Origin of the sequence: Domibacillus epiphyticus (assembly GCF_001975785.1) — a bacterium.
Classification (GTDB): Bacteria; Bacillota; Bacilli; order Bacillales; family Domibacillaceae; genus Domibacillus; species Domibacillus epiphyticus.
In genome coordinates, this window is the sequence record NZ_MSFI01000021.1 from 57672 (window position 1) to 112321 (window position 54650).

56 protein-coding genes and 3 pseudogenes (1 of these 59 only partly in view) are annotated in these 54650 nt (G+C 39.1%); 40 read left to right on the forward strand and 19 right to left on the reverse strand.

Translation table 11 applies throughout. From position 1 onward, the window contains the following. A protein-coding gene (gene cynS / locus BTO28_RS12790; protein ID WP_076766866.1) for a cyanase crosses the window boundary here: on the reverse strand, window positions 1-365 show its 5' portion. Its footprint begins 79 nt before the window's first position; 365 of the gene's 444 nt are visible here — the first part of the coding sequence; its start codon is at window positions 363-365; its stop codon lies beyond the left edge, outside the window. A 287-nt stretch (window positions 366-652) separates the two neighbouring features. Here cynS and BTO28_RS12795 point away from each other — a divergent pair, with 287 nt between their 5' ends. After that, the gene (locus tag BTO28_RS12795) at window positions 653-1249 is read left to right on the forward strand and encodes an MOSC domain-containing protein (protein WP_076766972.1); all 597 of its coding nucleotides are present in this window, start codon (window positions 653-655) and stop codon (window positions 1247-1249) included. Window positions 1250-1576: 327 nt separating this feature from the next. Here BTO28_RS12795 and BTO28_RS12800 read toward each other — a convergent pair whose 3' ends face one another. Both BTO28_RS12800 and BTO28_RS12805 read right to left on the reverse strand, forming a co-directional pair. After that, window positions 1577-1879 carry a hypothetical protein gene (locus BTO28_RS12800; protein WP_198936773.1) on the reverse strand — a complete coding sequence of 101 codons (303 nt, stop codon included), beginning with the start codon at window positions 1877-1879 and terminating at the stop codon, window positions 1577-1579. An 807-nt stretch (window positions 1880-2686) separates the two neighbouring features. Next, window positions 2687-3598, reverse strand: a complete 912-nt coding sequence (locus BTO28_RS12805) for a superoxide dismutase (protein ID WP_076766868.1) — start codon at window positions 3596-3598, stop codon at window positions 2687-2689. A gap of 370 nt (window positions 3599-3968) precedes the next feature. On the opposite strand from BTO28_RS12805, the gene BTO28_RS12810 reads away from it, so the two are divergent. The 5 genes from BTO28_RS12810 (at window position 3969) to BTO28_RS12830 (ending at window position 10485) form a co-directional block, all read left to right on the forward strand. Next, window positions 3969-4811, forward strand: coding sequence for a phosphatase PAP2 family protein (locus BTO28_RS12810; RefSeq protein ID WP_076766870.1), 843 nt, complete (start codon window positions 3969-3971; stop codon window positions 4809-4811). A 919-nt stretch (window positions 4812-5730) separates the two neighbouring features. Beyond that, the gene (egtB, locus tag BTO28_RS12815) at window positions 5731-6987 is read left to right on the forward strand and encodes an ergothioneine biosynthesis protein EgtB (RefSeq protein WP_076766872.1); all 1257 of its coding nucleotides are present in this window, start codon (window positions 5731-5733) and stop codon (window positions 6985-6987) included. A 2-nt stretch (window positions 6988-6989) separates the two neighbouring features. Next, window positions 6990-7955 (forward strand): L-histidine N(alpha)-methyltransferase, encoded by a 966-nt coding sequence (gene egtD / locus BTO28_RS12820; RefSeq protein WP_076766874.1) that lies wholly within the window; start codon window positions 6990-6992, stop codon window positions 7953-7955. A gap of 230 nt (window positions 7956-8185) precedes the next feature. Continuing rightward, window positions 8186-9592, forward strand: a complete 1407-nt coding sequence (locus tag BTO28_RS12825) for an N-acetylmuramoyl-L-alanine amidase (protein WP_076766876.1) — start codon at window positions 8186-8188, stop codon at window positions 9590-9592. 332 nt (window positions 9593-9924) lie between these two features. Further along, on the forward strand, window positions 9925-10485 hold the full coding sequence (locus tag BTO28_RS12830) for an MEDS domain-containing protein (protein WP_076766878.1): 561 nt from the start codon (window positions 9925-9927) through the stop codon (window positions 10483-10485). Between the two features lie 255 nt (window positions 10486-10740). Here BTO28_RS12830 and BTO28_RS12835 read toward each other — a convergent pair whose 3' ends face one another. Both BTO28_RS12835 and BTO28_RS12840 read right to left on the reverse strand, forming a co-directional pair. Further along, a complete protein-coding gene (locus BTO28_RS12835) occupies window positions 10741-10935 on the reverse strand; it encodes a YozQ family protein (protein WP_076766880.1) in 195 nt (64 codons plus the stop codon). A 108-nt stretch (window positions 10936-11043) separates the two neighbouring features. Beyond that, complete coding sequence (locus tag BTO28_RS12840) at window positions 11044-11859, reverse strand: serine/threonine protein kinase (RefSeq protein WP_076766882.1); 816 nt, start codon at window positions 11857-11859, stop codon at window positions 11044-11046. Between the two features lie 655 nt (window positions 11860-12514). Here BTO28_RS12840 and BTO28_RS12845 point away from each other — a divergent pair. From BTO28_RS12845 to BTO28_RS12875, 6 genes are all read left to right on the forward strand, one after another. Continuing rightward, window positions 12515-12841: a hypothetical protein gene (locus BTO28_RS12845; RefSeq protein ID WP_076766884.1), complete on the forward strand. Its 327-nt coding sequence runs from the start codon at window positions 12515-12517 to the stop codon at window positions 12839-12841. 274 nt (window positions 12842-13115) lie between these two features. Next, window positions 13116-13820 (forward strand): DUF421 domain-containing protein, encoded by a 705-nt coding sequence (locus tag BTO28_RS12850; RefSeq protein WP_076766886.1) that lies wholly within the window; start codon window positions 13116-13118, stop codon window positions 13818-13820. Between the two features lie 229 nt (window positions 13821-14049). Continuing rightward, a complete protein-coding gene (locus BTO28_RS12855; RefSeq protein WP_076766888.1) occupies window positions 14050-14607 on the forward strand; it encodes an ATP-binding cassette domain-containing protein in 558 nt (185 codons plus the stop codon). A 703-nt stretch (window positions 14608-15310) separates the two neighbouring features. Then, window positions 15311-17644 carry a xanthine dehydrogenase family protein molybdopterin-binding subunit gene (locus BTO28_RS12865; protein ID WP_076766892.1) on the forward strand — a complete coding sequence of 778 codons (2334 nt, stop codon included), beginning with the start codon at window positions 15311-15313 and terminating at the stop codon, window positions 17642-17644. Next, window positions 17631-18473, forward strand: coding sequence for an FAD binding domain-containing protein (locus BTO28_RS12870; RefSeq protein ID WP_076766894.1), 843 nt, complete (start codon window positions 17631-17633; stop codon window positions 18471-18473). Before BTO28_RS12865 ends, BTO28_RS12870 begins: the two co-directional genes overlap by 14 nt. Continuing rightward, window positions 18460-19014, forward strand: coding sequence for a (2Fe-2S)-binding protein (locus BTO28_RS12875; protein WP_076766896.1), 555 nt, complete (start codon window positions 18460-18462; stop codon window positions 19012-19014). Before BTO28_RS12870 ends, BTO28_RS12875 begins: the two co-directional genes overlap by 14 nt. Here the strand turns inward: BTO28_RS12875 and BTO28_RS12880 are convergent. The 4 genes from BTO28_RS12880 to BTO28_RS12895 all read right to left on the reverse strand — a co-directional run bounded on the left by BTO28_RS12880 (window position 19011) and on the right by BTO28_RS12895 (window position 20630). Then, the gene (locus tag BTO28_RS12880) at window positions 19011-19472 is read right to left on the reverse strand and encodes a GNAT family N-acetyltransferase (protein ID WP_076766898.1); all 462 of its coding nucleotides are present in this window, start codon (window positions 19470-19472) and stop codon (window positions 19011-19013) included. The two genes, BTO28_RS12875 and BTO28_RS12880, sit on opposite strands and share 4 nt — an antisense overlap. Window positions 19473-19638: 166 nt before the next feature. Next, entirely contained in the window at window positions 19639-19746 is a 108-nt protein-coding gene (locus BTO28_RS12885) for a YjcZ family sporulation protein (protein ID WP_076766900.1), read from the reverse strand. A gap of 183 nt (window positions 19747-19929) precedes the next feature. Further along, entirely contained in the window at window positions 19930-20049 is a 120-nt protein-coding gene (locus tag BTO28_RS12890) for a YjcZ family sporulation protein (protein ID WP_076766901.1), read from the reverse strand. A 335-nt stretch (window positions 20050-20384) separates the two neighbouring features. Continuing rightward, entirely contained in the window at window positions 20385-20630 is a 246-nt protein-coding gene (locus tag BTO28_RS12895) for a hypothetical protein (protein WP_076766903.1), read from the reverse strand. A 200-nt stretch (window positions 20631-20830) separates the two neighbouring features. On the opposite strand from BTO28_RS12895, the gene BTO28_RS12900 reads away from it, so the two are divergent. Further along, the gene (locus tag BTO28_RS12900) at window positions 20831-21673 is read left to right on the forward strand and encodes a DUF2268 domain-containing protein (RefSeq protein WP_076766904.1); all 843 of its coding nucleotides are present in this window, start codon (window positions 20831-20833) and stop codon (window positions 21671-21673) included. Between the two features lie 737 nt (window positions 21674-22410). Here BTO28_RS12900 and BTO28_RS17000 read toward each other — a convergent pair. The 4 genes and pseudogenes from BTO28_RS17000 to BTO28_RS17175 form a co-directional block, all read right to left on the reverse strand. Then, a pseudogene (locus BTO28_RS17000) lies at window positions 22411-22571 on the reverse strand (IS30 family transposase); the annotation flags it as partial. A 15-nt stretch (window positions 22572-22586) separates the two neighbouring features. Next, window positions 22587-22711, reverse strand: a pseudogene (locus BTO28_RS17925) (helix-turn-helix domain-containing protein); the annotation flags it as partial. 510 nt (window positions 22712-23221) lie between these two features. Further along, window positions 23222-23344, reverse strand: coding sequence for a YjcZ family sporulation protein (locus tag BTO28_RS12915; RefSeq protein ID WP_076766911.1), 123 nt, complete (start codon window positions 23342-23344; stop codon window positions 23222-23224). Between the two features lie 324 nt (window positions 23345-23668). Beyond that, on the reverse strand, window positions 23669-23821 hold the full coding sequence (locus BTO28_RS17175; protein WP_158068824.1) for a hypothetical protein: 153 nt from the start codon (window positions 23819-23821) through the stop codon (window positions 23669-23671). A 177-nt stretch (window positions 23822-23998) separates the two neighbouring features. Between BTO28_RS17175 and BTO28_RS17930 the strand changes: the two genes are divergently transcribed. The 6 genes from BTO28_RS17930 to BTO28_RS12940 all read left to right on the forward strand — a co-directional run bounded on the left by BTO28_RS17930 (window position 23999) and on the right by BTO28_RS12940 (window position 30108). Continuing rightward, a complete protein-coding gene (locus BTO28_RS17930) occupies window positions 23999-24148 on the forward strand; it encodes a hypothetical protein (RefSeq protein ID WP_408606673.1) in 150 nt (49 codons plus the stop codon). Window positions 24149-24439: 291 nt separating this feature from the next. Continuing rightward, entirely contained in the window at window positions 24440-26089 is a 1650-nt protein-coding gene (locus BTO28_RS12920; protein ID WP_076766913.1) for a spore germination protein, read from the forward strand. Between the two features lie 4 nt (window positions 26090-26093). Next, a complete protein-coding gene (locus BTO28_RS12925; RefSeq protein WP_332888730.1) occupies window positions 26094-27302 on the forward strand; it encodes a Ger(x)C family spore germination protein in 1209 nt (402 codons plus the stop codon). A gap of 21 nt (window positions 27303-27323) precedes the next feature. After that, window positions 27324-28424, forward strand: coding sequence for a GerAB/ArcD/ProY family transporter (locus BTO28_RS12930; RefSeq protein ID WP_076766917.1), 1101 nt, complete (start codon window positions 27324-27326; stop codon window positions 28422-28424). A 67-nt stretch (window positions 28425-28491) separates the two neighbouring features. Then, window positions 28492-28746: a hypothetical protein gene (locus tag BTO28_RS12935; protein WP_076766919.1), complete on the forward strand. Its 255-nt coding sequence runs from the start codon at window positions 28492-28494 to the stop codon at window positions 28744-28746. 732 nt (window positions 28747-29478) lie between these two features. Further along, window positions 29479-30108 (forward strand): LysE family transporter, encoded by a 630-nt coding sequence (locus BTO28_RS12940; protein ID WP_076766921.1) that lies wholly within the window; start codon window positions 29479-29481, stop codon window positions 30106-30108. Between the two features lie 2 nt (window positions 30109-30110). Here the strand turns inward: BTO28_RS12940 and BTO28_RS12945 are convergent, their stop codons facing one another. Next, entirely contained in the window at window positions 30111-31460 is a 1350-nt protein-coding gene (locus BTO28_RS12945) for an amino acid permease (protein WP_076766923.1), read from the reverse strand. 177 nt (window positions 31461-31637) lie between these two features. On the opposite strand from BTO28_RS12945, the gene BTO28_RS12950 reads away from it, so the two are divergent. The 3 genes from BTO28_RS12950 to BTO28_RS12960 all read left to right on the forward strand — a co-directional run bounded on the left by BTO28_RS12950 (window position 31638) and on the right by BTO28_RS12960 (window position 33533). Then, window positions 31638-32858, forward strand: coding sequence for an MFS transporter (locus tag BTO28_RS12950; protein ID WP_076766925.1), 1221 nt, complete (start codon window positions 31638-31640; stop codon window positions 32856-32858). A 135-nt stretch (window positions 32859-32993) separates the two neighbouring features. Further along, on the forward strand, window positions 32994-33194 hold the full coding sequence (locus tag BTO28_RS12955; RefSeq protein ID WP_076766927.1) for a spore coat protein: 201 nt from the start codon (window positions 32994-32996) through the stop codon (window positions 33192-33194). Window positions 33195-33275: 81 nt separating this feature from the next. Next, a complete protein-coding gene (locus BTO28_RS12960) occupies window positions 33276-33533 on the forward strand; it encodes a spore coat protein (RefSeq protein ID WP_408606674.1) in 258 nt (85 codons plus the stop codon). A 15-nt stretch (window positions 33534-33548) separates the two neighbouring features. Here the strand turns inward: BTO28_RS12960 and BTO28_RS12965 are convergent, their stop codons facing one another. The 3 genes from BTO28_RS12965 to BTO28_RS12970 all read right to left on the reverse strand — a co-directional run bounded on the left by BTO28_RS12965 (window position 33549) and on the right by BTO28_RS12970 (window position 36310). Then, the gene (locus BTO28_RS12965; RefSeq protein ID WP_076766929.1) at window positions 33549-34904 is read right to left on the reverse strand and encodes an amino acid permease; all 1356 of its coding nucleotides are present in this window, start codon (window positions 34902-34904) and stop codon (window positions 33549-33551) included. Window positions 34905-35143: 239 nt separating this feature from the next. Continuing rightward, complete coding sequence (locus tag BTO28_RS17180) at window positions 35144-35287, reverse strand: hypothetical protein (protein ID WP_158068825.1); 144 nt, start codon at window positions 35285-35287, stop codon at window positions 35144-35146. Window positions 35288-35494: 207 nt separating this feature from the next. Then, a complete protein-coding gene (locus BTO28_RS12970; RefSeq protein ID WP_076766930.1) occupies window positions 35495-36310 on the reverse strand; it encodes a TerC family protein in 816 nt (271 codons plus the stop codon). A 548-nt stretch (window positions 36311-36858) separates the two neighbouring features. Here BTO28_RS12970 and BTO28_RS17705 point away from each other — a divergent pair. The 3 genes from BTO28_RS17705 to BTO28_RS12985 all read left to right on the forward strand — a co-directional run bounded on the left by BTO28_RS17705 (window position 36859) and on the right by BTO28_RS12985 (window position 40366). Continuing rightward, entirely contained in the window at window positions 36859-38370 is a 1512-nt protein-coding gene (locus BTO28_RS17705) for a methyl-accepting chemotaxis protein (RefSeq protein WP_076766932.1), read from the forward strand. A gap of 200 nt (window positions 38371-38570) precedes the next feature. Then, on the forward strand, window positions 38571-39920 hold the full coding sequence (locus tag BTO28_RS12980) for a glycosyltransferase (RefSeq protein WP_076766934.1): 1350 nt from the start codon (window positions 38571-38573) through the stop codon (window positions 39918-39920). A 95-nt stretch (window positions 39921-40015) separates the two neighbouring features. Further along, window positions 40016-40366: a hypothetical protein gene (locus BTO28_RS12985; RefSeq protein WP_076766936.1), complete on the forward strand. Its 351-nt coding sequence runs from the start codon at window positions 40016-40018 to the stop codon at window positions 40364-40366. Between the two features lie 63 nt (window positions 40367-40429). Here the strand turns inward: BTO28_RS12985 and BTO28_RS12990 are convergent, their stop codons facing one another. Next, a complete protein-coding gene (locus BTO28_RS12990; protein ID WP_233129880.1) occupies window positions 40430-41452 on the reverse strand; it encodes a phosphotransferase family protein in 1023 nt (340 codons plus the stop codon). Then, a complete protein-coding gene (locus tag BTO28_RS12995) occupies window positions 41442-42647 on the reverse strand; it encodes an acyl-CoA dehydrogenase family protein (RefSeq protein ID WP_076766940.1) in 1206 nt (401 codons plus the stop codon). The genes BTO28_RS12990 and BTO28_RS12995 overlap by 11 nt, the downstream gene beginning before the upstream one ends. Before the next feature lie 151 nt (window positions 42648-42798). Here BTO28_RS12995 and BTO28_RS13000 point away from each other — a divergent pair, with 151 nt between their 5' ends. The 15 genes and pseudogenes from BTO28_RS13000 to BTO28_RS13070 all read left to right on the forward strand — a co-directional run bounded on the left by BTO28_RS13000 (window position 42799) and on the right by BTO28_RS13070 (window position 54518). Next, window positions 42799-44169, forward strand: coding sequence for a sigma-54 interaction domain-containing protein (locus tag BTO28_RS13000; protein ID WP_076766942.1), 1371 nt, complete (start codon window positions 42799-42801; stop codon window positions 44167-44169). A gap of 205 nt (window positions 44170-44374) precedes the next feature. Then, window positions 44375-45148, forward strand: a complete 774-nt coding sequence (locus BTO28_RS13005; protein ID WP_076766944.1) for an SDR family NAD(P)-dependent oxidoreductase — start codon at window positions 44375-44377, stop codon at window positions 45146-45148. A 14-nt stretch (window positions 45149-45162) separates the two neighbouring features. Further along, complete coding sequence (locus BTO28_RS13010) at window positions 45163-46734, forward strand: class I adenylate-forming enzyme family protein (RefSeq protein WP_076766946.1); 1572 nt, start codon at window positions 45163-45165, stop codon at window positions 46732-46734. Between the two features lie 33 nt (window positions 46735-46767). Continuing rightward, entirely contained in the window at window positions 46768-48093 is a 1326-nt protein-coding gene (locus BTO28_RS13015) for an MFS transporter (RefSeq protein WP_076766948.1), read from the forward strand. 115 nt (window positions 48094-48208) lie between these two features. Next, on the forward strand, window positions 48209-48379 hold the full coding sequence (locus tag BTO28_RS17570) for a thiolase family protein (RefSeq protein ID WP_083711572.1): 171 nt from the start codon (window positions 48209-48211) through the stop codon (window positions 48377-48379). A 73-nt stretch (window positions 48380-48452) separates the two neighbouring features. Then, window positions 48453-48512: pseudogene (locus BTO28_RS17710) on the forward strand (hypothetical protein); the annotation flags it as partial. After that, window positions 48495-48665 carry a hypothetical protein gene (locus BTO28_RS17935; RefSeq protein WP_083711574.1) on the forward strand — a complete coding sequence of 57 codons (171 nt, stop codon included), beginning with the start codon at window positions 48495-48497 and terminating at the stop codon, window positions 48663-48665. The pseudogene BTO28_RS17710 and the gene BTO28_RS17935, both read left to right, overlap by 18 nt. Window positions 48666-48852: 187 nt before the next feature. Next, the gene (locus BTO28_RS13035; protein WP_076766951.1) at window positions 48853-49203 is read left to right on the forward strand and encodes an ArsR/SmtB family transcription factor; all 351 of its coding nucleotides are present in this window, start codon (window positions 48853-48855) and stop codon (window positions 49201-49203) included. Window positions 49204-49221: 18 nt separating this feature from the next. Next, window positions 49222-50520, forward strand: coding sequence for an arsenic transporter (locus tag BTO28_RS13040; RefSeq protein WP_076766953.1), 1299 nt, complete (start codon window positions 49222-49224; stop codon window positions 50518-50520). 30 nt (window positions 50521-50550) lie between these two features. Then, window positions 50551-50970 (forward strand): arsenate reductase (thioredoxin), encoded by a 420-nt coding sequence (gene arsC / locus BTO28_RS13045; protein ID WP_076766956.1) that lies wholly within the window; start codon window positions 50551-50553, stop codon window positions 50968-50970. A gap of 146 nt (window positions 50971-51116) precedes the next feature. Beyond that, window positions 51117-51326, forward strand: coding sequence for a hypothetical protein (locus tag BTO28_RS13050; RefSeq protein WP_198936774.1), 210 nt, complete (start codon window positions 51117-51119; stop codon window positions 51324-51326). Window positions 51327-51644: 318 nt separating this feature from the next. Continuing rightward, window positions 51645-52049 (forward strand): hypothetical protein, encoded by a 405-nt coding sequence (locus tag BTO28_RS13055; RefSeq protein WP_076766959.1) that lies wholly within the window; start codon window positions 51645-51647, stop codon window positions 52047-52049. A gap of 292 nt (window positions 52050-52341) precedes the next feature. Continuing rightward, window positions 52342-52815: a DUF2243 domain-containing protein gene (locus BTO28_RS13060; RefSeq protein WP_076766960.1), complete on the forward strand. Its 474-nt coding sequence runs from the start codon at window positions 52342-52344 to the stop codon at window positions 52813-52815. After that, entirely contained in the window at window positions 52805-53602 is a 798-nt protein-coding gene (locus BTO28_RS13065) for a cytochrome c oxidase assembly protein (protein WP_076766962.1), read from the forward strand. Before BTO28_RS13060 ends, BTO28_RS13065 begins: the two co-directional genes overlap by 11 nt. 565 nt (window positions 53603-54167) lie before the next feature. After that, window positions 54168-54518 (forward strand): hypothetical protein, encoded by a 351-nt coding sequence (locus BTO28_RS13070; RefSeq protein ID WP_076766964.1) that lies wholly within the window; start codon window positions 54168-54170, stop codon window positions 54516-54518. Window positions 54519-54650 lie beyond the last annotated feature (132 nt).

The window sequence follows — 54650 nt, forward strand, 5'->3', positions numbered from 1 at the left end:
ATATCCATCTCATAATCAATGGCAGACATAATGCCATCTCCGAATTTTTCATGAATTAAGTCTTTAATCGCTGGTCCGTAAACCAAAAGAATTTCATAAAAGCGATAAAGTAGTGGATCAGTAGGGGGCATTTGAACAGTAGTCCCGCGATATGGAACAATCGTTAAGGATTCAACTGTATCTTTAGACAAATCTAATAATGTTCCTGCTTTCTCTGATTCGTCAACTGATAGGGTTGCTTGTCCCAATAAGGCAGTAGCTGTCCATGATTCTGAACGTTCAATAGATTGCGCAATATCACTCCATTTTAACTGCAGCTTTCTTTTCGCATTTAAAATTTCTATTGTAGCTTGAGATCTTTCCATTGGCTTCTCTCCTTATTCATAGAATAATCCTTACATCCTTTTGACTCCTATTTATCATAATCTTTTTTTAAATAACTATATGAAAGATTGTGAGATTTTCTCACACGAAAATTTTTTAAGAATTTAATAAGAAATCTCGTTATTGAATCAGTTGTTCCAATAGAGGGCGGCATTGTTGTAAAATATGGTAAGTGTTTTGTTGCCATCAAATTTAATAAAGGCAGGGATGTATATTGAGAAACAGCAACATCGATCTGATAAATTTCGCGATAGGTTTACCCCGAAAAATGAAGTATGGAAAAGAGAAAGAAGTGGATACGGCGATATGTAAAGAGACAGTTGAAGAGACTTTTCTAAAAAAAGTTGGATTTTGTGGAGACGGAGTGGCTGACTTACGACATCATGGTGGTCTAGACCGTGCTGTCTGTGTATATCCGTATGAACATTATTTACTTTGGGAACAAGAGTTTAAAATCTCACTGCCTCCTGCCGCGTTTGGCGAGAATCTAACGGTTACAAACATGTTAGAACGTGATGTTTGCATCGGAGATATTTATCGCTTGGGAGAAGCTGTTATTCAAGTTACACAAGGCAGAATTCCTTGCAGTACGATAACAAAGAGAACTGGCATACCTAAGCTTCTAAAAAGGATGGTGGAGACAGGTTATACAGGCTTTTTGTGTCGAGTTTTAGGAGAAGGTACGGTGAAAAAAGACTCGAACATAGTGTTAGTAGAACCGCATCCCAAAAAAGTCTCTATTTTTTCGGCTAATCAAATTTATTTTCAAAAGTCAGGGGATGATGATGGGTTGAAAAATGTGTTGGAAGTCAAGGAATTGGCAGGCGAATGGCGTGATCAGTTAACAAAACGGCTAGGTAAATGAACTATTTTGTTTGTTGTTCATCCATGTAAAAAAGAAGAGAGAAATGAGACTTTTACTGGACTGGGTTGCTTTTGGATATTCATTTTCATCATTGGTTTATGTCACCTGGGGAATCTTGGAAAAGTCATCATCATAATGGGTGCAGTATGAATGACGTCTATTGCTTTTTATTTTAGTGGTGCCGAAAATAGCTTTACATTCGTTATGTTTGTTCCTATTATCCTTTTTATAATGGATGATTAGTAAAAAAACATATAAAATTTTTAAACATTGTACTGGGAAGTCCTCGGAATGTATAAACCGAGGACTTTGTTTAAATTTAATTATTTATAACAGACTGCCTAATAGTCCACCTGTTAATCCTCCAAGAAATGGTCCTGTAAACCCTCCGTAGCCGCCATAAAAAGGACCGCCGTATCCACCGAAATAGGGGCCGTAGCCGCCATAAAAAGGACTACCGTACCCGCCGTAAGGTCTGTAACCGCCATAATACGGTCTTCCATAATGACCATGAAAACCACCATAATACGGTCTTCGGTACCCACCGTGAAAACCTCCATAGTACGGTCTTCCGAAACCACCTTGGACTGGTACTTCATCCATTTCATCATGTGCTGCTGAAATATCCATGTTTTCACCTCTTTCTTGAAAAGAATATCTAGCCCTTTTCATAATATGTTTCTTAGTTAGGTAAAGAGCTTATCCTTTTTTAATTAAGATGATACGCTCCATTTATAAATCCCATTAGGGGCCTTCGTACTCAGCATCCGCATTCCCCAATATCCTTATCTGAAGGCAGTAAAGGAGGGGTAGTTCATGATTTTCCAGCGATACCATTAAGAGATAGCGGATGACAGTTTTATTGATCGTTCATAAAAAAGTCACTAAACTATAAATCTTCTATACCTGGTCTTTTCTTTACATTCGGGAATAACATGTCAATTATGGTGGGGGTTTGCATGTTCAAGATGGATATCTAGCTGCTTCAAAGTGTGTGCTGTTTTTATCTCCACCACCTTCCGCAATAACACCAGGAACATTGCTTTTCACAAAGACTTCAACAGAAATCGTTTTCAGCAGCAGCTTTTTCTCCATTAACGTGGATTTAAATATTTCTATACGAACATAGATGGCGAGTGATAACAGATTTAATCACGTGTTCACTATTGTTTTTTATACGGGGATTAAATTTAAGCGAAATGAAGGAAACGGCTAACGAGTACAGCGGATCGTACCCGGCCTTTGTTTTTGCCAGCCACTAGGATTTCGTTATGAAGCCTGTCTGACAATCCTTCGCTATTTATCTAATGAGTAACATAAACTGAACGCCGACGGATAATTTAGGAAAGCATCAATTCAAATAAACTGCGGTTTAAAAATAATTAATGATCACTTTAGGTCTTAAACTAATCTAATAGCAGCAGTTTTGCTTCCATTCTAAAACGGCTGCCACATAATTGTTTTGGCTTTATTAAATCGTTGTTCGACCTCTCTCCAGTTTACGATTTTCCACCAGTTATCTACATATTTAGCCCGATCATTTTTATATTGAAGGTAGTAGGCGTGTTCCCAAACATCTAGAACAAGCAATGGTATAACATCCCACTGTGTTAAATTCTGGTGCTTTTCAGCAGTTAAAATTTCTAAACGGTGAGAACGGGGGGCCCAAACGAGAATGGCCCAACCAACAGCCTCCACTTTTTTGGCTGCTTCGGAGAAATGCTTTTTAAATTTTTCAAAACTGCCAAAAGCCTCATTTATGGCTCTACTTAGTTGACCAGCTGGTTTACCACCGCCACGCGGGCTCATCACATTCCAGAAAATGGTGTGCAGGTAGTGTCCTGAACCGTGAAACGCCGCTTCTCTTTCCCAATGGGCAATTAAGTGAAAATCCCCTTTATCTCGTGCTTTTTTCATTTCTGCTTCAGCTTTATTAAGGCCGTCGACATAGCTTTGATGATGTTTATCATGATGTAGTTTCATGATTTCCTCTGAGATGACAGGTTCTAGAGCATCATATGGATAAGGAAGAGGAGGTAATCGATGTCCTCCGATCGGAACGGTTTGAATTTTTTCATCTTCTTTTTGATCAGATATCCATTTTGGACGGTTTAAGAATCCATTGAGCTCGTCATATAAGGATGTTGATTTTCGATGCAATTCATCATAATCATGTGTGCTGTTTTCCATTTCCGCTTCTTTTTTTAATGCAAAAAAGTTGTCTTCCCAATGCTTTAATTTTTGTTCGTCAACATTTGTTAACTTCCCTCGAATAGATTTCCACGTTTTTTCGATGTCTTTACACCACTTCAGTAATGACTCTCGATAAGTATTTTTATGAAAATCCACTGATTTCGCCTCCTATGTGAACAGTACTAATATGATATGAGGCGTATACATTATTGTTCGACTAACGGGTTAGTTGAAGGGAAACTCTTTTAATTTGTCATTATCAAACATGGGTTGATCAACTTGTTGCTAGGAAGAAATATCTGAGTACCAGTCACATAGACGGAGAATACTAGTTAAGTAAGGAGAGGACTCACATCATTAATACAAATAGCTATTTATCGTTATTAATGCTAGTTATCAGCCTCATCCTAGTGTTTTAATCCTTACAGTGCAGTTCAGTGAATATTCACAAAAGACTCATTCATACTTCACATATTCAAAATAAAATGAAATGTGTAGATATTTCAAATAAGTTAGGAGAACTACCATGAGAAATAAGCCATTTATCTCAACTTTATTAGCCATTTTACTCTTGTTGATCTTATCAGGATGTAACTCAGAACAAGCAAATAGCGAGGAACAACTTAAAAATGAGGGGCAGGAAAACGAGCAACCAAGTCACCAAGGAATGGGATGGACACATGAAAATCCTGTGACACCAACAGCAGGCACTTGGAAAGCACTTGAGTTTAAGGATGGAAGTTCTTACAAAGTAGAAGCACCTCCTGCAAATGATTCCGCTGAGACAAAAAAAGAATTAGAAGATATAAAGAAATTGATAGAGAACCGTACAGAAAAAGATGTAGAATTTATTAAGCACTGGCAAAATACTGCTAGTCCTAACACGCTTTGGCTTAATACTACAGAAGAATTGATTCATAAATATGGATTAATGGGCCCCGAATCAGCTCGCGTTTATTCTGTCGTTTCAGGAGCAATTTATACATCTCTAACCGCAACATACCAAGCAAAATATGAATATTTACGCCCAAGACCGACGGATTTAGATCCATCTATTAAATTACCAGAGGGAATGATGGTGCCTCCACACCCTGCTTATCCTTCAGGACACACAGCAACAGCTTGGACATCAGCTTATATCCTTTCTTATTTCTTCCCGAATGAAAAAGCTCATTTGGAAGAAACAGCAAAAAAAGTAGCACTTTCTAGAGAACTAATGGGTATTCATTTTAAAAGTGATAATGATGCCGCTAAAACGCTAGCACGAGCAGTTACAAAAGATATAATTGAAAGCTTAAAAGATGACAACGCTCCAACTCAATACATAGAAGTGAAAAACACAGGATCGAGTCACGGAGCCGGTCATTAAATAAAGTTACGAGAATTGAAAAAACCAACATTTTTAAAGTCTATATTTTTTTCAAAAACATCATTAGATTAATGTTGTAGATGTTTTTCGCATCAAAATCGGGTAGGAATTCTACACAATAGTATTGTTCAACGTGTAAGATTTGGTGAAATCGAATTAAGGTTTTTATGAGTTTTGATCAAACTTTTTTATAATAATCATTTCTATAGAATACTAAAAGAACTCATTTTGATTAATCTTTATTCAAAACGAGTTCTTTTTCTTTCCGTAAAATCAACGTTTGTTACGTAATTTTGATCAAACTATTTTCCAAACCAACAAATGGAGCCGAATGCAAATGGTACTTTATGATTGTTGTATTCATTGTTCTTTCTCTGCCAGGGATCGTATTTGCTATCATATCCAAACAAATAATTCCAATCGTGGAATCCTGGTTAATGGATTATATTTACTTCTTCTTGCTATGGAATAGGGAAGCCTAAAAAAAGGTCGAACATCGGGGTCTTTAGCGAAAGCAGCAGTTTAAACAACTTATTTTCATTTTTTGCGAGGAATAAACAACCCTTATTAGCCGTTTGATAATTCAAACGGTGGTTTGCTGATTGCAAACGGTTCATGGGTTTCCAGTGCTTAGTTGTTTATGGTCATGCAAGCGGGGGAATAGCATATTGAAAAATAATCCTGTTGTTGCTTGATTTTAAATAATCAAGCTATAGGAGAGCATTGAATTCATGCTTTATTGAAGCAACGTCTATTTTATCCACTCTGAGGGCAGGTAAAGCGGGTTTGCAAAACATACATGAATTTGCAATGCCGCCAATGCGTAAAATGGTTTATCGCCTTTCCATACTGAATGAAAGAAGATGGGAAATTTGATGAATCCAAGAAAGCTTGGATACTCGAGGGAGGATGAATTGGTATGATAAACAATCTTGCAGAAAGAGCAGTAACCCATTATAGCGGAATACGCACATTCACGGAGGAACTAGTACAACCGTTAGAAATTGAAGATTTTATCGTTCAATCAACCTCCGATGTTAGTCCTCCTAAATGGCATATGGCCCACACAACCTGGTTTTTTGAACGTTTTGTTCTTAAACCATTTAAAGAGAGTTACCAGGAGTTTCATCCCCATTTTGATTATTTGTTCAACTCTTATTATGAGACGATAGGAACCTTTCATCCCCGTTATAAAAGAGGCGTATTGGCCAGACCCACCATCGAAGAAGTATATACATACCGAAAACATGTGGATGAAAACATCGTTGAATTGCTGGAAAACCTCGATGATTCCTTGTTAGAAGAGGTGAAAGACTTACTGGAAATAGGCCTTCACCATGAACAACAGCACCAAGAATTACTGTTGACGGATATTAAATATAACTTTTTTCAAAATCCCTTGAAACCTTTATATACGCAATTGAAAGAAACGGCAAAAGAGCAAACGTTGATGATCTTTAAAGAATTTCAGGGAGGGTTAGTAGAAATTGGCTACCAAGGCGGAGAGTTTTCCTTCGATAACGAGCACCCTCGACATAAGGTTTGGCTAGAGCCATATAAATTAGCATCCAGACTCGTAACGAATGGTGAATATTTAGCCTTTATGAAAGACGGCGGGTATGAAAAGCCCCAATATTGGTTGTCGGATGGCTGGGCAGCTGTTAAGAACTATGGATGGACTTCACCGCTTTATTGGAAAGAAGATGAGCAAGAATGGACCCAGTTTACACTCTCGGGTGAAAAGCCGTTGAATTTAGAGGAGCCCGTTTGCCATGTAAGTTTTTATGAAGCAGATGCCTATGCAAGATGGGCAGGAAAAAGACTTCCGACAGAAGCGGAATGGGAGTATGCTGCAGAAGGGGTTGCAATCGAAGGCAATTTTGTAGAAACACAACATTTTCATCCCCTGTCAGCTGATTTGGAGGCGAAGGGATTGCTTTGTAAAATGTATGGCGACGTTTGGGAATGGACAAGCAGTGCTTATGGTCCCTATCCGGGCAGCAAACCAATGGAAGGGGCATTGGGGGAGTATAATGCGAAATTCATGTGCAACCAAATGGTATTAAGGGGAGGCTCATGCGCCACGCCTTCTTCCCACATTCGGGCTACGTACCGTAATTTCTTTCAGCCTGAGAAACGCTGGCAGTTCAGTGGAATACGATTAGCGGAGGATTGAGGATGAAAACGACAGAAGCAAATATTATTCCATATGATTTATATGCTAAAAAAGAAAATATGTTTGAGGAAGTACTAAACGGTCTCCGCTCAACAGTTAAGAAAATTCCGTCCAAATATTTATACGATGAAAAAGGTTCGGAACTTTTTGAACGAATTACGGAGCAGGTGGAATATTATCCGGCAAGAACCGAGATAGCCATTCTAGAAACATATAAAGCCGAGATTGCTCACACTGTTGGCCCTGTTTCTTCTTTAATAGAATATGGAAGCGGAAGCAGCAAGAAAATCAAAACGTTGTTGAACGCTCTCCATTCACTAGAAGAGTATATCCCTATCGATATTTCGAAGGATTTTTTATTCGAATCGTGCTTGAAGCTGTCTCTTGAATTTCCACATTTGAAAGTAAAAGCCGTATGTGGAGACTATACGTATCCCCTAAACCTTCCGCTCAACAAAGAGGGAAGAAAAGTGGTGTTTTTTCCTGGGTCGACAATTGGAAACTTTGAGCCAGATGAAGTCAGCGCATTTCTTCACCGCACATTTCATTTGCTAGAAAGCGGAGATGGATTCATTATTGGAGTGGATTTAAAGAAAGATGCAACCATCTTGCACGAAGCCTATAATGACCCAAACGGAATAACGGCTGAATTTAATCTTAATTTATTAAATAGGATCAATCGAGAATTACATGGAAACTTTCAAATTGAACAATTTCAGCATAAAGCTTTTTATAATAACGAAAAAGGGAAGATTGAAATGCACATTCAAAGTTTGTGTGACCAAACAGTGAATGTTGGACAAGAAGCCATTCGTTTTCGAAAAGGTGAAATGATTCATACTGAAAACTCCTATAAATATTCTGTGCAGGAGTTTCAGACTCTCATTCAAAATTGTGGTTTCAGCTCAATAAGAGTGTGGACGGACAGAGAGGAATTGTTCAGTGTGCACTATATCGAAAAAAGCTAAATCGAAGTATCTTTTGACTGGAGCATCCTCAGCGAGGGTGCATTTTTTTTATCCTAATTTCACTTTTTTAACTTATAAAAAAGTTTTTAGATTTTAAAATTATAAGAAATAATAACATTTATATCTCGAAAATATCAAAAATATTACAATTAAAGATTGTTATAGAGAAATACATAATAACACGTAAACGGAGGTAAAGATTTATAGATTGGAAAATAGGAGGGGAAATTGTGAGGAAAAGCGCAATACTTGTCGGATTGGCCTTTTTACTGTGTGTTTCTCTTTTAGGACCAAGAAATTCAGCAGAGGCAGCTGGATTTGTTGACGTACCTGATCGAGCACGAAAAGAAGTGAACTATCTGGTGGAAGGGAAAATTGCTAACGGCTCTTCAGCAACAATATTCGACTCGGATAAACCAGTAACCAGAATGGAAGCGGCAGCGTTTATAGGACGAGCCCTTCAATTAGATGGAACAAGGCGACCAACGAGTTTTAGTGATGTTGGTTCTGGTAACTTTGGTTCAGGATATATACAGTCTGCTGTCGAAAAAGGGATTCTTTCAGGATACGCAGGAGGACGTTTTTTACCATATAAAGAAATAAATCGTGGAGAAATGGCTGTCGCACTTTCAAAATCATTAGGTTATTCATTTGACGGATCCCTTTCTGGTGCAGCACATGCATTAATGACAAGGGGAATTTCGAATGGAATGGAAGATGGGACATTCGGAGCGGGTTTAACGATGAAGCGATCGGATTTTGCGGTTTTTCTGGCCCGGGCAATCAACCCGACATTCCGTACAATAGAAAATAACGAGTTCAAAAAAACGATGTTGACAAATGCCGATAACCTGAATGTTCGTTCTGGTCCATCTACAGCATATGCCTCAAAAGGAAAGTTGGCTAAAGATACAAGTGTATCCGTTGCTCATTCTATTGGAAATTGGGCATATGTGAAGTCAGATACGGTAACTGGTTTTGTAAACACGTATTACCTTCGCAGCACAGATACACCAGTTCCGCCAAATCCAGAAGGGGATTCACTCCTTTCAAGTCAAACGATTATTTTGGATCCGGGTCATGGTGGAACGGATCCTGGTGCAATAGCATTTGGATTACAAGAAAAGGATGTTGTTTTAGCTACCGGATTGAAGGTAAATGAATGGTTAAAAGAAACACCTTTTAATGTGAAAATGACACGTTCAACAGATACATTCATTTCACTTTCAAATCGGACTGCTTTTGCAAAAAATAACGGTGGGGATGTGTTTGTTAGTATACATGCCAATGCGTTTAACGGATCAGCAAACGGAACGGAAACCTATTATTACAGTGCATCTAATCCTCATGTTGCTGACAGCAAGCTTCTGGCAGAAAAAATTCATAACCGTATGATTACTGCACTGAAACTGAATAATCGCGGCGTGAAAAAGACGGGGGTTTATCAAGTCCTTAAGTATAATGATATGCCCGCTACTCTTGCTGAACTTGGTTTTATTGATCATGCGGGGGATAATCAAAAGTTAAAATCGGATTACTGGCGTACAGCTGCTGCAAAAGCTATCTACTATGGTATTTTGGATTATTATAAAGCAAAAGGGTATCAAGTAGACGCACTTTATAATGAAGCAAAATAAAAGTTTTATTAGGCAAGCAAGAAAGGAAAGGATCTTTATCTTTCCTTTCTTTTTTTGTATCTGGGGTTTTTTCTTTAATTTTAAGACAGATTAAATTTTGTCTAAAACCGGTACGATTGAAGGATTTAAAGTGAAAAATGTTGAATTTAACATGTATATTTACAAATTGTGAAAACATTTGTATTTTACCGGCGAAAATCTGATGATTAAAAAAGGTGCAGGATAGATGGGATGGCGCGTAAAAAGCAAAAGGCAAAGCAATCGAAAACCAAGATGTGTAGTGAAGCATATTATTGTTTAATACTAAAGACATCAGTTTGGGGGCTGCTAATTTGAAAGAGAAAATACCACAATTAACAAGAGACCTAATTTCATATGGACATATATTTTATTATTCTCATGATATAGAAAAGTATATAGAGAACGCGATTACTTATATTGTTACCGGAATCGAGCAGGGGGATCATATTTTGTTTATAGAGAACAATAAAATATACCCTGTGATACAAAATCAGTTAAAACATCTTTTAAGCATCGAGCAATTATCCAAAATACATTACAAGAATAATTTTGATTTTTATTTTTCAAAAGGAACGTTTCATCCTATAACAGTTTTAAATTTTTTTCTAAAAACATTAGAACCATACGAAGAAAAAAGTGTGTCTGCCCGCATATGGGGCCATGTAGAGTGGGGAGACCAGAAAGACATAGAGCGTGAAATTGCAAGTTATGAAAATAAAATAAATCAAATCCTGTCTTCAAAAGGCAGTATCGCAGTATGTGCTTACGATGCAAAACAAGTATCCGAATCACTTAAAGAATCCCTGCTAAAATGCCACGGATTTTTCATGACTGATAATGAAATAAATAAAATTGGTGAAATGTATGAGTAAGAAAGCCCGAGAGGAGAGTAACTAAAAAATTAGAGGCTCCGTCTCCATTTATCAAACAGCCGGGCTAGAGTATAGTATTATTATTTTCGATCAGACGAATCAAAAAAAAAGGACTTCAGCAGGAAGCACTTGCAGTAAAACCGTGCATTTAAAGAACGCGTCAAGGAATTGCATACTAAAGTATGTAATGAGGATATTATTTCTATATAAAAAAGGCACCTTTAGGAGCATGCCTTTTCGTTAGAAGAGTAAATTTTACTTTGGCTTTTTTTGAGGATTTCTTGGTAAAGTGCTTTCGTACTTAGTTCGTATAACTTCTCCGGACATGTAGTAATCATTCACTTGTTCATGTGTAGCAGCCAGCCCTTTGGATACTTCATCATTCCGAGTATAATCTTTAGGGTCGAAGTTCCTTACAGCTTTAGGTGTTTCTTTGTTTTCTTTTTCCAATGTAAACACTCCTTTCTATATTGTATTTTCCTCAAAATAAATTACGTTTATTCATATTGGCTAATTAGCAGAGGATGTTAGAGAAGATGTTAATCAAAAGCAAAGGGACTAGTGTACAAGCACACTAGTCCCTTTATCAGTGAAAAAAAACGATTCTACATCAATCATCAGTTCATCGGCTGATTCATATGAGTGATCGAGTTGAAGCATCCTTCGTATCATTTTTTTTGCTGCTGCAGAAAGATCCAGCTCTTCTTCCCAGCTTTTTTCTTTCTTCGATTGAGGCTCAAATTGAGAATACAAAAGAAAGAGTACAAAATGACCGAGAGCAAAAAAATCGCTTTGCACAGAAATTTCCCGAAAAAGCATATTTTCTTTTTCTTTTTTAGGGAGTACGGCATTTTGCTCATCCAGCGATCTTGCTAACCCAAAGTCAATCACATATGGACGGATGCCATCCCACAAAATATTCGGGATACGCAAATCTCTATGAACAATTTTTTGATCATGGAAGTATTTAACGACATGGAGAATGTTCAACAAAACAGAAAACGTTTCTCTTTCGTTATATTCCTTTTTCTGATGAAAAATCAGCTCTTCAAAATTCGGCGCTTCAATATACTCCATGACAAGAAAACGGTGATGTTCATCCATAAAAGCATCTAGATAAGAAGGGATGGATGGATGATTTAACTTTTTTAAAAAATCCGCTTCCCGTTGAAACGATTCGATCCCATGCAGGTCATTTCGTTTTCTTTTTCTTAGTTGTTTTATTATAACGGATTGACCTGTTTTAAAATCAGTTGCTTTGTAAGCAAGACCAGAACTTCCTTTTCCAATAAACTGGTGAATGATATATCGGTTTTTAATCAATTTATTATTTTGAAGAGGTCGTTCCAAGAGCTCTGAAAAAATGTTTTTCATTTTAATCAGCTACTGTAAGAGCTAAAGGATTTTCGTTTTTTCTTGTAGTATTGGTGTCCATATTTTGATGGGTGATGAGATTTTTTATGCCGATAATCACTGCTTGAATATCTGCGAGAAGTTTTTTGATTCAGGAAACTCATAATTATTTTTTTTAACATATTAATCCCTTCTTTCTTCTTTTTTCTTACTTACGAATAATATTGATAAATAGTTTCATTTTATACTAAAGAAATAAATAATATTCGTTCTTTCGGTAAAGTTAAGGGATGCAAAGCCCACTCATATTTGTAGAGATTAACCAGTTTTTTATGGAATTCTGTGAAAGAGGGGAAATACAAAAAAATGAAAGTTGTTTAAATTGTGTTGTTGAGCATTGGAAGGATTTCTTGAAAGTAAAAGAAATAGAAATTTTATCAAGTTTGTTAAATTTAGTTTAAACTTTTTTTAATTAGTGAGTTTATCACAATCCATTTTTTGTTTTTTTCATATAATAAGACTAAATAATAACAGAAGGTCTAATGTGGATGACAAGCAGGGGTTACCCTCCGTGTTATATCCCTTTCTCCTTTTATGTCTAGGCTGCTTTATCGATAGAAACATTATAAAGTCCACTGAAATATAAATATTTATAAAAGAAAGGAGATGAAGACTCATGCCGTTTTATCCTCCAAATCCAGGATCAGGACAATTTCAACCATATCCACAATCGTTTAAACGCTATCCAAGAACATATCAACCTCCTTATCAAGGACCTTTTCAATCCTATTCGCCACCAAGTTATCGCAACCCTGGACCGGGCTATCCTGAACCTAGATATACTGACCGGGGTATCAATCCTTTTCAGCCTCAGGAAGGGCTTTATCAACAAAGACCAGGGATGATGGGTAATTTAAACCAAATTGTGACAACGGTGGGGGACATATCAAATGGAATAAATGCTATAAGACAAATGGGCACTTTTTTTAATAGAATTCGTTAAGTAAACTCTTTTAAATATGGTTTTGTCTTAACTCTAAAAAGGATTAATAGTAAGTTGCTATTCCCTGAAGAAGGTCGTCAACTGTAACTGACGGTAACTGAATTAGGGGATTTTTTTATGCAGACCTTGTTTGATAGTCTATATCACTTCCCTTTCTTTTTGTTTTGAAAATAAAATATTATTTTATTTTCCACCATACGATACCTTATAAAAATTGTATTAAAGGTGACAATAACATATAGGATTTGAAATATGTATAAAGGATGTGTATAGAGTGGCTTTTTTTCTCGGACAGGATTCACTTACGGTAATTCAATGGAGTGTAAGAGCCATTATGGCTTTTTTCTTTTTGCTATTAGCTGCAAAAATCATGGGACAGCGATCGATTTCTCAATTAAGGTTACTCGATTTTATCATGGCGATATTAATTGGTAACATTATCGCCCATCCCTTATCAGATCCAACATTAGGAGTAAAAGGGTCAATCATTACTGTGTTTATATTGGTTCTTTTATATACAATGGGTATACTTTTAAGTATAAAGTGGAGAAAATTTAGACATTGGGTCGATCCTTCGCCCTTTCCCATTATAGAAAATGGACAAGTACTTTATAAAAATTTATTAAAAGCAAGAATTTCAATTGATTTCCTATTGTCGGAACTAAGAAAAGGACAAATAAATGGTATAGAAAAAGTGTCACTTGCATTATGGGAACCGGGAGGCACAATTTCCTTTTTTATAAACCCCAAAAATCAACCATTAACCCCTTCGGATATAAATCTGAAGACAAAACCATTTTCTTTACATAAAACAATAATCAAAGAAGGAAAAATTAATGTTAACGAATTAAATAAAGTGGGCAAAGATGAGAATTGGCTAAAAAATAAAATTCAGGTGACATACGAGGTAGATATAAAAGATATTTTGTTGGCAACAATAGATAATTCAAATAATATAAAAGTCTTTTTGTATAAATAAAAACTCTCGTATACAACAGCAAGTATCTAACGCAGAAAACAATTTAGAGTTATACACGAGGTCAGTGGTTTCACATTTTGAAGATAGCGAAGGTGCAAGATCACGGACTTGAGTAACATATTTAGAGCACCTTTCATACCCTTTACTATATCCTATAGTATTGTAGGAATTGAAATGTAATTCGGACTTAATTACTCCTGTGCCGAAAAAAAGAAGGGGTATGATTTGTGTGAAAAAAATTGTTTTCGTGAGTGGTGCTAGTGGTGCAGGAAAAACAACCTTGTGTGAGATTTTAACATCACAAGTAGGGCCTTTATACAACGATGAAATTGCCGGGATCGATATGGACGAGGTGTATAAATTTGTTGACCGTGGATTTTGCAGTCCACATGGAGACCGTCTTTATAAATTGGCTAGACAAAATACAGGCTGCTTAACCAACAATTTTTTGAAAAATAGGATTCATACTGTCTTTATTTTTGGAATTGAAATTTATAATAAACAGCGAGTCAACGATGTGCTGGATTTTGTGCAAATGGATGAGAAAACGCAAGTATATCATTTCACACTAACTCCTCCTAAAAAGAAAATAATTGAGCGACTAATAAAAAGGCAAAATCATGTGCCTAGATGGTTCCAGATGCATTTTCTTGAGAGAGAGTATTATTATGATGCAAAATGGACCATCCCAATCGATAACTCCCATATGACACCACATGAAACCTTAAGTATCATATTGGAAAAAATAAAAAGTACAAATGGAATTGATTATTTTACGCTAAGTTAGCATAAAGTGAAAAGGTGGAAAAGCGCAGTCCTTGCTGCTCAGCTTTTGGAAAGGAAAAGACTGTTAACTCCTCACGATACCCCTCTTTTGATTGGAATAAAACGTATAAGATCGCCCTCCATAATTCTTGAAAAATTACATTAATATTTTCAGCCTTATTCCAGAATACAGGCAATAAAAGGGGGACTACACACATTAGATAACTCCCTCTTTTTTTTATTTTTTTATAAGCATCCTATTTATTATCACATGTGTATGTTCATAAAAAGTAATCTTAATTTTAAACCCCCCCTTTCATTTTACTTCATATCCCGTCATATAAATGTGTGATGTCATGAAACACTACTCCTAAAGAAAATGTTATTGTCTCTTACACAAAAGAATACCCATGCATGTTAATCAAAAAAGACGGAAATTGTTTTGGTATGTTAAGTCTTGGTTGTTTGGAGCTCTTGCTCATCAGCACAAAAGGTTTTTCAGGATAAGAGACCAAAAACTCACATATATATTTTAAAAAGTGTTGAAGATTACGAGTGGGATTTTGGTTTAGGGTGCCCAGGGTCTTGTACATTCTCCTTGAAAATGTAGGTGGACTATATAAAAATAACTGCAGCGGCATACTTTATCCTTTTTTTGGATGGAGGAATATAAGTATTGGAAAAATGAAATTGAAAAGGGTTATAAAAGTAATAAGGAGGATCTAATGGTAATGATAGGGAAAAGTGTTGCTCGAAAAGATGCATGGGAAAAAGTAACCGGTCAGGCCAAATATACAGGAGATAGTCAGGAAGGAGACATGCTGTATGTGGAAAAGGTTATCAGTCCATATGGGCATGCGCTCATAAAGAAAATAGATCTTTCAAGAGCAAGACAATTGGCAGGAGTAAAAGCAGTTATTACCGGAGGGAATCTACCGTTAACAGGTGAAGAAATACGAGATCGTTACCCTATAGCCTATAAAAGAGTTCGCTATCATGGGGAAGTGGTGGCCCTTGTTGTGGCTGATACACCGAAACGTGCCAGGCAAGCAGCGGACACTATTCATATTACATATGCCCCCCTTCCAGTCATTAATACGCCAAGACAGGCATTAGATCCTAAGGCGCCTCTTATCCATGAAGATCTGGGACAATACAAAAAAATATCAAAAGTCTATCCGGAACAAGGAACGAACATTGCGAACCGCACTAAAATTAGAAAAGGGAATATGTTGAAAGGTTGGAGTGAAAGCGATGTAGTGGTTGAGGAGAGCTACTCGTTAAGACCGTCCGACCATGCAGCTATGGAAACGAGGTGCGCATTAGCAAGTATTCGGGCTGACGGTAAAGTATTCATCACCTCATCTTCCCAGGCTCCATTCATGATTAAGCGATTAATTAGTGAATACTTTGGTATCGACATAGGCGACGTGATTGTTACTACACCACTTGTCGGCGGGGGATATGGAGGAAAAGCCTCTGTTCAACTGGAGCTTCTTGCTTATATTGCATCGAGAGCGTCAGGGGGGAGATTAGTAAAAGTCCAAAATACTCGGGAAGAAGACATGTTGACATCTCCCTGTCACATAGGATTGGATGCCACTATAAAACTTGGTTGTTCTCAAAAAGGAAAACTAAAGGCGGTTAAAATACTTTATCTGTGGGATGGAGGTGCATACTCAGATAAAGCGGTATCTCTTAGCAGAGCTGGGGCAGTGGATTGTACCGGGCCCTATCAAATTGAAAATGTCTCTTGCGATTCTCTTTGTATGTATACGAATCACCCGTATGCTTCTCCTTATAGAGGGTATTCGCATTCAGAAGTTTTATTTGCTTTTGAAAGAACGATGGATTCTCTCGCTAATAAGCTCGGGATGGATCCTCTCGAGCTGAGAAGAATGAACGCCATACTTCCTGGTCACACAACACCTACACAGGTATTGTTAAATTCCAGTTCAGTCGGCAATTTACCTGCATGTATTCATCGATTAAAAAAATTAATGGAATGGGAAAAGGGTCAAAGAATTGATCTTGGTAATTTTAAGGTTAAAGCTAAAGGAATCAGCTGTGTTTGGAAGACCTCAACCATTGATACTAATGCGAGCTCCGGTGTTATTTTAATATTTAACCCTGACGGCAGTGTGAACCTTGTATCTGGAGTTATTGAAATTGGTACCGGATCGAAAACGATCCTTGCACAAATTGTTTCAGAAAGATTAAAAATAAACCTCGAAAAAGTGAAAGTGCAAATGAAAGTGAACACACAAAGTACGCCAGAGCATTGGAAAACAGTGGCGAGCCGAGGAACGTTTATGGCTGGGAGAGCTGCTTTACAGGCGGCGGATGATGCTATATCCCAATTAAAACATCTTGCCTCTTGCGTGTTAAGAGCACCTGTAGAAGATTTTGAAATCGGAGGGGAGAGAGTCTTTCTTCGAGATGACCCTTCAAAAGGGTTATCGTATAAAGAACTAGCTTACGGGTACACGTATCCAAATGGAAATGCCATTGGAGGACAAATTATTGGTAGAGGTCATTATGTACTTAGACATTTGACGCCTCTAAACCCTGAAACTGGCGCCGGAAAACCAGGCCCGGAGTGGACGGTCGGTGCACAGGGAGTTGAAGTGGAGCTTGATACGCGTGAATATACGTATCGAATAACAAAATCCATCTCAGTCATAGATGCTGGTAAAGTGATGAACCCAAAGATGGCAGAAGGGCAAATTACAGGCGCCATGAGCATGGGTCTTGCTTTTGGGGGACGAGAAACGTTTTATTTTGATGATCTCGGCAGAGTAATGAACCCTCAGTTGAGAACCTATAGGCCATTAAGATATGGTGAAAATCCTGAGTATGTATGTGAATTTATCGAGACACCTCAGAAAGATTCACCATACGGTTTAAGAGGTCTTGGAGAACATGGACTGTTAGGTATGCCGGCAGCGCTTGGCAACAGTCTTTCTTTAGCTGCGGGCGTTCATTTAAACGAACTTCCTTTGCTTCCTGAATTGATATGGCGGAAAAGGAAAGGAGCCGATGAAGGTGATCTCCTTTGATTTTGAGTACTACAGACCAAAATCGATCAAGGAAGCGACGGATCTATATCAAAATTTAGCTTCTAGGGGCGGGAAGCCTATCTATTACTCAGGTGGAACTGAGATCATTACGCTTGGCCGTCTAAACCGTGTTTATACAGATGCTGTAATAGATATTAAGTCGATTCCTGAAACTCAGACTTGGGGATTTCATAACAACGAGCTCATCACAGGATCAGCACTTCCGCTTAGCATTTTTAATGAAAAGAATTATTTTCCGTTATTAGCTGAGACGGCGAGAGAGATAGCAGATTATACATCAAGAATTAAGATTACTATTGGCGGTAATATTTGTGGACAGATTTTTTACAGAGAAGGAATACTGCCATTTCTTTTAACGGATAGTGATGTGCTTATTGCAGGTAGTAAAGGTGTTAAAAGAAAACCTTTAAAAGAGGTGTTTGATCAAAAATTAATGCTTGAAAGAGAAGAATTTCTTGTCCAGCTTGCAACAAAGAAAATATATATGGAAATGCCTTTTCTAAGTGTGAAAAAGCGGCAGCAATGGAAAACAGGGTACCCTCTTTTGACAGTTGCATCTCTAAAAAAGGATGGATTTTTAAGATTTGCATTCAGTGGTGTCTGTCCTTTCCCATTTCGCTCAGAACAAATGGAAACCGTATTGAACTCCAGAACCCAACCTTATGAAGAGCGTGCTCTAGCATCATTCGATTATTTACCACAGCCAATTTTAAACGATATTGAAGGCTCTAATGAGTATCGATTATTTGTTTTAAAGAATACAATCGTGGATTTTTTAAAAAAGTTTGAAGGTGATGAAAATAAGTAAAGACACATATCAAAAAATTACAATCAAATTAAAAATCAATGGTGAAATAGTTGAAACAGATATACATGTTTCAGATCTTTTATTAAACGTGTTGCGTGATAAATTGGGCTTAACAGGTGCTAAACCAGGTTGTTTAAACGGAGATTGCGGTGCATGTACAGTCATCATGAACCAAAAACCAATGAAGTCATGCCTGCTGCTGGCCATAGAAGCAATTAGAGAAGAGATAACGACAATTGAAGGTCTTCTAAATTCAACCATCCAAAAAGAGTTTGTAAATCATTTTGCTTTTCAATGTGGTTACTGTACGCCAGGATTTGTTATGGTTAGCCATGCATTGCTTATGAATGATCCGAATCCTGATAAAAAAACAGTAATAGAATGGTTATCATCTAATATTTGCCGCTGTACGGGGTATCAAGAAATTGAAAAAGCCTTATACTCTGTTATAAAAGGAGGAAATGCGTGCGGATTAAAACCGAAAAACACCGTCAAAAGCAACGGTGCTAAAAAAACAGATGAAACGGGTCGGCTAAATTAGATCTGTTTGTAAACAAACTCTCTGGATTTAATAAAACCGAGTTTTTTATAAAAGTCCTTAGCATCTTGATTTTCAACCCAATAATCAAGTTCAATTATTCCTATATTCATGCTTTTTGCTATGTTATATACTTCTTCCATTAACTTTGCACCGTACCCCTTGTTCCTTTGAGATTCTATGATACTAATCTGCTGCACATATACGGCTTTATAGCCTTTATTAAAAGCGATTTCTGGATAATTCCTAATTTCGATCCAAACATAACCAAGGGTTTGGTTCCGATCCTCTAGGATCAAAAAAATAAAACTTTCGATGTTGATGATCTTTTTAAAGAATTCTTTAGCAGCATTTTCGCTATATTCCTTATAATATTCCGGATAAAATTTGGAGTGTATATCATGAACAGGTTTATTTAATTTTGCAATCATCTCATAATCGTACGTTCGATAAATTCTCATTTTTCCCCTCCGCCAATTTATTCAAATGTTTTGCTTCATTATAAACATTACGTTATGTACAAAGATTTTATGTAGTAATTTTTTGGTGGCTAATTTTCAACTTTAAAACGGTCATCTATTAGATGACCGCTGTTTCATGGTAAATCGTGTTTGAACTTATTTGTTTTTAGTAGCCGTATCCAGTAAATGATGCGCCAATGATGATCAAAAGAATGAATAAAACGACAAGTAATGCAAAGCCGCCGCCGCCGTATCCATAGCCTACTCCACTCATATTTCTCACCTCCTTTCGTTTATTTAAAAATTTGGGTATTCTTCAGAAAAAAGGATTGTTATACCAATGAAAAAACTGTAGGCATGTCTCTATTAAAAGACTTTTGTCTACATGATTGAACGTTGCCCATAAATTGGGAAAATGTTTATGGAAGATAACCTTAAAAAACTTGAAGTTGAGTTATCAGCAATAATATCCATGACGGAACATTGAAGCTCCAACAATAATTAGAAGAATAAATAATACAACAACTAGTGCGAAGCCGCGGCCTGCTCCATAACCTGGTGCAACTACTTGACTCATACTTTTCACCTCCTTTTCTACATAATATGAGAAGTTCCAGTGGTTGGTTGGGCAGGGGTGCACGTATGATAATAAATAGTATTGTAAAGTTTGGATTGAGGGAAATGACACATTTTTTCCTTGCTAATAATTGTTCTGAATCAGTCGTTTTTTATGGTATTTTGAAAATAGGAGTCTGAATAAAATTCAAATAAATTGAAATTGCAGGGTTGAAGGAAAAACAGGGCTGTAGGAGTGCTTCAGCCCCTGTTAATAAAACGATCATGGTATGGACACAACTTTTAAGATCGGGTAAGTTCTTATATCATCTGCAATTTCTATCTATACAATGATATTTACCATAAGAAAGCTGTTGCTAAAGCAAACCCGCCGATTGCTGCGAGAGCAATCGGTATACCATATCCGTATCCTCCGTAAAAACCATAACCAAATCCTCCAAACCCTCCGATAGGACGGATCCAGACATGTTCTCTGGTAACTCTAGTTATTCGACCAGAATGAACCCGGCCATCAAGACAAGTAATCCTTACTGTTTTTCCATAATGTTTGCGGCAAATACTATAGATATTTGGATAAGCCATTATTCACCCTCCTTTTTTGATTAATCATGGGTCGTATTTAATAGTTTATGCAGAGAGTGAGTTTTTGTATTAGACACAAGTCTCTACAAAATCAAATAAAACATTTTTTATATGAATCTAATATTATGGATAACAATACTACTAATAAAACATTCACAAGTGCATACCTATAAAAGATCAGTGAATAAGGAGGGGTACACTTGTCTGTTCAAAACACCGTAGAATGGCTTTATCATTTCGTGAAAGTATGCAAAGAACGACCGCTTAAAGATCCTTATTTTATTCAGTGTGATGTATTATGTTGCCCGCTTAAGGGCTTATTCCCAAATACTAGTGTCGAAGAAATCCATTATCACTTATTGACACATGGATTATTCGAGCCTAGTGATTGGTTGCATATGGAAAAGGTTGTTCAGAGAATGGAGGAAAATAATATATGGGAGCTGGTAAGCCAGGAATTTAAACGACTAAAAAATATATGGAATGGTCCGGAAACATCCATCTTTATTTTTCCGATTAAAGATTCTTACCTTGCAACAAATTACAACATGATAAAAAAAAACGGAGTAGCATTTAAGAGGGCTATATTTTTATTTTTGTCCCCTGATTTAGAAAAAGAGGAAGTAAAAGCCGTATTGGCTCATGAATATAACCATGTGTGCCGATTAGCGTACTTAAATTTAGATGTTAAAGACATTTCTTTAAAGGATGCTCTTATCATTGAAGGGCTAGGAGAGTTTGCAGTTAAAGACTTATATGGAGAGAAGTGGTTATCTAGGTGGACAAAGCTTTATTCATATGAAAAGACCTTGAAAATTTGGAGTAATCATTTTATATCTTCATTAAATATTAAAGGAAATGAGAAATACGACGTTTTTTTATACGGGAAAGGGAATAATCAGCTGCCAAACTGGATCGGTTACCAGATAGGATTTCAAATTATTGAGTCTTACCATTCAGTTTACGGTCCTTTTAAAAATAATGAATTGTACATCATACCTTCACAGGAATTGATAGAAGGATCAAAATTTCCCTTGAATTAAGAAATGATCGATACCAAAAGCGAAATAGGGACCTTTCATTTTGTGAAGGTTTGACCAATAAAAAATCTCTTATTAATCGATCTGTATTGTAGTTTATATTTCCGCTGCTCTTCCATTTAACACAGCTTTTGTTCCATGCTTAATCGGTACCGCCATGTGTAAACATGATGAAAGTTTTAAGCATTCCAAAAACCTCCTTTTGCTGCTTATTAGCAAAAGGAGGTAAAAGGTGGCCCATTAGGAGGTGGGCAATGCTTTGCGTTAGTTGTTCTATTCTTCATTCTTTACTACATAATATGGCGAATGATATAGATTGACTGGACAAAAGGCTGATAATAAAAAATAAATGAACAAATAAAAAGTCAAAGTAATATTTTACCCGACCAGTGGCTAAAAATTCAATTCAACTCTTCAAGGAGATCGATTAGGGTTAGACTCTTAAATCTCTATAAATAGCGCTGTAACATCTTCATTTTAAACAGATAGGACATTTAAAGCGTTATAAAATTGTTCAAGTTAAAGCAATCGCTTTCCCATTGGGTAGCGATTGCAAGATGCAATGTAAAAATACAACAGGAACTACTTTGAACTAAGGGGAATTTGATATAAATAAATCGAAACTCCTTTTCTTTTAAGAAAGTGTTCCACTGTTTTTGATATGAAGAATGAAACTAATAATAATTCATAAGCAAAATGGATTCTTCTTCTATCAATTTTTTTTATTATATGATCATTTGTCAAAACATTTCGCCGATGAACGCTTCGTGTGGCGTGCGCCAGTCAAGACATTTTCTTGGCCGGTTGTTGAGCAGCTGGAGAGCCCGGCCAAGCTCGTCACCTGTTACCTTAAAAACTCACGAAGCAGACCGTTGGTGTTTTCATTGCTTCCACGCTGCCAGTGTATTCCTCGCCACTCCCTAGACACGGTAGACGGCGCGCCCGCCCGATCTTCTCAGCGATTTGCCGGATGGAATGGCCCAGCCCTTTCAGTGTTACTATTCGTGCACGTTCGAATGTGTTAAGATGTTGGTAGCTCATGACAGCCCTCCGTAAATGTTTGTGTAGGAACTTACATTTTACAAGAAGCTGTCATGGGCGTTTCTATTTTCTAGGTGTTGCACTTAATATTACAATCCGTCATATAAATAAAACAAGGCTGCTTGGGAAGAATGTAATTACAAAATTGGGTTATATTTAGTACCGACAACAACGTCTTGGATAACCCGGATCAACAATCACATTTCTTGTAATTGGACGATAAATGTGCCGGGGAACATTCACAATGTGCTGACGATTAACATTCACGATCGGATGAATATAAGGCACGACACGAGGAGTGTAATAATCACGAACGACACAACGTGGTGGACACACTACTGGTCTAATAGGACGATACATTAAATCACCTCCAAGTCTAGATTTAAATAAAATAACTTGTTCAAGAAACTATAGAGAAGGGTAAATGAAATGGTCATTACCCTTTAAGTAATGACCATTCATTTCAAAGTGGTACATAATAAAGAGATTCCTCAAAACGATAAATTCATATTAGCAGTAATATCCATGATGATGAGTAAATGATGCTCCGATGATGATCAAAAGGATGAATAGAACGACAACAAGCGCAAAGCCACGACCTGCTCCATATCCATAAGGTGCTACTCCACTCATGAATCTCCACCTCCTTTACTACAGAGTATGAAAAGTTTACACAGATGCTTAGACAAGAGTGTAGATTAGAAAAAAATTTTTACCTTTTGCCTTACTTGTTTTTGAAATAGAGCAACCACCTTTTAGTCTGAATAAATAAATAAATAAAAAATCTTTTCATGAAAGATTATTTTGGAAAATTTCTACCTATAAGATTTACGAAATAAAAAAGTAACTATTCTCAAAAGAGGATAGTTAAGAAAGGGAGATATTAAATACCAGTCGAGGTGAAAATTAAACAAAGACGGGACGATTATCATTGTTCAGAATAGGATATGCCTGTTTTTAATTAAAAGTGTTTTTTTGATTCTGCTTATGAATACTTGTCTGTATACCAGCCCACATCGCAATAATAAAACCACCAGCGGTATCAGCAATCAAAACTATCATGGTGTCTTTATTCCCTCCATCTTGTAAGGCTGTTCCAAGTAAATCCATCTACTATGCATTCAAATACTTCATTCTAATAATGATTGGAATTTAGATAGTTTGATGAACTGCACTAGACTTGTATGCAGCGTGTTTTATAAGAACAGTTATTTTCAAGGACAAGTAACCTCGGTAGATATTGAGCATAGTTTGTAAAGAGCTTGAAAATTTTTTTCTTTAAAGTAGGTGAAAAATGTGTATCCATACGGAATTATTGGGGGACCTTTCTTTTTGGGGGGTGGAGGTCCTTTTCTCGGTGGATTGGCAGGGGGATTATTAGGTAGTTTATTGTATCCTCCATATCCGCCTTACCCACCATATGGTTTTTATTATTAACTTGTTCGTATAGGCTATATAGAGCTATCTAACGTGCTGCAAGCGAGATTAAATCTTAAAAAGAAATACAAAATAGGCAGGGTATTAGTTTGGAACAAGAAAGCTACAGCAAAAATTAAAAAATGAAATGGTCAGAGCCGGGGGCTCTGACCATTTTCACTTTTATTATAGTGTATCAGTAACAGTTCAGGTGAAATAAAATTCAATATTTGGTGATTTATGACACCCTGTATAAAGGAAAATGTCTATGGACATGAATAATGAAAAAGCAAAGAAAGGGTATCTGGTCTTATGTTTTCATTTTTTAACGGAAAAAGACAAACGAAAAAAAACATGAAAAAAGAGCAAAACAGCTCCGATCAACCAAATAGTAATACCAAGTATCCAGGTTACATCGATAACACACTCTCGACCAATATTGACATTATTAGAAAAAGAACAGGAAACAGTTCAGACATTGTTTTTAGATCATTAAAAATCGGCCGGAACCCTGAGATTAAAACCGCAGTTGTGTATGTTAAGGGCATGGTTGATAGTCAATCGGTAAACGACTTTTTAATCGAACCAATGATGAATAACCCAGCTTTACAAGAAAAGATTATTCCCCAGGAAGTGTTGACTATTATTACCGAAGAGGTGGTTGCGCTCGGCGGTGTCAAACCAGTAAATGATTGGGATGAATTGTTTGGATCCTTGATGTCGGGGAACACCATTATTTTTATTGATGGTGTAAGTGAAGCACTTATTGCCAGCACACAAGGAGGAGAAAGACGTTCGATTCAGGAATCGACTACGTATGTATCAGTCCGTGGACCAAAGGAAGCCTTTACTGAATCGATTGAGACAAATATCGCTATGGTACGCCGGATCATAAACAATCCAGATTTATGGATTGAGTCCATGAAACTCGGAAAAATGACAAAGACAGACGTCTCGGTTATGTACATAAATGAGATTGCGGACAAAGAAATAGTCAAGGAGGTACATAAACGGTTAAAAAGAATTGACCTTGATGGCATTCTTGAATCGGGCTATATTGAACAGCTGATTGAAGATCAGACATTGACTACATTTCCAACACTTTACCATACAGATCGGCCGGATGCTGTCGCGGGCAACCTGCTGGAGGGAAGAATTGCTATTTTTGTGAATGGTACACCATTTGTACTGTTGGGTCCTGCCGTATTTATTCAATTTTTTCAATCCGTTGAAGATTATTATGAAAGGTATGATATTGCAACAGCTGTTCGCTTTTTGCGTATCTTCATCTTCTTTATATCGCTTATAGGTCCTGCCGTATATATTGCTATCACGACTTTCCATCAGGAGATGATACCAACACAGCTGGCCATTATTATTGCGGCGCAGCGGGAATCCGTGCCTTTTCCGGCATTTGTTGAAGCCCTCATTATGGAAATAACGTTTGAAATTTTGCGGGAAGCGGGCGTCCGCATGCCGAAAGCGGTAGGTTCGACCATCTCTATTGTTGGAGCGCTTGTCATTGGACAGGCAGCGATACAAGCCGGAATTGTTTCACCTGCCATGGTCATTGTCGTATCTATCACTGCTATAGCGAGCTTTGCCACCCCTTCCTATGCGGTTGCAATATCAGCCCGTTTAATCAGATTCTTATTTATGATCAGCGCCGCAACCTTTGGGTTTTATGGACTTATACTGGCATTAATTATGCTATTGGTTCACCTATGCAGCCTGCGTTCATTCGGTGTTCCATATATGTCTCCAATCGCACCCTTCATTCCGGGTGAAGCCGGTGATACATTTGTCCGGAAACCAGTTTGGGCTTATAAAGAACGGCCACGATTAATCGCTACTGAAAATTTGATCCGGGAAGGGAAAGATCAGAGGCCGCAGCCGCCTGCCAATCGCCAAATAGATAATCAAAATCAAAACATCAAAAAAGGTGACCAAAATGAAACGTAGATGGATGTTTCTTTTCCTCATGCTAATAAGTTTACTGTTTTTATCGGGGTGCTGGAGTAAAAAAGAGTTGCCTGAGCTTGCCATCATCTCGGCAGTTGGAATTGATAAAAATGAGGAAGGGAAATTTGTAAAGACCCACCAGTTTATCAATCCCAATAACGTAGCGGGAGGACTTCAGGGAGGAGGAGGGGGGCAAGGCCCATCAGTAAGTGTATATACTTCAACAGGAGATAATATCCTTGAAGCGCATTTTCGTGCTTCGACCAAGGTATCACGGAGATTGTATCACTCCCATGCAAACCTATTGGTTATCAGTGAAGAGGTGGCAAGGGAAGAGGGTATTCAAGATATCTTGGATGCCTTTGAGCGTGATCCTGAGATTAGGACGACCATGACGATCGTGATTGCAAAGGGTAGAAAAGCAGGAGATATTATAACCTCTTTGACGTCCATCGATCGGATTCCGGCAGAAAAGGTAAATAAAACGTTAGAAACCACTGAAAAAATGTTTGGTGAACATATAAAAGTCAGTATTCAAGAATCAATTTCGATTTTGGAGTCTTCTGGTAGAGAGCTTGTGATCACAGGTTTTCGGCAAAAAGGGGATTCAGAAAAAGGGAAAAAGTTAGAAAATATTCAAAATTCCGAACTGGATGCTACCCTCGAAGCGGATGGTCTCGCCATTTTTAAAGAAGGAAAATTAATTGATTGGTTCCATGATGAAGATGCGAGGGGCGTTGTTTGGATACTTGATAAAGTAAAGGAAACAAACGTGAATATAGACTGGGAAAAAAAGAAAGACGCAATTGCTTACCAAGTAATCCGGCAAAAAACAAAAGTATCTGCTGACGTAAAAAATGGAAAACCTGCTATCACGATTCATGTACGTGCGGAAGGAGATATTCGCGAAGTTGTGGTCCCTGTTGATTTAACAGATCCGAAAGTAATTGCAAACATTGAAAAAGGCTTGGGTAAAGAGATTGAGAAAGAATTAAAAGACTCGATTAATCTGGCTCAAAAAAACAAATCGGATATTTTCGGTTTCGGTGAGACTGTACAGCGTTCTTATCCGGATGCATGGAGAAAGATGAAAAATAATTGGCATGATGTGACCTTCCCTGATTTAAAAGTGAACGTAAAGGTTGAAGCATTCATACGCAGAACGGGGTTAAGAACCAATTCATATCTTTCGCAAATGGAAATAAACCGGTAATGGAAAGGAATTGAGAGCCTGTTGGAGAAGGCAAAAATCAACGCATACCAGCTGTTTGTTCTTATTGTCTTGTTTGAGCTTGGGAGTGCCTTGATGGTTCCCCTGGCCATTGAAGCGAAACAGGATGCCTGGCTTGTCATTTTGATTGGGATGGGAGGCGGACTTTTCTTGTATTTAATCTATTATAGCCTTTATTATTACTATCCAGATATCCCGTCCACAGAATATGTACAAAAAATAATGGGGACCACTCTGGGACGGATCATCGCCTTCTTTTATGTGGTTTATTTTGTTTACCTTGCAGCAAGAGTGTTACGGAATTTCGGGGAAATGCTGGTAACATTTGCTTATCCGGAAACCCCTTTGTTTGTCATCAATGCTTTACTTATTGTTTTGGTTATCTATACAGTCCGAAAAGGAATTGAAGTATTGAGCCGGACAGGGGAATTCCTTTTTGTATTTATGAGTTTTCTTTTAATTAGCGCCTCAATTCTCGTCGTTGTTGGAGGAATTATCGATAGCAATAATTTGAGACCGATACTTGCAGATGGCATACAGCCGGTCATGAAAACGGTCCTAATGCATAATTTATACTTTCCGTTTGGGGAAGTCGTTGTATTTACGATGATTTTACCGTATTTAAATCGATCCGAAAAGGCGAAACGTACGGGTTTAATGGCGATTGGATTATGCGGGTTAATCCTGTCTCTTATCACGGCGGTCAATATCAGCGTCCTCGGAGTAAGTCTCGTTTCACGTTCGCAGTATCCCCTTCTTTCGACTATACAGACAGTTGAAGTTGCTGGTTTTTTGGAACGTCTCGATGTTTATTTTGTTCTTGCTGTAGTAATTGGCGTCTTTGTTAAGATAGCGGTGTTTTTCTATGTGGCGATGGAAGGCGCTGCTAATTTGTTTGCGGTCAAAGAATCTGCACGTCTCGTTGTTCCGATTGGAGTTGTCATTTTGATCTTGTCCATAGCAGTTGCTAGCAACTTTTCGGAATTTTTTCAGGAGGAACATCGATTTGTCCACTTTTACGTACATCTTCCTTTTCAAGTTATTATACCAATATTCCTTCTAATTATTGCTTTCTTTAAGAACAGGAAAAAAAGTAAGGGATAAGCCGCAAAATAGTAATGGTTATTCAACAAAAAAATGTCTCAGAACCTATTTTGAAGAGGGTGGTAAAATGAAGATCCTCGGTATTGCTTTATTGATACTAGTCGTATTAATCAGCTTTTCTTTGTACGTTGACGTTACGTTTTTACATGTTAGTTTGACGAATTCAATAAAGAATGTGTTGAATCCTTTTATTGTGATGGATTCGGTGGAATTATTTATTTTCGTCCTTTTTCTTTTCTTCTTAGTTGCTCCTTCTCTTACCTCTTATATTCGAAAAAGGAAAAAGGGTTCAAACAATGAAAAAAAACAGCAGCAGCCTTAAAGACAAAGGTTCTTACGTAATGAGACCTTTATCGATTCCCATAATTGAACTGCACCCCAATTGTTAGATACAACTAACGATTGGAGGTGCAGTTAAAAGGATTGAGCCCTGTTTAATACAGGGTTCAATCCTCGGTAGCTGCTTAACTTATTTTTCTAACTTTTGGGGTTCACTATAGAAGAAAAGCGGCAAGTGATGCAAAAGTTAAAGCTACTCCTTTAAAGAAAAGGGATATAAAAAAGGTCTCATTATCGCTATAGAAGGTCTTCCTTACCCGCCATAATGTATGTTTCCCCTACTCCATGAAAGGGTCTTCTATACCCACCATAAATGGCTTCCCTCTTGAAAATTTCATGGCTTCATCCCCGCTTTCTTAAAAGGAATATCTAATCCATAACATACTATGAATGATAGTTGGGTAAAGAGCTTATCCTTTTTCAAAATGGGTTCCTGCCTATTGATCATTTACGTATAAAACAAGCTTGCTCTCTCTTATGAGAAGGGATAGTCTATTTAAAGTTCTTATGTAAAATAACTGTCTTTTATAACTACAAACGAGACAGCTGGGTGTCTTTTTTTGTCGTTAGGTTCACTCTATCGACAAGATTACTCTTTTTGGTAAGCGGATATTTTAATTCTATACTCTCTCATCCAAAATTTTCAACGATTAGTAGTACAAGCCCCTTCTTCTGAATATGATGCCATTACATCAGTTTCCTGGAGGGCTGCTTCATGAATTCAATACTCACATATGTTTTTTTAGGCGTATCATTAGCTGCTCCGGTCGGGCCTGTTAATGCTGGCCAAATAGATACGGGGATTAAAAACGGGTTTTTTCATGCCTGGATATTTGGCATTGGCGCCTTAACAGCAGATGCAGCGTATATGGCCATGGTTTATTTAGGTGTGGCCCAGTTTATCGATTCGCCTTTTATGAAGACTCTGCTATGGTCGTTTGGCTGCTTTGTCCTTACGTACACAGGCGTGGAGAGTTTAATTACAGCGCACAAGATAGAAGTGAAAGTAAAAAAAGGCAAAGCAATTCCGTTAAAAAGATCTTTTTTATCGGGATTTTTAATGTCATTATTAAACCCTTTAACAGTCTTGTTCTGGCTCGGTATATATGGATCCGTTCTTGCGGAAACAGCAGAATCCTTAACTGATAATCAACTATTCCTTTATAGTGCGGCCATTATTGCCGGGATCCTTTGTTGGGATTTACTGATGGCCGCTTTATCCAGCGTCGCACGAAGATTTTTATCCAGCGCGCTCTTAAAAATGATCTCCATTATATCGTCATTATCCATGTTTGGCTTTGGGATCTACTTTGGCATACAGGCATTTCGTACGTTGTTTTTATAATGCTAAACATTGGATTCATTTGTTTTTTCTTTTTCCCATGTTTTACGCAGTTTTAAAACAACTACAGCAATAATGGTAATGAACACTAAACTGATAAAGAAGCCTGGCCGGCTTGTGGAGTGAAACAGGGTGCCGCTCACTGCTAAAAAGACAAGAATCATGCCGATCACCCTTTTAACTTTATCAGAAGGAGAGGGCTCAATTAACCTGTGATACAACGTTAAGATAAAAAACCAATTATAAAGCAGCATAAGTCCAGCCGCTGTTGTAATGTACTCATATACCTTTCCGGGTAAGAGTAAAGATGTGACGATGGATAAGACAAGCCCGCCAGAAGTCAATGCAACAGCAGGTAGAGGCACTTTAAACTTCTTGTTCTTTTGCTTGCTAAAGATAGCTGGAGCATCACCATCTTCAGACAACGTCAAAAGAATGGTAGTAACCGAAAACAACGAAGCAGACATAGTTGAAAAACCAGCAATGATAATGGCGCCATTAAACACATGCGGGAAAAAGTCCAGATTGTAGCTTTGTAATGCTACTACAAAGGGGCTTTTATCTTGCTGAAACGAATTCCAGGGAATGAGTGTTAATGCTAACGAAAGGGCAGTAAAATATATGAGTCCTAATAATCCGATCATCACTTTCCCTGCTTTAGGTGCATCCTCTTTATTCCGAAGGTTAATGGCCATGACGCTCATCACCTCAATCCCCCCGTGCGCATAAAAGGCGAACAAGAGAGAACTCCAAAACCCAATTGCTCCAGTTGGAAAAAACTCATTAAGAGACCTCGGAAGCCCTTCGATTGGCTTGCCGTCAAACGTCCCCGTTAACGCTAAAACAGCAATCACGATAAACATAAAAATGGCAGCAACTTTGATTACAGCAAATACACTTTCTAATTTTCCAAACGCTTTTGTACCGATAAAAAGAACAAGTAAACCACAAATCGCAAATCCTGTTGCGAACATCCATAAAGGGACATCAGGAAACCAAAATTTTGACAATAGCGAGATCGCTGTCAATTGACTCCCGATAATTAACATTTCAGAACACCAATAAACCCAGCCGCTGCAAAACCCGGCCCATCGTCCATATGCTTTTTTCGCATAAGAGCGGAATGCCCCTTTTTGGGGATCCTTGGCAGACATCTTTGCGATTGCCTCAAACACGATATAGGTTCCACATGCGGCCATTAAAAAGGCGAGGACAACCGAAGGACCTGTCATTTTAATGGCTATACTGGATCCTAGAAAAAAGCCTGTACCAATAATGCAGCCAACACCAATCAATGATAACTGCCACCAAGCAAGTTTGCCGTCAGAGCTGTTACTGCCTGTTTGTTTTCCCATTTTTGCACCTCCTCGTGAGATAGGCTTTCACGAGAAAGGTGTTTTATGTGAAAAAAAAGATGGAAAATAACGTGAAAATAAAGAAAATCAAACGTGCTCTGTTGTGCATAAAAAGAATTTTCAAGGTCATCTTATACTCAATTAGAAAAAACATAACAAACATCACGGGGGCGCCCTATGGATACGAATAAAAAAGAAAAAGTAAGCGTGTCGTGCGTTGTCAGTATGGCTTCTATTCCGCTTGTCATGACTCTTGGAAATTCCATGCTAATACCGGTTCTGCCGATATTAGAAAGGAAAGTGGGGATATCCCCTTTTCAGTCCAGTATGATCATAACCAGCTACTCCGTTGCCGCCATTTTTCTTATTCCTGTTGCGGGATATTTATCTGATCGTTACGGACGGAAGAAGGTTATACTGCCAAGTTTGATTCTTGCGTTAATTGGGGGTTTGATTGCCGGGTTTGCTTCATGGAAAATGGAAAATCCGTATACATGGATTATAATCGGAAGAATATTACAGGGGATTGGGGCATCTGGTGCTTTCCCGATCATTTTGCCATTAGTCGGTGATTTGTATAAAGATGATGATGAAAAGGCAAGCGCCTGTTTAGGAATTATCGAAACGTCCAACACCTTTGGGAAAGTATTGAGCCCTATCTTAGGGTCTGTATTTGCTGCCGTACTATGGTTTTTGCCCTTTTTTTCCATCTCCTTTTTTAGCTTAATCTCCATCGCATTAATTTTTTTCTTTATTAAAGTACCAAAGGAAAAAGACAAACCGAAAAAGTTCAATGAATTTTTGCGTAATACGAGAAAAACGTTCAAGCATGAAGGAAAATGGCTGTTTACCTTATTCCTTGTTGGAATATTTGTTATGCTGGTGTTATTTGGTGTTTTATTTTTCTTATCTGATATTCTGGAAAAAGTTCATAATCAGCATGGAATCAAAAAAGGGTTTATATTAGCAATCCCTCTTTTTATGCTCTGTATTACTTCCTTTATCACCGGCCGCAAAATGAAAGGCCATCTTCCAACAATGAAAAAAATTATGATCGTATGTTTAATTATCCTGTCAGTCAGCATTGCTTTTGTCGGTTTTACAAGCAAAAATCTTGTCCTTCTTTTAATTGCGACAAGTGTAGTCGGCACGGTGATTGGCGCGTTACTGCCGCCGCTGGATGCAATCGTTACTGAAAATATAGAAAAAGAAGAGAGAGGAACCATCTCTTCATTTTACAGTTCGGCAAGATTTATCGGGGTTGCAGCAGGCCCTCCCATTATGTCAATCGTCATGAAAAACTATTTGAATATTAGTTATATAATCGCTGGGGTACTGGGGCTTATCCTTTTAGCAATCGTAATTAAATGTGTGAAAGTAGATGAAATTGAAAATTAAAGGATAGTCAAAAACAGGACGTGCCGAAGCTCATCCTGTTTTTTATTGTTCATTAGAAACGGTTTAAAATTTTAAAGAGAAGGGGAAAAGTTCGGACAAGTTCATTTCTAATTGACGCATATAGGAGGAGAGACAATGGCAAAAAAACTCGCAATGCATGAAACGCTGGAAGTACACGAAGTCCTTTTATTTAAAACATCTTGTATAACCAAAAGTATGGCAATAGCCGATCAGGTGGAAGACAGAAAATTAAAAAAGATGCTCCAGGAGGACATTAAGAGCTCGAAAAAAGCAATTAAAGATTTACGTACGAATCTAGAAAAGGAAAAGGGGTAATACGATGGTGAAAAAAACAGTTATCCTAGATGACTTAGCGATTGCTACGGATTTTTTATTGACATCAAAAGAAAAGCCGCTGTGCGAAATCTTGCCGTAGCTATCACAGAAACAGCTACCCCTGAGGTAAAGCAGGTGCTTCGCCGAGAACTTGATAATGCGATTGATACACATGACAAAATCGCACAATACATGATTGACAATGAAATGTACCATGCTTATGATCTTGAAGAACAAATTACGCATGATATGGAAAAGGCGGATATTGCATTAAAGCTGGCAGGAAAAACAACTGATTCGACGACTAAAAAGAAAACAACAAAGAGCAAGAAAAATTAGCAAATTACTTGATCTTTATGAAGCCTTTTTCCAATAATAAAACGCAATTAAGTTGCCATACCATAATGGTCCAATGAGGAGTGCGAACCGGGTGTGTGGAAAAAAGCCCATGATCACAACGACACAACCGAGAAAAGCAAGAGTCAAATACGAACTAAAGGGGTAAAAGGGCATTTTATATAGAAGTTTTTTCTGCTTCTCTTTAGACAATCTTTTACGAAAACGGATTTGCGACAATAGAATAATGGCCCACGTCCATACAGCTCCACACGTGGCGATACTGGTTAACCATATAAATACTTTTCCTGGAGCTAAATAATTAAGGGCTACCCCGATTAATAAAATCCCTACAGAAGCAACTACGGCGGCTCCAGGAACACCAGTTTTCGATAATTTGCTATATTTAGCCGGTGCTTCACCTTGCTGTGCCAAATTGAAAAGCATGCGCCCCGTGCTAAAAATACCACTGTTGCAAGATGAAAGAGCAGCGGTAAGTACTACAAAATTAAGGATTCCTGCAGCGCCTGGAATTCCAATTTTGTTGAATGTCATGACGAATGGACTCCCTGTGCCAAGGTTGTCCCACGGATAAATAGACATAATCACGAACAATGCGCCAACATAGAAAACAAGAATCCGCCAAAAAACCGTATTAATCGCTTTTGATAATGATTTTTCAGGATTTTTCGCCTCTCCTGCAGTAACGCCAATCATTTCAATCCCCATGTAGGCGAACAGCGCCATTTGCAAAGACATTAAGACTCCTGAAAAACCGTTTGGGAAAAATCCGCCATGAGACCATAAATTATGGATTCCAGTCGCAATGCCCCCGTTCCCAAGCCCAAAAGTAATCATGCCAATCCCAACGACAATCATAAAGAAAATGGTGATGACCTTAATAAGTGAAAACCAAAACTCAAACTCACCAAACAACTTGACTGACATGAAATTTATGGCAGTCATTAAAACCAATGCAGCAAGCGCCCATATCCAGCGCGGAATGTCAGGGAACCAGAACTCCATATAGATTCCTACAGCTGTAATTTCAGCCATGCAGGCAACGAGCCATATAAACCAATAATTCCATCCCGTTAAAAATCCTGCCAGAGGCCCTAAATAATCGTACGCATATTGACTAAATGACCCAGCTACCGGGTTATCTATTGCCATTTCCCCGAGAGCACGCATGATAAAAAATATCGCGATTCCACCAATCGTATAGGAAAGTAGTATAGCGGGTCCCGCCAACTTAATGGCTGAACCTGATCCTAAAAATAAACCAACCCCAATAGCAGCTCCTAAAGACATTAATGAAATGTGTCTTTGTTCTAGCCCGCGTTGTAATTCTGTTGGATTATTGTTTTTTTGCATAGAGACCTCCAGGGATTTTATGGAAAAAGAAAGTTTCTACAATCTGCTTATAGTTATGCGTTTTTTATGTATTAATGAATGATCTTTTTTTGCATCAAAAAAGCCATATTTAGCGTTTTACAAGCTGCTAAATATAGCTTTGGGATGTTGGGAAAAGTAAGTTTTACGAAGATAGAAGTGCTCGCTGCTGATTTTTCAGATGAAAAAACACGGACCGCACTAGTTTTCAAACCTTCTCTTCATTTTTCTTTTAGCTGTATGGCTATCATTTTACCGACTGCTTCCTCTGCAGCAAAAGGAGTAACCATCCCAGGCGGCTGCCGTTCTCGCTCATCCTTTAAACATGCAAGCATAGGAGATTCAATTTTTGATGTATCTATCATTGCAGTCCCCCCAATAAGCCCAAAATCAAGTTTTTCCTTTTAAGCCATCTATCAATTCATTAAGACTAGGTTTCCCTATTTCCACACATAATTTACACTTTATTGTCACCAGCGGAAAATGTCCGTTAATGAATGATGAACCTTTTATGGAAGAAAATGAAAACAACCCTTTGACTAACAGCAGTCTGCTAATCAAAGGGTTGTTTTTTATTTTTTCAATATATCCGTTTCTTTTAACACTTCTTCGTTTTCTTCCTTATCTTTCATATCATTATTCGGCTTGTCTTTAGAAAGGAACCAGCCCCCTATACCGATCAAAAGAAGGACTGACCAGAAGATTAATTTCCAAGCTGTCCCTTTTCCGAAGTCTTGTGATAGGATGGCCACATCTGGATGTGACAGGGCAAAAACCCCGAGTTTTACCCCAACCCATGCAACAACGAGAAAGGCTGCCGTTTCCAGTCCGGGCTTCCGATCCAGCAATACAACAAAATATCCGGCCGCAAATCTCATAATAACTAGTCCAATGATACCGCCAGCAAGTACGACCGAAAAGTGACCTCCGTCAAGACCGCCGATTTCCGGCAAATTTGTTTCCGGAAGAGTGATGGCGAGTGCAACCGCCGCAAGAATGGCATCAACTGCAAACGCAATGTCCGCCAATTCGACTTTGATAACGGTCACCCAGAAGCCGGAACCTTTTTTCTCCTTTTCGTTTTTCTTTAAATGGCTTTTTAATACATATTTCTTTAATAAGTGATACATCGCAATACCAAATAAATAAATGGCACCAATTGCTTGTACCTGCCAAATATCAACTAAAAAAGAGATAATAAACAAGGAGCCGAACCTAAAAACAAAAGCACCGGCCAGTCCATAGAACAGGGCTTTCTTTCTTTGCTCTTGCGGCAGATGCTTCACCATCGTCGCAATTACAAGAGCGTTATCCGCGGCTAAAATTCCTTCTAGCCCAATTAAAATGATCAGTACCCAGCCGTACTCCAATAAAACGGCAACATCCATAAAAAATGCTCCTTTCACCAATGGCCAAAATTTTCACAGGAAATTTTCGTTTTTGCAATTTTATAAAATAGTTTCTTTTTATGTATGACCCCTACATAAAGAAAATAAACATTCTGATGACTGTTTGGACAATAATTCATCACAAAGAACTATCGAAAACAAAAATATAGACCAATTATATGGGTTTCTATTTGTGCAGATTGATTATCCATCCTTTTTTAATTTAATCGAAAGAAGTTTTCACGCGGTATTTGCTGAAGATTGGTGAATCGAAAGTCTTTTGTATCACGAGGTGGATTCTTTTTATAAAGGTTTCATAAAAAGATGGATATTTTTACTCGCGATGCAAATATTGTCGAATGATGTCGAACTGTGTATAATAAAAGTGTCTTTAAGACTATGCTGAAATAATCCAAAAGTCTTTCTCGAAATTGAGGTTTAACGATTGCATAAGGATTTCAGACCAGTTGCAACACACCGTATTTTAGACAAGGGCTTTTTTTAAGCGCAGTAGAGAAAAAAATTTACTTTTTAAGGAGAAATGATCTATGTTTTTTAAGTCGGCACAAGCTGACCAACTCGCTGCATTATTAGAGGAAAGTCGAAAATTAAGAAAAAAAGCAGAAGTAAATGACTTTTCTAGTTTGTTTGAAGTTTCTGGTGATAGTCAAGAAAAAAGAGAAATAGCAGAAAATCTGAACGCGGTTTTGCAGATGATGCAAAAGAATACCGAAAAGGTAACTACTCGTCTTGAACTGGTGACTGAAGCGATTGAAGTTGGTTTATGGGAAATGGATGTAGTAGAAGGCGATCCGAATCATCCTGACAATTCGTTTGTATGGGGGGATGAAGTTCGTAAAATGCTTGGTTACCGGGATGAAACGGAGTTCCCTAATAGCCTTGATAGCCTGGTGAAAATTTTACATCCTGACGACCGGGATTGGGTAGTTGAATCTTTTGGGAGTTACATAACTGACAGTTCGGGAAAGACGCCATTTGATGTGGAGTACCGTGTGCTTTTTAAAAGTGGCGAATATCGTTGGATTCATGCTCTCGGAGCGACAGTAAAAGACACAAATGGTGTTCCTGTAAGAATTGCTGGCGCTTTAATTGATATACATGAGAAGAAAAAGAAAGAACAACAATTAGAGAATTTTGTAACACGTTATGATCTTATCAATCGTGCACTGGTAGAAGCACCTTGGGATATGACCGTAGTTGCCGGCGACGTTGTTAATCCGAATAATGAATTTTGGTGGTCGCCGCAATTCCGTAAAACACTTGGCTATACGGATGAAACGGATTTTCCAAATGTGATGGGCAGTTGGAGCAGCAGACTGCATCCAGAAGACGCAGACCGGGCTGTGGAAGCTCTTGCTAACCATTTAAATGATTATACCGGCAATACCCCCTTTGAAGAAGAATATCGGCTTGCGTTAAAAAGCGGAGAATATCGCTGGTTTCATGCCAGTGGAGCAACCATTCGTGACAATCAGGGTGTCCCATTGCGAGTGGCCGGAACAATCCGGGATATTACGTATGAAAAAAATAAAGAACAAATTGTGCAAACGATGACGACTCAAATGCAGCAGCTCTCGGATTCTATTAACGAGATGGTGCGAGGGGTACATTCAATCACCAGTCAAGCACAAGAACTTGCGATCGCTCAGGAGCAATCGACTGAAGCTGCTAATAAAGCAAAAAGCAGCACGGATGAAACAAAGAACATTTCAAAGTTCATCCGGGAAATTGCGGAACAAACAAATCTCTTAGGTTTAAATGCCGCAATCGAAGCTGCCCGTGCAGGGGAGCTTGGCCGTGGTTTTGGCATTGTAGCGGACGAGGTAAGAAAACTGGCTGTTCATAGTTCAGGGGCAACGGAGAACATAGAAAACAGCTTGAGTGAGATGAATGAATTGATCGAAACCATTTTACACCAAATTGGTAATATGAGTACTCTTACACAGACTCAAGCTGCGCTAACCGAAGAAGTAAATGCTTCAATGGATGAAATAAATGCGATGTCAAAATCAATAGTGGAATTTGCTAAAACAATATAATGCTCACATGGATAAGCAGGACAAACCTAATTACATTGAAATGGGTTTGTCTTTTTTGTTCTTTTTAAGCTTAGTGTGGAGCCTCTCATGAAGTGCTATGCGTAAAGACGTAAAGATGTTAAGGTTTAATACAGCGGGGAATGTATAAATTTTATGCTTTCTGTGTTTAAATCATTTATAAAAGTTGAGGGAGAAAAAAGATGCAACCAAATTTAAACCCAATGAACCCGCAACCAAGAAAAAATAAAAGACGATATTTATCTGTTAAGAAAAAATTTTGGGCCAGCCATTTATTTGCATTTTCGTGGATGGCTCTGTCTATTTATATAACGCTTCCATGGCTTTCTGATTTATCACATATTCTCTCTTTTCCGGTCGCATTCATCATCATTGCTGGGATTGCCTATATTCCAGGTTACATGAATGCATTTCTTGTTGCTAGTTTATCATTAGATAGACAGCAGCCTTTTGTTGACGAATTTCCAAGAGATTCAATTACTCTGCTTATTGCAGCTCATAATGAGGAGAGTAGTATAAAAGAAACTCTAAGTTATGTGAAAGAGCAAGATTATAACGGTCGTATTAACGTTATTCTGATAAACAACTGTTCAACTGATCAAACGGTAAAAAGAGCTTTAGAGGCTAAAGAGGAGTTTGGTCTAAATTTAGCCATTTTGCATGAAGATAAACCCGGCAAATTTCATGCGTTGAACCGGGGGTTGAAAGAAGTCACTACGGATTACCTAATCACTTTGGATGCAGATACATTACTCCATCCGTCTGCTATTCGTTATTTAGTCGCACGGATGAAGAGCAGCCCAAGTGACGTATGTGCTGTAGCAGGTTCGGTTTTAGTAAAAAACAGTCGTGATAATTTATGGACGAAAATACAAGAGTGGGATTACTTTCTTGGTATTGCCTCTATTAAACGATTACAGGGACTTTATCAGGGAACCCTTGTTGCACAAGGTGCATACAGTCTATACAAAACAGAAAGCATTCAAAAGGTAAATGGCTGGCCGGATGCAATTGGCGAAGATATTGTTTTAACTTGGAGATTGCTTGAAAAAGGATGGAAGGTTTATTTTGAACCTTTGGCAGTGGCTTTTACTGAGGCGCCAAACACGTTGAAGCATTTCATCCGCCAGCGCTCTAGATGGGCTAGAGGCATGATTGAAGGACTCGCACAAATTAAACCATGGCAGCAACCCCAAATTTATACGAAATATTTAACGGGTATGAACTTTGTCATGCCATATCTTGATTTAACTTATACATTGGGATGGATTCCTGGCCTCATTTTGGCTTTATTCGGTTACTATTGGATTGTGGGAGCGATGACATTATTCGTATTGCCTCTCACTTTCCTTAGCTTTGGACTCCTCTATCTATTCCAAACGAAATTTGTGTTTAAACCTTTAAAGCTCAAAGTACGGAAAAACCTAACAGGATTTCTTCTTTTCATATTATTTTATCAAATGATTATGTCACCTGTATCAGTCTATGGATACATACAGGAACTCTTTAAATTTAAACGCAGATGGAAATAGATTAAACATAGACGCATCCTTAAGCGCGTGTTTCTTTATGTTTTATTTATCTTTCAGGGGGTACAGAATAACTAAATGGAATAGGAGATGAAAAGATGAAAGAAGATAAGAAAACGTATTACGTTGACCTTAACAGTGAGAGCATCTTAGATAAACCTATTGATAGTCCTAGTTTTGTAATTAAAGCGAATGACCAGGAAATCAGTGTGCTGAAAAGAGTTTTTGAAGAAAAATATGAAGCGGAATTAGAAACGTATGTCCGTTCACACATCCCTTATCTTGAGTATCATCATGATCCAGAAAACGATCACTATGATGGAGCACAACAAATAATTTATGCGATCATCTATCACTTAGGAGATGAAGAAGCAAAGCAGCACATCAAAGGAATGGGCATTTTAAACGAACGTAAATCCGATCACCCGGAAACGGAGCAATTTAAATAAACATGCATGCCTTTATAGATCTTATAATACCCGCCGCTGCCAGCGGCGGGCTTTGTTCGGGATTTATACGATTTCTCCAATCGCAGCTTTCCGTGATTGCTCAATTAATGTTAGAATTCCTTCAGGAAGCCGCTCGAACCGTTCTTCAAAAGAGCCGCTTTCTTTATACCGATAATAAATTTGCTGGAGGACAGCGGCTATTTTGTAAAAAGCGAAACTCACATAATAAGGAAGGTTAGTCAGATCACGCCCCGTTTTTTCGCCATACCGCTCAGCCAGCTGTTTGCGTGAGTAAAATCCCGGCTGATTTGTGACTGCGGTCAAGCTTGTAAAGGCTTCATCTTTTTCTGTCCAGTAGGCGAGACTGATACCGAGATCGAGTAATGGATCGCCGATTGTCGTCATTTCCCAATCAAACACAGCGACAATAGTATCCGGGCGTTCTGTTTTAAACATGATATTATTTAGTTTAAAATCGTTATGGACAAGAGTTGCTGCCGGTGATTCGGGTTTTTGAGCACAAAAGTAGGTTTCAAGGTCAGCCGCGTCCGGCGTATTAGGTGTCCGGGCTCGGTCGTAACGCGTAATCCATCCCTCTACTTGCCGCTTCAAATAGCCTTCCGGTTTGCCAAGTGACGACACATCAAAATCAATGCTGTGCAATAAAGAGAGTTCATCGATGAATGTTTCGGAAATGCACTGTTTCTGTTCAATATTATTCCATTTTTCTGGAAGTTTGTCATCGATGACTACGCCATTTTTCAGTTCCATGACGTAAAAGTGCCGGTCCATTACATCCGGATCATTACAAAATAAATAAGGTGCCGGGGCTTTTGGATAAAGCGGATGAATCGTGGAAAGGAGTCTGTACTCACGTTCCATATCATGGGCTTTTGGCGGCAAATAACCGAAAGGAGGGCGCCGAAGCACTCCCTCCCAGTCACCGATTGAGATGCGGTACGTCAAATTCGAGTACCCGGATGTGAACGGGTCGACTTGAATAGGTTCAGAAATGGGAAGGTTCAATTCATTTTTTAAATAATGTTCAACTTTTTTCCAGTTAATGGTCTTTGTTTCACTTTTCAATGGCAAATTCCTCCCTTTGCTTCTTAAAAGCTTTAATCATGGAGCGAGCGACGACCATGCGGTGTACTTCGTCCGGTCCATCGTAAATGCGGGCGGTTCGTGCTTCCCGATAAAATCCTTCAAGCGGTGTATCGCCGGTAATACCTAATGCTCCGTGTACCTGAATGGCCCGGTCAATTACGTCATGCAATACTTTGGCTCCGTAAAACTTAATCGCTGATATTTCTTGACGTGCTTCTTCTCCCTGATCCATGAGCCACGCCGCTTTTAATGTCATTAAACGAAATGCTTCAATTTCAACAGCTGAATCCGCGATGAAATTTTGAATTGTTTGAAATTCTGCAAGTTTTTGTCCACGTGTTTCACGTTCAAGGGAGTAGCTGATCATCATATCCAGGCTGCGTTTTGCAACACCAATCCAGCGCATTGCGTGTGTAATGCGTCCAGGACCGAGCCGGAGCTGAGCAAGCTTAAAGCCGGCGCCGCGTTCGCCAAGCAAAGCGGATTTTGGAACGCGGCAGTTTGTGTACTGCACTTCACAGTGCCCGCCGGCAAAATGGTCGCCAATAACAGGTACTTCACGGACGATTTCAAATCCGGGGTTATCATTGTCAACAAGGAAAAGGCTAAATTGCTGATGAACCGGTGCATCTGGATCGGTTTTCGCCATCACAATTGAAAAGCTTGATCCGATTGCACCTGTTGTAAACCATTTATGTGCATGGATCACCCATTCATTTCCATCAAGCTCTGCAATTGCCTGAAGAAGCCGTGGATCAGAACCTGAAACTTCCGGCTCAGTCATTGCAAAGCACGAACGAACGTCACCGTTTACGAGCGGGTATAGGTATTTTTCTTTTTGCTCATCTGTGGCGGCATGCCATAAAATCTCACCGTTACCGGCATCTGGTGCCATTGAGCCAAAAATATACGGGGCAATTGGGCTGCGTCCGATCACTTCTGATAAAAGGCCCAGTGATAGAAATCCCATCCCTGTACCGCCTGCTTCCTTTGCCATATGGGCAGCCCAGAGCCCCATATCCTTCACCTTTTGCTGAAGAGGCTTTAAAATTTCTTCAGGCAAACCGCGGTGGGGAACCATATGTTTTTCATTCGGATAAACATAATCAACCATGAAAGCGTTTGCTTTTTTAATCATGTCAATCTGCTCTGGTGAAGAAGAAAAGTTATACATTCAAAACACTCCTTTTCGTAAAAACTTTATTTATCTATATAAATGCATGATCTGTGCCAATGAAATAGATCACTTTCCTGTAAGAATAATGATGAAAAAACGAATCAAACCTGATTCAACTAATAAAATAATAGAGAAGGGTGTGAGAGGAATGCATAGTCTTGAAGTAGAAGTTGTAAAACTGTATAAAGCTGTTATTGACGCAAGCTACGATCCAATTTTTGTCGCGGATCATACTGGAATAGGATTAATCATGAATGAAGCATATACACGGGTGACCGGTGTCAAAGAGGATCAGCTGATCGGCCGCCATTTGCGGGATGTAATAAAAGAAGGGGTTATTTCCGATTCTATAACTCTAAATGTGCTTAGAAAAAAGAAGCAGATGACCATCATGCAAAATGTAAATGGAAAAGAACTGCTTGTTACCGGAAGCCCCATTTTTGATCATCAGGGAGCAATCAAATACGTCGTCACGAACTTGCGTGATATATCAGATCTCCAAACCCTTAAAGAAGAGCTAAAGAAAACAAAAGAGCTTGCGGAAACATATTTAAAAGAATTGGAGCAATATCAAGAAAAAAAACAATTTATCATGCATGAGGGAATCATCGCCAACAGCAGCAAAATGGCATTCGTGATTGATTTGGCAGAAAAAATGGCGCGTGTGCAAACAACTGTGCTGCTGCTCGGCGAGTCCGGCGTCGGCAAAGAAGTCATTGCGAGTTTAATTCAAAGTCTTGGCGACCGCGCTAATAAACCCTTTATCAAAGTAAACTGTGCTGCGATTCCGAAAGATTTGCTTGAATCCGAATTATTTGGCTATGAAAAAGGAGCCTTTACAGGTGCTCACGATAAAGGGAGACCTGGATTGTTTGAACAGGCTAACGGCGGCACAATTTTTCTCGATGAAATTGGTGAAATGCCGTTTGCACTTCAAGCAAAATTGCTCCGTGTCTTGCAGGAATTTGAGGTTACAAGAATTGGCGGCGGCCGTACGCTGAAAATCGATGTCCGTGTTATTTCAGCAACGAACCAGGATCTTGAATCACTAGTCGCGAAAGGGGAATTTCGGGAAGATTTGTATTACCGGTTAAATATCGTGCCAATCCGAATCCCGCCGCTGCGCGAACGACGCGAGGATATTCCCCTATTGGCCTGTCATTTTTTAAGTAAAGTGAACAAAAAATATGGTTTCAGCAAGCATTTATCAGATGATGCCTATAGGCTTTTACAGTCCTATTCCTGGCCGGGCAATATAAGGGAAATACAAAACATGGTTGAGCGGGCAGCTGTTACAGCAGAAGATGACCTTCTTGGTGTGGAGGATTTTCCAGTGACCATTCCACCAGGTGACGTTTTTCCCACCCAAAACAGGACATTGAAAGAAGTGGTCTCAGAAGTGGAAAGGGATATGATTTTGCGGGCAATTGCCGAATACAAAACGACTCGAAAAACAGCTGGTGTACTAGGCATCAGTCAGTCAGCGCTGGTGAAAAAGATGAAGCGCCTGGGGTTATAAGCGGAAGTCTGAATACAACGCGTTTTCACTTTTTTAGCAAAGACTCAGATGATTGAGTCTTTTTTTCATCGCTGATTCGAAAAGGACTCGGTTTTATTATTGCTTATTTATGAAATCGCTTACAAAACGCAGATCGGATAATATTTCTGCACTTGGCACTGTAATTGCATTATGAAGTTTACAATTCAAAAATGGAGGTGTTGAAATGGAGACTTACTCTTTTCCTTCTTTTCGTCTTGATAACAAAACGGCGGTTGTGACAGGAGGAAGTAAAGGTCTTGGGCTTGCTATAGCAGCAGGATTTGCAAACGCAGGGGCAAATGTCATGATTACCGGTCGTAATGAAAGCGCTTTAAAAGTTGCGGTTGATCAATTGGCGACACAAGGTCTCACTGTTCAGTGGAAAACAGCAGATGTGACGAATAGGGAAGAAGTAGCTTCTTTATTTGAGTACGTCGATGAACAATTTCCGAGGTTGGATATTCTCGTAAACAATGCGGGGATGAATATTCGCAAACCTCTAATTGACATTGAAGAAGATGACTGGGATCAGGTGCTTGGTACGAACCTAAAAGGAATATTTCTTGTTGGGCAGCAGGCGGCAATGAGAATGATGAATCAGAAAAGTGGGCGCATTATCAATATTTCTTCTATTTTAGGCCAAATCGGTATGCCCGCCCAGACGAGTTATGCGGCGAGCAAGGGAGGCATTAATCAGCTGACGAAGGTATGGGCGGCGGAACTTGCTCCTTACAATGTAACAGTAAACGCGGTTGCTCCTGCATACATTAAAACACCAATGACGGAACCATGGCTGAAGAATCCTGAACGGCTTGAACGTATTGTGAGCCGGACCATGATGAAACGAATTGGAGAGCCCTCTGAAGTGATGGGTCCGGCTGTGTTTCTCGCATCGGATGCATCTGGATATGTGACCGGGCAAATTTTACATGTCGATGGCGGCTGGACATCGAATTAAAGGAGAGGCGCAATATGATCAAACGAGAAACCATATTTGGACGGAATGTATCAGTTTATTCTGCACGGCCCTCCAACGTTTATGAAATGTTTAATCAATCTGCGGTGAAATTTCCAGATAGAGAGGCGGTCATACAAGACGGAAAACGAATCTCATATTATCAGTTGAAAAATATAGTAGAAAAAGCAGCGGGAAATTTACAGCGGCTTGGTGTGAAAAAAGGTGAACGGGTGGCGATGCTTCTTGGCAACCACATTGAATTTATTATTACAGCACTCGCCTGTGCAAAAATTGGTGCGGTGTTTGTACCGCTGAACACGAAGCTGACAATAAATGAGCTGAGTTATATGATCGGGCATTCCGGTGCGGTTGCTATCATTACCTCGAAAAAGTATTTGCCGGAAATTGGCGGCTGGGTTAAAAAATCGTCACTCCGTCTCTGCCTTCTTATTGATGGAAAGGAAGAAGGATGGCTTTCATTTCAAGAGGAAATGGGGCGGGCAGCTGTTTCATTTGGTGTTGCTTTGACAGATCAAATGCCTCTATACATTTTGTACACATCCGGCACGACCGGGCTTCCAAAGGGCGGTATTGGCAGCCATATCAATGTCATTCACAGTGCGATCAGTTACCGCGAAGTGATGCAATCAGACGAGTCAACCCGTACACTAATTGCGATCCCTCTCTTTCATGTCACCGGTCTGATCGGGCAGCTGTTTCACATGCTGCTTGTCGGCGGGGCGATTATTTTACTAGAGCGGTACAGTACTGTTCCATATATTCAAACAGTGGCGAAAGAAAAAGCGACTTTTTTATTTAATGTACCGACAATTTATATCATGATGATGGATCATGAATCGTTTCGAAACCATTCGTATGAACACGTTAAAACGATTGCGTATGGCGGCGCACCGATCTCGGCAGAAACAGTAAAAACAATCCGAACGCATTTTCCGCATGCCTCGCTTCATAACGCATACGGCGCAACAGAAACCACTTCGCCGACGACGGTAATGCCGCGGGAATATGGCATGGATAAAATTGCATCGGTCGGGCTGCCGGTTCCGGTTGCTGAAATTAAAACAGTTAAAACAGACGGCAGAGTATGTGCCCCGGATGAAGTAGGGGAGCTGTACATTAAAGGTCCGATGGTCGTGCCCGGATACTGGGAAAATGACGAAGCAAACAAAAAGGCATTTGATGACGACGGTTTCTGGAAATCGGGGGACCTTGCCCGGATTGACCCGGATGGATTTGTATACATTATGGACCGGAAAAAGGACATGATTAACCGGGGCGGGGAAAAAATTTATTCGATTGAAGTAGAAAATGCGCTGTACCGGCATCCAAAAGTTCTCGAGGCATCCGTCGTGGGCATGGAAGATCCGCTTTTTGGAGAATACGTGAAAGCATATGTTGTGAAAAAACCCGAGAGTGATGTCACGGAAAGTGAACTCATCCAGTTTGCGAAAGAGCAGCTGGCCGATTATAAAGTGCCGAAAGAAATTGAGTTTCTTGATGAACTCCCGAGGAATGCTGGTGGAAAAGTATTAAAAACGAGGTTAATGGGGATGGGATCACATTGATTCCGCCAAAAGAAGAACAAGGAGGAGAGAAAGTTGGCTACTGTTATTAAAAAAGCATGGGGGTATCGGTATGTCGTTCTTGTGATTCTTTGGCTGGTCTATATTATTAATTATTTTGACAGGTTAGCTGTGTTAACGTTCCTGCCATACATTCAAGAGGATTTAAACTTAACCCCGGTGGAAGTAGGACAATTGGCCTCTGTGTTCTTCTTTGCCTATGCGGCTGCTCAAATAAGCGCCGGTTTTCTCGCTGATAAAATTGGACCTAAAAAAGTGATGTACATTGCCATAGCGGTATTTACAGCCATTACCGCGTTCACAGGGGCAGTCAAAAACTTCACGCAGTTTATTTTACTGAGAATTGGCTTAGGTTTTGGCGAGGGCCACCATTTTGCACCGGCGATCCGGGCAATCAATAACTGGTTCCCTTCTCAGGAACGGGGAAGAGCCATTTCATTCTTTGCTACATCGTGGGCAGTTGCGCCGGCCATTGTCCCTGTCATCGTGACCAGCCTCTCTTTCTACTTATTCGGGGGAGACTGGAGACCCGTATTTTATATTCTCGCTATCCCGGGTGTGATCGCCATTTTAGCACTATGGTACTTTGTAACTGACACCCCGAAGGAAATGATTGATAAAGGAAAATTGAGTGAGGACCAAGACATTGATCAATCAACTGCCTCTCCCGCTGAAACGATTTCGAAGGAAGAAAAAAGAAAAAGTTACGGGCTTTTCTTAAAAGATTTTTACTTCTATGTATATACGCTGCTTCTATTTTGTCAGTTGGCTGTTTATTGGGGAACGACAACATGGCTGACTTCCTTTTTAGTAACGCAGCATGGATTGAATCTTAAAGAAATGGGCTTCTTTGTTTCCGCGCCTTATATCGTTGCATTCTTCGCAATGATGCTGGGCGGCTGGCTGATGGATAAAGTATTTTACCGAATGAAACCGGTCGCTTTGATCGCCTATATAGCAAGCATTCCGGTGCTATGGATGCTTGGTGCGGTAGAGAAAGGGAATACAGGATTATTACTTGCTCTCCTTTTACTCGTAGGCTTTTTTGTCAACTTAAACTTCGGATCTATATATGCATACTTGCCAAAACGCTATCCAAAGGACGTAGTGGGAAGTGCCACGGGATTAGCGAATGGAATCGGTCAAATGGGTGCTTTTGTCGCTCCTCTTGTTGCGGGTTATTTAGTAGCAGTTGGCGCCGATGGATCTCAAGATTTTAGCCGTGTTTTTATATTTTTTTCCATTGCTTCAGCAGTCGCTGCATTCTGTGCGATCGTTCTAAAAGAGAAGCCAGTAGACAATATAGCGGCCCCGATAATCGACGAGAAGCAAACAATTTAAGCTTCCACTTTCTCGTTTTGGAGATACTTTATACAAGGGGACTACATTCACGTATCATGCAGTTTGACTGTTTAAGACGTTTATTTTTGAAAGGGTTGAATACATCGGATGCGGAATGGGTATAACGGTGGAAAATCTAGCAGAAAAGTATCGATTAACCCGTGAAGAACAGGAGCAATTTGCGATGGAATCACATCCGAAAGCGGCGAGGGCAAAGCAGTCCGGCCGTTTTGCGAAAAAAATCGTACCGGTAATCGTGAAAGATAAAAAGAGATGGGGCAATTGAGATTACAGCAGATGAACAGGTTCGTACAACTGCATGGAAGGGTTCAGAAAACTAAAAATTCGCATTTAGAAAGGAAGGCACCGTCACAGCTGGGAATGCAAGTGGAATTAACGACGTGACTGCGGCAATTGTCCTGGCATCAGATGACTACCTTTCGAAACGGCCTGAAATAAAACCAATGGCGAAAATGGTCTCTTGGGGAATTGCAGGTGTCGATCCAAACATTATGGGCATCGGCCCTGTTCCAGCCAGTAACATCGCGCTAGAAAAAGCAGGCTTAACTTGAAAGGTACCAATTGATGCCTAAAGCAAAAGATAAGTATGAGATAACTAAATATCATTCTTATTTATGAAGTGATTTTCGTAATCAACGGGATAAAAGCCTGTTTTGATCAATTTTTTCAAAACGGGCTTTTTGGATTTACATATATAAGTACATAATTATATAATAATTTCGGAATAGGAGGTAAACAATGATGAATATGGATCCTGCGCTCGATATGCAAAAAGCATCCCAATTATTGAAGCTGCTCGGAGACAAAACACGCCTTATGATGATGAAACTTCTTCAGTCACATGATTGCTGTGTTTGTGAATTCGTTGCGATTTTCAATATGAGCCAGCCCGGTATCAGCCAGCATTTGCGCAAACTGAAAGACGCTGGTCTCGTAAAGGAAACACGCAGGGGGCAGTGGGTTTTTTATTCGTTAAACCGGGAAAACGAATATGGCGGTTTTATCGATGACTTGTTAAAGCATCTTCCAGATCAGAATGAACGATTCGTTGAACTGGAAGCGCAGGGATTACGTATTACCTGCGAATAGAGAGGAGAAAGAAGTATTTTGTTTTCAGTCATAGCAGCATCTACTATTTTTCTGGTGACGCTCATCTTCGTCATCTGGCAGCCTAAAAATCTGTCCATTGGATGGTCGGCTTGTATAGGGGCTGTCATTGCTTTAATGGTGGGAGTTGTTGATTTTGGCGATGTCATCGATGTAACGTCGATTGTCTGGAATGCCACATTGGCGTTTATTGCCATCATTATTATTTCCCTCATCTTAGATGAGATTGGTTTCTTTGAATGGTCGGCTCTACATATGGCCCGTATGGCCAAAGGAAATGGCGTGAGAATGTTTGTGTATGTGTCCATACTGGGCGCTTTAGTCGCAGCCTTTTTTGCGAACGATGGGGCTGCACTGATTTTAACGCCGATTGTTCTTGCAATGGTCCGAAATCTAAAATTTGAGGAAAAAATGGTGTTTCCTTTTATCATTGCCAGTGGATTTATTGCAGATACAACAGCACTGCCGTTAGTCGTGAGCAACCTGGTGAATATCGTTACAGCCGACTTTTTCGATATAGGATTTGCAGAATATGCGTCTCGAATGGTTGTACCGAATTTATTTTCATTAGTAGCCAGTATTACCGTGTTATATCTTTATTTCCGCAAAAGCATTCCGAAACAGTATGACATGTCCGTGCTAAAAGCACCGGATGAAGCGATCAAAGACCATAAAATGTTTCGTTTGTCTTGGCTTGTACTTGGGATCCTGCTAGTTGGGTATTTCGTCAGCGAATTTCTGAATGTTCCTGTTTCCATTGTGGCTAGTATAGTGGCGATTTTCTTTTTAGCCATGGCTAGAAGAAGTCCGGCAGTACACACAAAAACCGTCATTAAAGGGGCACCGTGGGCGATTGTGTTCTTCTCGATCGGCATGTATGTGGTCGTTTACGGTCTGCGTAATGCAGGATTAACGTCGGTACTTGCTGATGTCATTCAGGCAACGGCGGAACAAGGATTATTTGCTGCAACGATTGGAATGGGTTTTATCTCCGCTATTTTATCTTCAATTATGAACAACATGCCGACGGTGATGATCAATGCGCTAGCGATTTCTGATACGGCTACACCCCCAATAATCAGGGAAGCATTAATATACGCCAACGTCGTTGGGGCGGATTTAGGTCCAAAAATCACGCCAATCGGCTCCCTTGCGACTTTGCTATGGCTCCACGTCTTACGTTTAAAAGGCGTTAACATTTCGTGGGGAACGTACTTTAAAACAGGAATTATTTTAACCATACCAACCTTGTTTATCACATTGGCTGGCTTATATTTGTGGTTATTGCTTATTCATTAAAAACAACTGAACGTAAAGGAGAGTTCTGTTATGTCTAAAAAAACAATTTATTTCTTATGCACTGGGAACTCTTGCCGCAGCCAGATGGCGGAAGGCTGGGCTAAAAAATATTTAAGTGATAAGTGGGAAGTTAAAAGTGCGGGATTAGAAGCACATGGATTAAACCCGAATGCCGTAAAGGCTATGAATGAAGCAGGTATTGATATTTCAAATCAAACGTCTGATGTAATTGATGCTGACATTCTAAACAATGCTGAGTTAATCGTGACACTATGCGGCCACGCGGCTGATAACTGTCCAGTTACACCGCCTCACATTAAACGTGTTCATTGGGGATTCGATGATCCTGCGAAGGCGGAAGGGACAGAAGAAGAAAAATGGGCTTTTTTCCAGCGCGTCCGTGATGAAATTGGTGAAAGAATTGAACACTTTGCCAAAAAAGGTGAATAATCAAAAAAGCCGGGGGATTCTTCCTCCGGCTTTTAGTAGTTCATTACAGATGTACAACCATAAAGTTCGATTTGTTCAACACGACCTTCGAGAGAGTTGAATAAAGTAAAGTGAAAGTGAAAAATGATGTAAGGGAGGCCCTTTTGGTGGAGGAGCAAAATTTACAACCTGAAGAAGAGTTCTTTTCATCAAGCGGTAACGATTATTTTGATGATGCAGTAGACGTACAACTTCCGTATTATTTTCCAAGACCGAGACGACGACTGCCATATTTTCCATACTTGTTCCCTATCCTGCCGTTCTATCCATACTACCCATACCCGGACTATCCTTATTATCCATACTATCCCTATTGAAATGAAATAGCATGGGGATTTCTTAAGTCATTCTTTTTAAGTCATAAAAATGCTCTTGAGAAAAGATATTTTACCAAGATGCATATGTAAAATATGCTGAATGTTTAAATGAGCAGGATGATCGGAATCTATGGTAGATAAACGACCTTTTTAAAGCCGCTTTTTTAACACAATCGATAAAGGAGAGGCTCTGACAGCAGTATAACGTCAGAGTCTTTTTCCTTTTCTTCTGGGGCTAAATATCAAGTACTTCTTTGTATAGTAATTTGTAACAAAGGGCACGATACGCACTAGATACAGTAAAAGGAGGAGTAAAGAGTGAATGTAAATGATAAATGGAAAAAGAAATGGGTAGCTGGCGGGATGGCTGCGGTCTTAACGCTAGGTGGATTAGCCGGATGTGGAGATGGAGAGGATCAGGATAACGGCGTTGATGATGGGCAACAAGAGGATCAAGTAGATGAGGGTAATGATGTAATGGATGGAGGGAACGGTACTGACAATGGTACTGATAACGGTACTGATGATGATCTAATGGATGGAGAAGATCAGAATAACGGTGCTGATGATGCTCTATTAGATGGTGGTGACCAGAATAATGGCGGTGGCGATGAAGGTGTATTGAATGGTGATGACCAGGATGGCGTTGATAATGATGTTCTAGATGATGGAGGAGATGAAAATTTGGATGATCCTGCGAATGAAGAACAAGAGGCACAATAAAAAATTCAGGTTTTTAAAAGGGTGATAAGATTTGCTTTTATCATCCTATTTGCTTCATGTTGTGCCAATCCACAATAAAGTTTTAGGGCTTGAGCGTTCTCGTTATCAAAACAAAAAGGTTGGTGAACCTAGCCAGCCTTTTTTCTGTGTAATAAGGTTCGCGGATAAGAATGATCTTTTTGCTATATACGACCGCCTGTAGGGTGTTTTTGCCTTTTACAATGCGGGTATTATGTGTAAGAGGATTTGAATCAAAAATAAGAAATAAACTATCTATCAAAAGGGGAACATTATGGAAACCAATCACATTTCGTATGCTTCTCGCAATTTATGGTCGGGAATCTTGTTCGGGGTAGGTCTAGTCGCCTTTATTGATGAAGCTGTTTTTCATCAACTTCTTCATTGGCATCATTTCTATGACAAGTCAACTACCGCCATGGGATTGGTTTCAGATGGCTTGTTTCATGCTTTTAGTTGGTTTGCAACGGTCGGTTCATTGTTCCTCTTTGCCGACCTGCGCCGCCGAAATGGGTTGTGGCTTAAACGGTGGTGGGGAGGAGCGTTTTTAGGAGCGGGGATATTCCAGTTATATGACGGAACAATCCAACACAAGGTTATGAGGCTCCACCAAATTCGATATAACGTAGATATTCGCCCTTATGATTTGACATGGAATATACTTGCCATTTTGCTGATCGTGGTTGGTATTTTACTCATCGTCCGAACACCGCCTGACAAATGGGAGGTGACGCATAATGAACGTTAATGATCACAATCATTATGATAATGGAGGAATCTTTCAACTGTTATTAGCATTCCCCGTTTTGCTGGCACTCATTATGTATATTTTTGCGGCAATTATATCCAGCCGGCACGCCGAGACATGGCCGTTATACCGTACAGCTTTCTGGGTTCTAGGTGTTCTTACTGCCGCTTCCGCAATTGTCGGCCCCTTAGCGAATCGTGCGCATGTTGACTTTACTGCGCATATGCTCGGCCATTTATTCCTCGGAATGCTTGCGCCACTCCTAATCGTGCTTTCTTCACCCATAACGCTTTTCCTGCGAACAATCAATGTGATCTCAGCACGTCGTCTTTCAAGCCTCCTTAGGAGTTGGCCATTGCGCATCCTTACTGATCCCATCATCACATCCATCCTTAATGTTGGTGGATTATGGGTCTTATATACGACAGATTTGTATATGTTGATGCAGCACAGCATATTTGTACATATAGCAGTCCACATACATGTGTTTTTTGCGGGTTATCTTTTCACTATGTCCATCATTTATTTTGAGCCGACGCCACATAAAACCAGTTTTCGCTATCGTTCAATCGTTTTGGTGATTGCCTTAGCTGTTCACGGAATCCTATCCAAATACATTTATGCCTTTCCTCCAAATGGTGTTCCGGCGGAGCAGGCAGAAATTGGCGGAAAGCTTATGTACTATGGCGGCGATGCTATTGACCTTATTCTGATCATCATCCTTTGGTATCAATGGTTCAGAGCCACAAGACCTCGAATTACGTTATCAAAGCCCCTGGATGTGTGAATTGTAAATAATCTCACTTTTACTTTTGGAGGGAGTTTTATTTTGAATTCCCGAGATAAAATAATCATCATGGCTCTCATTCTATATTTGGAGACAATCCAAGTCTTTATAGAACGCAAGAGGAAGAGAAGGAATGGGAAAGAAAAGACAATAAATCGTTACAGGAAATTTTAAAAAGGCCCTCTGGAACAGTGAAATAGACGAAAAGATCATAAATAAAGCAAAAGGAGAAATAAAGTCAATAAAGGAAATCGATTCGATTCCACCTAAAACGCTTAATGATTTGCATCGTTATATGTATGAAAAACCGTTGCTATTGTAAAAACGTAAAGGATTGTATAAGAAGGGCTGTCGGTGTTTCTGACAGTTCTTTTTTTGGGGGATAACACAAGTCTTCGTCTGGCAGAACACATCCTTTTTTTCGGCAGGGCATAAATTTTTGGTTTTTTTCAGTCTGTTATTAGTAATCTATTGACGTAAACGGAAAGGTACTATAGAAGGAGGAATCTTTCTATTGTTAGTAGAAAAGTATAACTGAGAAATCTTTTTGATGGGGGGATTATCAATGACAACCGTAACAGATGAAGATATAAAAATCATTCATGACTATATCATCCAGAACTTAACGATCCGGTCGTTACAGCGTGAATTAAAAGATGTTGAAACATCGAATGATAGGATGAAAAGATTTTATATATCAGCGAATCAATATCAAGAAAGTCAAGCCCTCAAAGAATTGAAAGAACTAAGAAAAGAGATGAATAAGCGGGGATTGAGGATCGTAGGAGAACATAGTGCTGTTAACGGTATCATTGAGTTCCGCTATTTGTGTCGCGGTGTTCCATCAAATTTAAGCTTACAAGACAAGGAACTTAACAAGCTTATTGAAGAAAAACGCTTTGAATTGCTTCGTTAAACTACATATTTCATAAGGAAATAATAGACCTATTTATACCTAAAGGACCTTGAGCGTATATACGCCCAGGGTCCTTCTTTAGCAACGTTTTTTACGGCGGTCATCATCATCGTCATCGCGCCGCTTTTTACG

What these genes read in the sequence shown, in the direction of transcription:
- egtB (WP_076766872.1), top strand. Translation starts at nt 5,731, where the DNA reads ATGATAAACAATCTTGCAGAAAGAGCAGTAACCCATTATAGCGGAATA.
- BTO28_RS12865 (WP_076766892.1), top strand. Translation starts at nt 15,311, where the DNA reads ATGGTAATGATAGGGAAAAGTGTTGCTCGAAAAGATGCATGGGAAAAA.
- BTO28_RS13065 (WP_076766962.1), top strand. Translation starts at nt 52,805, where the DNA reads ATGAACGTTAATGATCACAATCATTATGATAATGGAGGAATCTTTCAA.
- BTO28_RS12880 (WP_076766898.1), bottom strand. Translation starts at nt 19,472, where the DNA reads ATGAGAATTTATCGAACGTACGATTATGAGATGATTGCAAAATTAAAT.
- BTO28_RS17175 (WP_158068824.1), bottom strand. Translation starts at nt 23,821, where the DNA reads ATGGATTTACTTGGAACAGCCTTACAAGATGGAGGGAATAAAGACACC.
- BTO28_RS12800 (WP_198936773.1), bottom strand. Translation starts at nt 1,879, where the DNA reads ATGGATATTTCAGCAGCACATGATGAAATGGATGAAGTACCAGTCCAA.
- BTO28_RS12935 (WP_076766919.1), top strand. Translation starts at nt 28,492, where the DNA reads ATGAAGATCCTCGGTATTGCTTTATTGATACTAGTCGTATTAATCAGC.
- BTO28_RS12950 (WP_076766925.1), top strand. Translation starts at nt 31,638, where the DNA reads ATGGATACGAATAAAAAAGAAAAAGTAAGCGTGTCGTGCGTTGTCAGT.
- BTO28_RS12955 (WP_076766927.1), top strand. Translation starts at nt 32,994, where the DNA reads ATGGCAAAAAAACTCGCAATGCATGAAACGCTGGAAGTACACGAAGTC.
- BTO28_RS12925 (WP_332888730.1), top strand. Translation starts at nt 26,094, where the DNA reads ATGTTTCTTTTCCTCATGCTAATAAGTTTACTGTTTTTATCGGGGTGC.
- BTO28_RS12840 (WP_076766882.1), bottom strand. Translation starts at nt 11,859, where the DNA reads ATGAAAAACATTTTTTCAGAGCTCTTGGAACGACCTCTTCAAAATAAT.
- BTO28_RS17705 (WP_076766932.1), top strand. Translation starts at nt 36,859, where the DNA reads ATGTTTTTTAAGTCGGCACAAGCTGACCAACTCGCTGCATTATTAGAG.
- BTO28_RS13060 (WP_076766960.1), top strand. Translation starts at nt 52,342, where the DNA reads ATGGAAACCAATCACATTTCGTATGCTTCTCGCAATTTATGGTCGGGA.
- BTO28_RS13035 (WP_076766951.1), top strand. Translation starts at nt 48,853, where the DNA reads ATGATGAATATGGATCCTGCGCTCGATATGCAAAAAGCATCCCAATTA.
- BTO28_RS13005 (WP_076766944.1), top strand. Translation starts at nt 44,375, where the DNA reads ATGGAGACTTACTCTTTTCCTTCTTTTCGTCTTGATAACAAAACGGCG.
- BTO28_RS12940 (WP_076766921.1), top strand. Translation starts at nt 29,479, where the DNA reads ATGAATTCAATACTCACATATGTTTTTTTAGGCGTATCATTAGCTGCT.
- BTO28_RS12995 (WP_076766940.1), bottom strand. Translation starts at nt 42,647, where the DNA reads ATGTATAACTTTTCTTCTTCACCAGAGCAGATTGACATGATTAAAAAA.
- BTO28_RS12915 (WP_076766911.1), bottom strand. Translation starts at nt 23,344, where the DNA reads ATGAGTGGAGTAGCACCTTATGGATATGGAGCAGGTCGTGGCTTTGCG.
- BTO28_RS13000 (WP_076766942.1), top strand. Translation starts at nt 42,799, where the DNA reads ATGCATAGTCTTGAAGTAGAAGTTGTAAAACTGTATAAAGCTGTTATT.
- BTO28_RS13070 (WP_076766964.1), top strand. Translation starts at nt 54,168, where the DNA reads ATGACAACCGTAACAGATGAAGATATAAAAATCATTCATGACTATATC.
- BTO28_RS12885 (WP_076766900.1), bottom strand. Translation starts at nt 19,746, where the DNA reads ATGAGTGGAGTAGGCTATGGATACGGCGGCGGCGGCTTTGCATTACTT.
- BTO28_RS12970 (WP_076766930.1), bottom strand. Translation starts at nt 36,310, where the DNA reads ATGGATGTTGCCGTTTTATTGGAGTACGGCTGGGTACTGATCATTTTA.
- BTO28_RS12980 (WP_076766934.1), top strand. Translation starts at nt 38,571, where the DNA reads ATGCAACCAAATTTAAACCCAATGAACCCGCAACCAAGAAAAAATAAA.
- BTO28_RS12895 (WP_076766903.1), bottom strand. Translation starts at nt 20,630, where the DNA reads ATGGCTTATCCAAATATCTATAGTATTTGCCGCAAACATTATGGAAAA.
- arsC (WP_076766956.1), top strand. Translation starts at nt 50,551, where the DNA reads ATGTCTAAAAAAACAATTTATTTCTTATGCACTGGGAACTCTTGCCGC.
- BTO28_RS12845 (WP_076766884.1), top strand. Translation starts at nt 12,515, where the DNA reads ATGCCGTTTTATCCTCCAAATCCAGGATCAGGACAATTTCAACCATAT.
- BTO28_RS12965 (WP_076766929.1), bottom strand. Translation starts at nt 34,904, where the DNA reads ATGCAAAAAAACAATAATCCAACAGAATTACAACGCGGGCTAGAACAA.
- BTO28_RS12985 (WP_076766936.1), top strand. Translation starts at nt 40,016, where the DNA reads ATGAAAGAAGATAAGAAAACGTATTACGTTGACCTTAACAGTGAGAGC.
- BTO28_RS12810 (WP_076766870.1), top strand. Translation starts at nt 3,969, where the DNA reads ATGAGAAATAAGCCATTTATCTCAACTTTATTAGCCATTTTACTCTTG.
- BTO28_RS13010 (WP_076766946.1), top strand. Translation starts at nt 45,163, where the DNA reads ATGATCAAACGAGAAACCATATTTGGACGGAATGTATCAGTTTATTCT.
- BTO28_RS12945 (WP_076766923.1), bottom strand. Translation starts at nt 31,460, where the DNA reads ATGGGAAAACAAACAGGCAGTAACAGCTCTGACGGCAAACTTGCTTGG.
- BTO28_RS17570 (WP_083711572.1), top strand. Translation starts at nt 48,209, where the DNA reads ATGGGTATAACGGTGGAAAATCTAGCAGAAAAGTATCGATTAACCCGT.
- egtD (WP_076766874.1), top strand. Translation starts at nt 6,990, where the DNA reads ATGAAAACGACAGAAGCAAATATTATTCCATATGATTTATATGCTAAA.
- BTO28_RS12795 (WP_076766972.1), top strand. Translation starts at nt 653, where the DNA reads ATGAAGTATGGAAAAGAGAAAGAAGTGGATACGGCGATATGTAAAGAG.
- BTO28_RS12920 (WP_076766913.1), top strand. Translation starts at nt 24,440, where the DNA reads ATGTTTTCATTTTTTAACGGAAAAAGACAAACGAAAAAAAACATGAAA.
- BTO28_RS12875 (WP_076766896.1), top strand. Translation starts at nt 18,460, where the DNA reads ATGAAAATAAGTAAAGACACATATCAAAAAATTACAATCAAATTAAAA.
- BTO28_RS17180 (WP_158068825.1), bottom strand. Translation starts at nt 35,287, where the DNA reads ATGATAGATACATCAAAAATTGAATCTCCTATGCTTGCATGTTTAAAG.
- BTO28_RS12890 (WP_076766901.1), bottom strand. Translation starts at nt 20,049, where the DNA reads ATGAGTCAAGTAGTTGCACCAGGTTATGGAGCAGGCCGCGGCTTCGCA.